This is a genomic window from Allomesorhizobium aridi (assembly GCF_043769475.1).
In the GTDB taxonomy this organism is placed as follows: domain Bacteria; phylum Pseudomonadota; class Alphaproteobacteria; order Rhizobiales; family Rhizobiaceae; genus Allomesorhizobium.
Map to the genome: position 1 here is coordinate 57,672 of NZ_CP171728.1, position 57,259 is coordinate 114,930.

The 57,259-nt window shown below is 60.9% G+C and carries 52 protein-coding genes and 6 pseudogenes (1 of these 58 running past the window's edge); 35 read left to right on the plus strand and 23 right to left on the minus strand.

The window, feature by feature from the left end:
* Window positions 1–133 precede the first annotated feature (133 nt).
* Window positions 134–838, plus strand: a complete 705-nt coding sequence (locus tag ACG873_RS00220) for an RHE_PE00001 family protein (RefSeq protein ID WP_394885924.1) — start codon at window positions 134–136, stop codon at window positions 836–838.
* Window positions 839–941: 103 nt separating this feature from the next.
* Here the strand turns inward: ACG873_RS00220 and ACG873_RS00225 are convergent, their stop codons facing one another.
* The 4 genes from ACG873_RS00225 to ACG873_RS00240 form a co-directional block, all read right to left on the minus strand.
* A complete protein-coding gene (locus tag ACG873_RS00225; RefSeq protein ID WP_394885926.1) occupies window positions 942–1,466 on the minus strand; it encodes an RES family NAD+ phosphorylase in 525 nt (174 codons plus the stop codon).
* A complete protein-coding gene (locus tag ACG873_RS00230; RefSeq protein WP_394885928.1) occupies window positions 1,463–1,849 on the minus strand; it encodes a hypothetical protein in 387 nt (128 codons plus the stop codon). Before ACG873_RS00230 ends, ACG873_RS00225 begins: the two co-directional genes overlap by 4 nt.
* 416 nt (window positions 1,850–2,265) lie before the next feature.
* Window positions 2,266–3,585, minus strand: coding sequence for a DUF2130 domain-containing protein (locus ACG873_RS00235; RefSeq protein ID WP_394885930.1), 1,320 nt, complete (start codon window positions 3,583–3,585; stop codon window positions 2,266–2,268).
* A gap of 465 nt (window positions 3,586–4,050) precedes the next feature.
* Window positions 4,051–5,109 carry a methyltransferase gene (locus ACG873_RS00240; protein ID WP_394885932.1) on the minus strand — a complete coding sequence of 353 codons (1,059 nt, stop codon included), beginning with the start codon at window positions 5,107–5,109 and terminating at the stop codon, window positions 4,051–4,053.
* Between the two features lie 251 nt (window positions 5,110–5,360).
* Between ACG873_RS00240 and ACG873_RS00245 the strand changes: the two genes are divergently transcribed.
* The 3 genes from ACG873_RS00245 (at window position 5,361) to ACG873_RS00255 (ending at window position 8,907) form a co-directional block, all read left to right on the plus strand.
* Entirely contained in the window at window positions 5,361–6,389 is a 1,029-nt protein-coding gene (locus ACG873_RS00245) for an IS110 family transposase (protein WP_394885887.1), read from the plus strand.
* 414 nt (window positions 6,390–6,803) lie between these two features.
* On the plus strand, window positions 6,804–7,709 hold the full coding sequence (locus ACG873_RS00250; RefSeq protein ID WP_394885933.1) for a tyrosine-type recombinase/integrase: 906 nt from the start codon (window positions 6,804–6,806) through the stop codon (window positions 7,707–7,709).
* A gap of 4 nt (window positions 7,710–7,713) precedes the next feature.
* Window positions 7,714–8,907: an IS91 family transposase gene (locus ACG873_RS00255; protein WP_394885935.1), complete on the plus strand. Its 1,194-nt coding sequence runs from the start codon at window positions 7,714–7,716 to the stop codon at window positions 8,905–8,907.
* A 513-nt stretch (window positions 8,908–9,420) separates the two neighbouring features.
* Here ACG873_RS00255 and ACG873_RS00260 read toward each other — a convergent pair.
* The 4 genes from ACG873_RS00260 to ACG873_RS00275 all read right to left on the minus strand — a co-directional run bounded on the left by ACG873_RS00260 (window position 9,421) and on the right by ACG873_RS00275 (window position 14,069).
* Complete coding sequence (locus tag ACG873_RS00260; RefSeq protein ID WP_394885936.1) at window positions 9,421–10,236, minus strand: transglutaminase-like domain-containing protein; 816 nt, start codon at window positions 10,234–10,236, stop codon at window positions 9,421–9,423.
* Between the two features lie 23 nt (window positions 10,237–10,259).
* Complete coding sequence (locus ACG873_RS00265) at window positions 10,260–10,535, minus strand: DUF1488 domain-containing protein (RefSeq protein WP_394885938.1); 276 nt, start codon at window positions 10,533–10,535, stop codon at window positions 10,260–10,262.
* Between the two features lie 484 nt (window positions 10,536–11,019).
* Window positions 11,020–11,235 (minus strand): hypothetical protein, encoded by a 216-nt coding sequence (locus ACG873_RS00270; protein WP_394885940.1) that lies wholly within the window; start codon window positions 11,233–11,235, stop codon window positions 11,020–11,022.
* A gap of 896 nt (window positions 11,236–12,131) precedes the next feature.
* Window positions 12,132–14,069, minus strand: coding sequence for an AI-2E family transporter (locus ACG873_RS00275; RefSeq protein WP_394885941.1), 1,938 nt, complete (start codon window positions 14,067–14,069; stop codon window positions 12,132–12,134).
* A gap of 310 nt (window positions 14,070–14,379) precedes the next feature.
* On the opposite strand from ACG873_RS00275, the gene ACG873_RS00280 reads away from it, so the two are divergent.
* Window positions 14,380–15,051: a DUF1236 domain-containing protein gene (locus ACG873_RS00280; RefSeq protein ID WP_394885943.1), complete on the plus strand. Its 672-nt coding sequence runs from the start codon at window positions 14,380–14,382 to the stop codon at window positions 15,049–15,051.
* A 179-nt stretch (window positions 15,052–15,230) separates the two neighbouring features.
* Here ACG873_RS00280 and ACG873_RS00285 read toward each other — a convergent pair whose 3' ends face one another.
* The gene (locus ACG873_RS00285; RefSeq protein WP_394885945.1) at window positions 15,231–15,452 is read right to left on the minus strand and encodes a hypothetical protein; all 222 of its coding nucleotides are present in this window, start codon (window positions 15,450–15,452) and stop codon (window positions 15,231–15,233) included.
* Between the two features lie 143 nt (window positions 15,453–15,595).
* On the opposite strand from ACG873_RS00285, the pseudogene ACG873_RS00290 reads away from it, so the two are divergent.
* The 11 genes and pseudogenes from ACG873_RS00290 (at window position 15,596) to ACG873_RS00340 (ending at window position 27,820) form a co-directional block, all read left to right on the plus strand.
* Window positions 15,596–16,723 (plus strand): annotated as a pseudogene (locus ACG873_RS00290) (sensor histidine kinase).
* A gap of 456 nt (window positions 16,724–17,179) precedes the next feature.
* Complete coding sequence (locus tag ACG873_RS00295) at window positions 17,180–17,320, plus strand: hypothetical protein (RefSeq protein ID WP_394885947.1); 141 nt, start codon at window positions 17,180–17,182, stop codon at window positions 17,318–17,320.
* 482 nt (window positions 17,321–17,802) lie between these two features.
* Window positions 17,803–19,110: a glucoamylase family protein gene (locus ACG873_RS00300; RefSeq protein ID WP_394886123.1), complete on the plus strand. Its 1,308-nt coding sequence runs from the start codon at window positions 17,803–17,805 to the stop codon at window positions 19,108–19,110.
* 273 nt (window positions 19,111–19,383) lie between these two features.
* Window positions 19,384–20,679: a cation:proton antiporter gene (locus tag ACG873_RS00305; RefSeq protein WP_394885949.1), complete on the plus strand. Its 1,296-nt coding sequence runs from the start codon at window positions 19,384–19,386 to the stop codon at window positions 20,677–20,679.
* A 498-nt stretch (window positions 20,680–21,177) separates the two neighbouring features.
* Entirely contained in the window at window positions 21,178–21,903 is a 726-nt protein-coding gene (locus ACG873_RS00310) for a GntR family transcriptional regulator (RefSeq protein WP_394885950.1), read from the plus strand.
* Between the two features lie 3 nt (window positions 21,904–21,906).
* The gene (locus ACG873_RS00315) at window positions 21,907–22,938 is read left to right on the plus strand and encodes an ADP-ribosylglycohydrolase family protein (protein ID WP_394885951.1); all 1,032 of its coding nucleotides are present in this window, start codon (window positions 21,907–21,909) and stop codon (window positions 22,936–22,938) included.
* A complete protein-coding gene (locus ACG873_RS00320) occupies window positions 22,935–23,906 on the plus strand; it encodes a PfkB family carbohydrate kinase (protein ID WP_394885953.1) in 972 nt (323 codons plus the stop codon). Before ACG873_RS00315 ends, ACG873_RS00320 begins: the two co-directional genes overlap by 4 nt.
* A 25-nt stretch (window positions 23,907–23,931) precedes the next feature.
* On the plus strand, window positions 23,932–24,987 hold the full coding sequence (locus tag ACG873_RS00325; RefSeq protein ID WP_394885954.1) for an ABC transporter substrate-binding protein: 1,056 nt from the start codon (window positions 23,932–23,934) through the stop codon (window positions 24,985–24,987).
* 120 nt (window positions 24,988–25,107) lie between these two features.
* On the plus strand, window positions 25,108–25,971 hold the full coding sequence (locus tag ACG873_RS00330; RefSeq protein ID WP_394885956.1) for an ABC transporter permease: 864 nt from the start codon (window positions 25,108–25,110) through the stop codon (window positions 25,969–25,971).
* The gene (locus tag ACG873_RS00335) at window positions 25,971–26,759 is read left to right on the plus strand and encodes an ABC transporter permease (RefSeq protein ID WP_394885958.1); all 789 of its coding nucleotides are present in this window, start codon (window positions 25,971–25,973) and stop codon (window positions 26,757–26,759) included. Before ACG873_RS00330 ends, ACG873_RS00335 begins: the two co-directional genes overlap by 1 nt.
* Entirely contained in the window at window positions 26,759–27,820 is a 1,062-nt protein-coding gene (locus tag ACG873_RS00340; RefSeq protein ID WP_394885959.1) for an ABC transporter ATP-binding protein, read from the plus strand. Before ACG873_RS00335 ends, ACG873_RS00340 begins: the two co-directional genes overlap by 1 nt.
* A 58-nt stretch (window positions 27,821–27,878) precedes the next feature.
* On the opposite strand, the gene ACG873_RS00345 is transcribed toward ACG873_RS00340, so the two are convergent.
* The 6 genes from ACG873_RS00345 to ACG873_RS00370 form a co-directional block, all read right to left on the minus strand.
* Entirely contained in the window at window positions 27,879–28,250 is a 372-nt protein-coding gene (locus ACG873_RS00345; protein ID WP_394885960.1) for a transposase, read from the minus strand.
* 87 nt (window positions 28,251–28,337) lie between these two features.
* Entirely contained in the window at window positions 28,338–28,952 is a 615-nt protein-coding gene (locus ACG873_RS00350; protein ID WP_394885962.1) for a hypothetical protein, read from the minus strand.
* Entirely contained in the window at window positions 28,936–30,108 is a 1,173-nt protein-coding gene (locus ACG873_RS00355) for an XRE family transcriptional regulator (RefSeq protein ID WP_394885964.1), read from the minus strand. The genes ACG873_RS00350 and ACG873_RS00355 overlap by 17 nt, the downstream gene beginning before the upstream one ends.
* On the minus strand, window positions 30,108–30,977 hold the full coding sequence (locus ACG873_RS00360) for a 7-cyano-7-deazaguanine synthase (RefSeq protein WP_394885966.1): 870 nt from the start codon (window positions 30,975–30,977) through the stop codon (window positions 30,108–30,110). Before ACG873_RS00360 ends, ACG873_RS00355 begins: the two co-directional genes overlap by 1 nt.
* Window positions 30,934–31,482 (minus strand): hypothetical protein, encoded by a 549-nt coding sequence (locus tag ACG873_RS00365; protein ID WP_394885968.1) that lies wholly within the window; start codon window positions 31,480–31,482, stop codon window positions 30,934–30,936. Before ACG873_RS00365 ends, ACG873_RS00360 begins: the two co-directional genes overlap by 44 nt.
* A complete protein-coding gene (locus ACG873_RS00370) occupies window positions 31,479–32,057 on the minus strand; it encodes a hypothetical protein (protein ID WP_394885970.1) in 579 nt (192 codons plus the stop codon). The genes ACG873_RS00365 and ACG873_RS00370 overlap by 4 nt, the downstream gene beginning before the upstream one ends.
* 207 nt (window positions 32,058–32,264) lie before the next feature.
* On the opposite strand from ACG873_RS00370, the gene ACG873_RS00375 reads away from it, so the two are divergent.
* The 8 genes from ACG873_RS00375 to ACG873_RS00410 all read left to right on the plus strand — a co-directional run bounded on the left by ACG873_RS00375 (window position 32,265) and on the right by ACG873_RS00410 (window position 38,493).
* Window positions 32,265–33,125, plus strand: a complete 861-nt coding sequence (locus tag ACG873_RS00375; protein ID WP_394885972.1) for a type IV toxin-antitoxin system AbiEi family antitoxin domain-containing protein — start codon at window positions 32,265–32,267, stop codon at window positions 33,123–33,125.
* Entirely contained in the window at window positions 33,083–34,012 is a 930-nt protein-coding gene (locus ACG873_RS00380; protein WP_394885974.1) for a nucleotidyl transferase AbiEii/AbiGii toxin family protein, read from the plus strand. The genes ACG873_RS00375 and ACG873_RS00380 overlap by 43 nt, the downstream gene beginning before the upstream one ends.
* A 50-nt stretch (window positions 34,013–34,062) precedes the next feature.
* Window positions 34,063–34,602 (plus strand): MltR family transcriptional regulator, encoded by a 540-nt coding sequence (locus ACG873_RS00385; protein ID WP_394885975.1) that lies wholly within the window; start codon window positions 34,063–34,065, stop codon window positions 34,600–34,602.
* A 128-nt stretch (window positions 34,603–34,730) separates the two neighbouring features.
* Window positions 34,731–35,177 (plus strand): hypothetical protein, encoded by a 447-nt coding sequence (locus ACG873_RS00390; RefSeq protein ID WP_394885976.1) that lies wholly within the window; start codon window positions 34,731–34,733, stop codon window positions 35,175–35,177.
* A gap of 505 nt (window positions 35,178–35,682) precedes the next feature.
* On the plus strand, window positions 35,683–35,904 hold the full coding sequence (locus tag ACG873_RS00395; RefSeq protein ID WP_394886125.1) for an RES domain-containing protein: 222 nt from the start codon (window positions 35,683–35,685) through the stop codon (window positions 35,902–35,904).
* A gap of 123 nt (window positions 35,905–36,027) precedes the next feature.
* Entirely contained in the window at window positions 36,028–36,297 is a 270-nt protein-coding gene (locus ACG873_RS00400; protein ID WP_394885978.1) for a hypothetical protein, read from the plus strand.
* Window positions 36,298–36,643: 346 nt separating this feature from the next.
* The gene (gene otsA, locus ACG873_RS00405; protein ID WP_394885980.1) at window positions 36,644–38,011 is read left to right on the plus strand and encodes an alpha,alpha-trehalose-phosphate synthase (UDP-forming); all 1,368 of its coding nucleotides are present in this window, start codon (window positions 36,644–36,646) and stop codon (window positions 38,009–38,011) included.
* Between the two features lie 209 nt (window positions 38,012–38,220).
* On the plus strand, window positions 38,221–38,493 hold the full coding sequence (locus tag ACG873_RS00410; protein ID WP_394885982.1) for a hypothetical protein: 273 nt from the start codon (window positions 38,221–38,223) through the stop codon (window positions 38,491–38,493).
* Window positions 38,494–38,552: 59 nt separating this feature from the next.
* Here ACG873_RS00410 and ACG873_RS00415 read toward each other — a convergent pair whose 3' ends face one another.
* Entirely contained in the window at window positions 38,553–38,873 is a 321-nt protein-coding gene (locus tag ACG873_RS00415; protein WP_394885984.1) for a DUF1476 domain-containing protein, read from the minus strand.
* 40 nt (window positions 38,874–38,913) lie between these two features.
* On the opposite strand from ACG873_RS00415, the gene ACG873_RS00420 reads away from it, so the two are divergent.
* Window positions 38,914–39,201: a hypothetical protein gene (locus ACG873_RS00420; RefSeq protein ID WP_394885986.1), complete on the plus strand. Its 288-nt coding sequence runs from the start codon at window positions 38,914–38,916 to the stop codon at window positions 39,199–39,201.
* A gap of 141 nt (window positions 39,202–39,342) precedes the next feature.
* A pseudogene (locus ACG873_RS00425) lies at window positions 39,343–39,548 on the plus strand (IS21 family transposase); the annotation flags it as partial.
* A gap of 3 nt (window positions 39,549–39,551) precedes the next feature.
* Here the strand turns inward: ACG873_RS00425 and ACG873_RS00430 are convergent.
* Window positions 39,552–40,598, minus strand: coding sequence for a zinc-dependent alcohol dehydrogenase family protein (locus tag ACG873_RS00430; protein ID WP_394885988.1), 1,047 nt, complete (start codon window positions 40,596–40,598; stop codon window positions 39,552–39,554).
* 107 nt (window positions 40,599–40,705) lie between these two features.
* On the opposite strand from ACG873_RS00430, the gene ACG873_RS00435 reads away from it, so the two are divergent.
* Window positions 40,706–41,608 carry a LysR family transcriptional regulator gene (locus ACG873_RS00435; RefSeq protein ID WP_394885990.1) on the plus strand — a complete coding sequence of 301 codons (903 nt, stop codon included), beginning with the start codon at window positions 40,706–40,708 and terminating at the stop codon, window positions 41,606–41,608.
* Window positions 41,609–41,783: 175 nt separating this feature from the next.
* On the opposite strand, the gene ACG873_RS00440 is transcribed toward ACG873_RS00435, so the two are convergent.
* From ACG873_RS00440 to ACG873_RS00450, 3 genes and pseudogenes are all read right to left on the minus strand, one after another.
* Window positions 41,784–42,989 carry an NAD-dependent formate dehydrogenase gene (locus tag ACG873_RS00440; RefSeq protein ID WP_394885992.1) on the minus strand — a complete coding sequence of 402 codons (1,206 nt, stop codon included), beginning with the start codon at window positions 42,987–42,989 and terminating at the stop codon, window positions 41,784–41,786.
* Window positions 42,990–43,829: 840 nt separating this feature from the next.
* Complete coding sequence (locus tag ACG873_RS00445) at window positions 43,830–45,365, minus strand: FAD-dependent oxidoreductase (protein WP_394885994.1); 1,536 nt, start codon at window positions 45,363–45,365, stop codon at window positions 43,830–43,832.
* Between the two features lie 225 nt (window positions 45,366–45,590).
* Window positions 45,591–45,725: pseudogene (locus ACG873_RS00450) on the minus strand (class I SAM-dependent methyltransferase); the annotation flags it as partial.
* A gap of 255 nt (window positions 45,726–45,980) precedes the next feature.
* On the opposite strand from ACG873_RS00450, the gene ACG873_RS00455 reads away from it, so the two are divergent.
* The 8 genes and pseudogenes from ACG873_RS00455 (at window position 45,981) to ACG873_RS00490 (ending at window position 54,911) form a co-directional block, all read left to right on the plus strand.
* Window positions 45,981–46,750, plus strand: a protein-coding gene (locus tag ACG873_RS00455; protein ID WP_394885678.1) for an IS5 family transposase whose coding sequence is annotated in 2 segments (ribosomal slippage) — window positions 45,981–46,301 and window positions 46,304–46,750 — 768 coding nt in all. Because the reading frame shifts where the segments join, the coding sequence is not laid out codon by codon here.
* A gap of 79 nt (window positions 46,751–46,829) precedes the next feature.
* Window positions 46,830–47,327: an OsmC family protein gene (locus ACG873_RS00460; protein WP_394885996.1), complete on the plus strand. Its 498-nt coding sequence runs from the start codon at window positions 46,830–46,832 to the stop codon at window positions 47,325–47,327.
* A 72-nt stretch (window positions 47,328–47,399) separates the two neighbouring features.
* Window positions 47,400–47,481 (plus strand): annotated as a pseudogene (locus tag ACG873_RS00465) (peroxiredoxin); the annotation flags it as partial.
* 371 nt (window positions 47,482–47,852) lie between these two features.
* A complete protein-coding gene (locus tag ACG873_RS00470; RefSeq protein WP_394885997.1) occupies window positions 47,853–51,263 on the plus strand; it encodes an AAA family ATPase in 3,411 nt (1,136 codons plus the stop codon).
* Between the two features lie 1,195 nt (window positions 51,264–52,458).
* The gene (locus ACG873_RS00475; protein WP_394885999.1) at window positions 52,459–52,905 is read left to right on the plus strand and encodes a thiosulfate oxidation carrier protein SoxY; all 447 of its coding nucleotides are present in this window, start codon (window positions 52,459–52,461) and stop codon (window positions 52,903–52,905) included.
* A gap of 15 nt (window positions 52,906–52,920) precedes the next feature.
* Entirely contained in the window at window positions 52,921–53,247 is a 327-nt protein-coding gene (gene soxZ / locus ACG873_RS00480; protein ID WP_394886000.1) for a thiosulfate oxidation carrier complex protein SoxZ, read from the plus strand.
* Window positions 53,248–53,294: 47 nt separating this feature from the next.
* On the plus strand, window positions 53,295–53,636 hold the full coding sequence (locus ACG873_RS00485) for a c-type cytochrome (protein WP_394886002.1): 342 nt from the start codon (window positions 53,295–53,297) through the stop codon (window positions 53,634–53,636).
* 6 nt (window positions 53,637–53,642) lie between these two features.
* The gene (locus tag ACG873_RS00490; RefSeq protein ID WP_394886003.1) at window positions 53,643–54,911 is read left to right on the plus strand and encodes an NAD(P)/FAD-dependent oxidoreductase; all 1,269 of its coding nucleotides are present in this window, start codon (window positions 53,643–53,645) and stop codon (window positions 54,909–54,911) included.
* A 200-nt stretch (window positions 54,912–55,111) separates the two neighbouring features.
* Here ACG873_RS00490 and ACG873_RS00495 read toward each other — a convergent pair.
* The 3 genes and pseudogenes from ACG873_RS00495 to ACG873_RS00505 form a co-directional block, all read right to left on the minus strand.
* A pseudogene (locus ACG873_RS00495) lies at window positions 55,112–55,330 on the minus strand (Tn3 family transposase); the annotation flags it as partial.
* A gap of 130 nt (window positions 55,331–55,460) precedes the next feature.
* Window positions 55,461–55,883 (minus strand): CBS domain-containing protein, encoded by a 423-nt coding sequence (locus tag ACG873_RS00500; protein ID WP_394886005.1) that lies wholly within the window; start codon window positions 55,881–55,883, stop codon window positions 55,461–55,463.
* A gap of 733 nt (window positions 55,884–56,616) precedes the next feature.
* Window positions 56,617–57,259: pseudogene (locus ACG873_RS00505) on the minus strand (PQQ-dependent sugar dehydrogenase); it runs 375 nt beyond the window's last position.

Consider the following 57,259-nt stretch of genomic DNA (forward strand, 5'->3'; position numbering starts at 1 on the left):
AGCCCGCCTGGGCGCTCGGCCGCGACGGGTATTTGGCCCTGACCGGCCGCGGCGGCGCCATGCCGGCAGCGGCAGGCCAAAAAAGCCGGGAAGGGCAGGGGTTTTTGTCCCCGAAGCGGAAACGGATGGGGCGATGGAGGCGCAGGAGCCGGGCCTGCTGGCCCAAGAATTCGCCGAGATCGATGCCGTGCTGGCACGGTCATCGAAGATTTTGAGCGGCGCCGAGGCGCCGGCTCGAAAACAGGAAACGTCACTGCGTGACCGGCCGGACCTGGTCTACGATCTCGACTGGAATGAAGAAGAACGGCTGGCCGCATGGCAGGCCGTGCTCGCCGAGACGCGGCAATTTCCGTTGGTGCTGCGCGCCGCGATCCTGCTCGAGGCCTGGTCCGAGATCGAGGTGCTGCAGCACGCCGCCTGGCTCGGTCCGCTGTTTTGCGCCGCGCTGCTGCGCCAGGAGGGACTGGCCGCCCACCATTTCGCCTGCCTGCACCTTGGCGCCAAAAATGTTCCGCGCGAGCGGCGGCGAGCACGCAATCGCGGCGAGCGGCTGCTGGCTTTTCTCGATGCGATCCACGAGGCGGCGCTGGCCGGCCTGAAGGAGCACGACCGGCTGGGGCTGGCAAAAAACCAGATGGCGCGGCGGTTGCGCGAGCGCCGCGCCAGCTCAAAACTGCCCGACCTGGTCGAGCTGGTCCTCGCGCGCCCGCTGGTCTCCACCGGCATGATCCAGGAGACGCTAAAAGTGTCGAAGCAGGGGGCGCTCAATCTCGTCGGCGAGCTCAACCTGCGCGAGATGACGGGCAGGGGGCGGTTTCGCGCGTGGGGGGTGATTTGAGACCGAGGTTCTGATCGACGTCCCGGTGAACCCCACAACAAAGACATTCCTGTCCAGCCTCGGCACATCGTCGATATGCTCGATGCGGAGGCTTCTTGAGGGTTTACGACCACGACGACTGATCGCGCGGCAGCCGATGATCGGGATCATGGACCTCGACCCTGTCGCCTTCGACAAGATTGGCTGGAAAGATCACCAGATTGGTGCCGCCGGCATGACGCAGCGATGGAAACAGGATGCCGCGAAGCCCCGCGGTGATGACCAGGTTGGCGAGCTTCCACGATGGCGGTATCTTCCTGTCGATGCGGGCAATCTGACGCCAGGCACAATCCCATTCCTTCCAGGCGCCGTCCCAGGCGTTTGGATCGAACCCTTGCGAAAGGTCGGCGACTTCGGCAAGCCTGATCTTGTAGGCGGCAAGCGTTGCCGGCGGGGTGATGCTGGCACCCTGCTTGTACTCTTCAAGTGCCGTCTGAGGCGCACGCGACAGGTAGAGCGCTTCGACACCCGGCCGGTTGAAGCGGCCACCATCGATCGCCGCTCCTGCTCCACTGGTGGGCAGGAAAGCCCATTTGGGTGTCAGATAGCGATGGAAGATCTCGTCTGGACCGATACGGGTGATCTTCACCCGCGCGCCCCATTCTCGAGATCCCGGATGAAAGCCAGAACCGCCTCGGCATGACCTTCTGCGACGAGCTCGGCTGCTGTGCGATGGCCATAGTCGACGATCGGCTCGTTGCGATACCAGTAGATCGCCTTGTCGACGTCGCCGGTGAGTTCCGTTGCAGCCGAAATCACCTTCACCATCTCCCGCATTCTGCCCTGCAGGCGCTCCGACGAAGGATTGCGGAGCGTGTTGCGGTGAACGCCTGTCAGCTGCGCCAGATTGGCCACCTTCACACCAAGAGCCTTGGACAGGCGCCTTGGCGAGATATAGGGCGTGCGCGGCTCCTGAAGGCTGTCAACAAAGCCGGAAACCATTGCGGTGTGGGTCAGCTGGGCCTGGGTCATGGCAAACCTCCATATCGATCCTGCACAATATATGCACATAAAAACGCATATCAAGTGCATGTTATGATCCAGCACCGAGAGTTGACCCCATCCTAGGGTTGGATGAAGTAGTTGATTTCTTGCGCTTTGGCCTGAGGGGAGGGATCACGCTCGGCGCCGGCGATGACCAGCTCGCAAACGTATTTTCGGGTGAGCCAGCAACGGCTTAGAGCTCTCCTAGCTGGGGTCAATGTTCGGCGCTTGTCTACACCGTGCATCTGAGCGCGCGGTTCTGACCGGCCACAGCGGTCGGCCGACGTTTGCCTCTGGTGCGGCGTGTTCTTTTGCTAGGACCATCCGAAGGGGTCCGATCGCTACATCTGCGGAAGCCGCTCCAGATTGCCAATCGTTTTCATGTTGAGCTGCATACTGATTGCCTATTCGGCATCGGGCGGAGATGCTTCAATAGCCAGGACCTCTAAGCCCTCGATTTCTTGCATCACCTTCCCAGCGATGCCTTGCAAGTCGCCGTACATCCCAACGGTCGACTCGATCACGCCCTGGATCTGAGCCTCCCGCTTGGCCCACAGGCGTGTTGTGACCTTGCGTTCCCTGGCTAGGTCCTCCTGCATATCAGAAAACTTTTCGACAATCGCTTCGACGCGATGGCGGAACCGGGGACCGGTCAGATAGCCATAGACCTGCTCCATTTTGGTAGCCTGGCCGTCCTGGGCGAGGCGGGAGTTCGCCAGCTCGATCAGGGATTGCCGGAGCATGATCGCGACCGGAATCGCGCATTTGGCATGGGCGACATAGACCCCTTCCAGAAGATCGAAGGTTTCCACACCGGGGGGCAGCGCCTCCGAGATCATCAGCGCGATATCCGCTTTGGCGGCCCGTTGATCCGCCCTGAGCTTCCCCAGCCAACCCTGGCTCCAGTTTTTGGTGCGTTTCGATTCCCACAAAATGGCGCCGCATGGCTGGCCGGCTGGTCCCACAACGCGGTGCAGGACATCTCCACCGAACTCGCCCTTGGCTACCGGTTCAATGATGTCCATCGGGAACCGGCTGGCAATGAGGGACTCCAGTTCGAGCTCCAGAACCTCGCCCTGCAGCTGCTGGGAACCCTGTTCCGCACGGCGTTTCAACTCCTCAATCTGACGCTGCATGCCGGCGATCTGTTCTTCTTTTTCCGCAACCTTCATTTTGAGGCCGTCTTCGGCTTCGGACCGCGCCTTGACCCGAACGGCGTCCAACCCCTCCTGGATCTTTCTTTCGATGGTCAGCGCCATCTCGCGCTTCTCATCGTCAAGCGCACGCTGCTTTTTCAGGAATTCCGCCTGTTGCTGCTGGGCCTCGGTGAGCTTTTCGTCACGCGCCTTCAACGTCGCCTCCAGCTCGGCGAGCTTCTTGTCCTTGTCCTCCAGGTCCACCGACAGCAGCAGTTTTGCCTTGCGGGCCTCCTCGATCGCGATTCCGGCACGCTCAAGCTTAATTTTCTCGGCCACCTGATTGCCGATGTCCTCTTTGGCGGCGGCAATCTCCGCCTGCTGGCGCTTAAGCTCCTCTTCTCGGGCAGCCATCGATGCGTTGCTCTGCGCTAGCCGCATTTCGTATTCTTCGCGCGTGGCGGCAATCAATGGGGCCGCGAGCGACTCATTGAGCTTGATTTCCGTCTTGCAGCTTGGGCAGCTGACTGTCGGTTCATTGAGAATCCTGTCACCCTGCAGCATGGCTTTAGTGGGCTGGACGGTCATCTGCGCGCTGCCTCCCTGAGGAATCAGTTAAAGGACACGCCAGACTATATCTCGCCAGGCACATTCGAAAAAGAACAAAGGGTGAATTGAGGAGTTATCCCCGCCGCAAGGCCAAGGGAGGCGCCTCTTACACTTCTTTGTGGAGGCGCCTGCGCCAGCGGCGGCAATCGCGGCTTAGACTCGAAGCTGGTCGATTTCTCGACACGGGTATGTCCGAATGTCGAGATCGCGCCTAATCTCGGCCGTTGAGGGCAGCTTTGCCACCGCCTGGAAGCGGACATTTGTTGACGACCCTTCTGGAGGTCGCGGTCGCGCCACTAATGGTCATTCGCGACGTTTCTCAATAGCGGCCGTTCGCGCTGGATCAGGAGCCAACCCAACACAGTCCTTCCCGAAAGGAACTTGGAACGTCGGGGCCGTGGCTCGACTTCGCGTTTCCCAAGGGATGCCCGACCGCAATCAGTCTTAGGCCGGAGACGCCTCAAGGATGGAAATGGGTCCTTGGGTCTGAATCACTTGTTCAAGTCGTAGCCCGGCGGCGGCGAACAGGCTGGCATATTGTGCCTCCGTCCTCTCCAGGCCGCCGGTGACGGCGAGCATGACCACGTCGATTTCTTTAATCAGGTCCGGTTCGTCACCCGGCGGCACGAGCGTCTCGGCCACGAGCACCCTCCCGTTCGGCAGCACAGCCTTACGGCAATTTCGCAGGATTGCTGCAGCACGCCCATCATCCCAATCGTGAACGACCTTCTTGAGGAGGTAGACGTCACCACTGGGGACGCTCTCAAAGAAGTCACCGGCGACAAAATCGGTGCGCGGCAGGTCGCCTCCGGCACCCTGCTGTGCTGCCGCGACGCCCGAAGGCAGATCGAAAAGCACGCCGCTCAAATGCGAGTTGCGGGCCAGGATCGCCGAGAGAAGCTGACCATGTCCGCCGCCAACGTCGATGATCCGCTTGAACGGCCCGAAGTCATAGGCTTCGGCAACGGCCTCGTTGCTGCCTTGGCTCACGGCGACCATGGCACGCTGAAACAAGGCAGCCTGCTCGGGGTGTTCCGACAGCCAGTCAAACCTTGGGTTCCCGAACACCTTGTCAAAGGCTGGCATTCCTGTGCGGACAGAATACAGAAGCTGCTCGAAGGCAAGATAAGGCTCGCTGTTGGTCATACGCACGAAGTCACGAGGACCTGGCCGATCGGCGCGCAGCACGGCGCCAACCTCGGTCAACTCGAAATGCCGGGGCGATACTTCCCTGAAGACACCTTCAGCCGCGAGAAGTCGCATGACACGATAAAGCGCGTCAGCATCTGACCGAGTGGCAGCCGCCAGTTGATCCACCGACTGCTCGCCGGCGGCCAGGAGATCGGGGACGCCAAGTTCGATCACGACGCGCAGCGCCTGTGACACGGCGAACCCAGATCCTAGCAACCGGTCGTTGCTCGACGCGAAGCTGCCATCAGCACTCTGGGCCGATCTCAAGAAGGAAGGGCTGATGCGCGCCGATGCGCCGACGGCATAATACATGTCGCCCAAAAGTGCGCAGCGGTTTTGGGATAACGACATGCATCAAAACAGGCGCCGGCAGGCGTACGAAAGTCCCCGAGGCCGCTGGTCTGCAAAGCGCCCCATGCACGAACATGACGTAATCGCGGGAGCGGTGGCCACCAAAGCTGTGGCGGCGATGTTCGGAGCTCTAGCCGGCTGGCTGTCCCCCGATAGGATGAAGAACGGGCTCACGATGGACACCGGGCCCAGGCATCGAACGGAGGACAGCCATGGAGCAGTATATCGGTCTCGACGTATCCATGAAAGAGACGGCAATATCGATCCGGCAGGACGGCAAGAGGATTTGGCGGGGCAAGTGCGCGTCCGACCCGCAACTGCTCGCGGCGCTGATCCGCAAGCGCGCACCCGATGTGCGGCGGGTGGTATTCGAGACGGGGCCGCTGTCGGTGTGGTTCTACCATGCGCTGATGGCAGAGGGGCTGCCGGTGATCTGCATCGACGCGCGGCATGCCAAGGCCGCGCTCGACATGGCCGCGAACAAGACCGATGCGAACGATGCCGATGGCCTGGCACATCTGGCCGAGGTCGGCTTCTACCGAGAGGTTCGGGTCAAAGGTTTCGATAGCATGCTGATCCGCACGCTGATCACCGCGCGGCGCCAGCTTCTCAAGATGCGTTTGCAGATATCCAACCAAATCCGCGGATTGATGAAGACGTTCGGCCTTGTTGTGCCCAAGGGTGCCGGCAGCGTGTTCGAGCGCAACGTTCACGATCTTCTGCAGGGCGAAGCAAAGCTGGCGCGCATCGTCGTGCCAATGCTTCGGGCATGGAGCAATATCCGATATCAGATAGCAGAGCTGAGCAAGCAACTGGCCGCGATGGCTCGTGAAGACCAGCACTGCCGTCTGCTCATGTCGGTGCCCGGTGTCGGCACCGTCACAGCCACCGCCTTTGCCGCGGCCGTGGAGGATCCGGCGAACTTCAGAAACTCGCGCGCCGTGGGCGCATGGGTAGGCCTGACCCCGAGACGCTACCAGTCCGGCGAAGTCGATAATGACGGCCATATCTCGCGCCGTGGCGACAATCAGTTGCGCGGACTGCTATACGAAGCGGCCGCGGTCATCCTGAACCGGTCGACGGATACCAGCACCCTGCGAACCTGGGCGTTGGAGCTCAAAGAACGGCTCGGCTTCAAACGAGCCGCCGTGGCCCTGGCGCGCAAGCTGGCAGTGATCATGCATGCGATGCTCCGGACGGGCGAGCTGTTCGATCCGCACGGAGGAACGCCCGCCGCCTGATCCTGCAGACGCTCGACCACGACGATTTTCTTCAGGCCATTCAACCAATAGCGTTCTTACAGGACGCACCGAGCCGTCCCTGCCGGGACGTGGCTGAGATCATTCCGCGAAGCGGGAAGCAACTGCTTCGTTAAGCAGATTGCGCAACGAACATAGGAAGATCTCACCTGCGAAACTCATCCTGCGGCGATCTTTGCATCGACCGCGTAGACGACCCTGTACCCGGCATACGAACGAACGAGCATGAACAGAAAGGACGACTGCCTTGCACTCACCCCCTTGACGGCCGAGCGATTAGACGACCCGCTTCGCGGGAGGGTCGCCTGATTCTGAGATGGCGCGGTATTCATAGGCCTTGAGCGGGTAGAGACCGCGATCCGACCATGGAGTTCCCTTCAACGAGAGGAACTTGCCATGGCTACCTTGTCGACCGACGCTCCGATCACGCCACTTCGCCAGCGCATGCAGCAAGACATGCTGATGCGGGGCCTGGGACCGCATACGCAGCAGGACTACGTTCGCCATGTCCGGCGCTTCGCCGCGTTCCTTGGGCGCGCTCCCGACACCGCGACGACCGAGGACATCCGGCGTTTCCAGTTGCACCAGCATGAGAGCGACGTGGGCCCTGCGACGATCAACGGCGCGGTCTCAGCGCTGCGCTTCCTGTTCACGGTGACGCTGAGGCGGCGGGATCTGGGGCGCGCCCTGGTGGTCACCCGGTATCCGCGCAAGCTGCCCGAGGTGCTGAGCGTGGAGGAAGCGGCGCGGCTGCTCGAAGCGGCGCCAGGCATCAAGTACAAGGCCGCGCTCGGTGTCGCCTATGGCGCGGGCCTGCGCGTGTCCGAGGTCGCGCACCTCAAGGTCGACGACATCGACTCGACACGCATGCTGATCCGCGTCGAACAGGGCAAGGGACGCAGGGACCGCAACGCCATGCTCTCGCCGCAACTGCTGGAACTGCTGCGGCTGTGGTGGCGCGAAGGCAAGCGGCGCGGGGTGATGCTCCCGCATGGCTGGCTGTTCCCGGGACGCAGTTGCACCGATCCGATGTCCTCGCGGCAACTGCATCGCGCGGTCCAGGAAGCAGCCGAAGTCGCCGGCATCCGCAAGCGCGTCAGCCCGCACACGCTGCGTCACAGCTTCGCCACCCACCTGCTTGAGCAGGATGTCGACATCCGCGTCATCCAGGTGCTGCTCGGACACAGCAAGCTCGACACCACCGCCCTCTACACCAAGGTCTCGACCCGGACGATCCACGCGGTCGCAGGGCCGCTCGACCGGCTGATGGCGCTGATGGAAGGCAAGACGCCTCCCGGCTGAAGCGGTGCGGGCGGACCTGGAGGTCGCCGATGTCTTCCGTGCTGCCGGCCCCGGATACCGGATCGCCCACGCAGGGCATCTGAGCCTGCAGCAGCTCAAGGTCATGTCGGCGATCGAACATTGCCGCACCGCTGCATTGGGTGGTCATGTCGAAGCCTGTGCGGACTGCGAGCATTGGCGGATCGCCTACAACAGCTGTCGCAACCGGCACTGTCCGAAGTGCCAGGGCGCGGCCGCGCGTACATGGCTCGCCGAGCGCGAAGCCGACCTGCTGCCAGTGGGCTACTTCCACGTCGTGTTCACGCTGCCGGCCGAGGTCGCCGTCATCGCGTTCCACAACAAAGCCTTGGTCTATGACCTGCTGTTCAAGGCGGCATCGGAGACGATGATGACGATCGCGGCTGATCCCAAGCACCTCGGCGCGCGCATCGGCATCACCGCCGTGCTCCACACATGGGGCTCGGCAATGACCCACCATCCCCATGTCCACATGATCGTACCGGGCGGCGGCATCGCGCCGGACGGGTCACGCTGGGTATCGTCGCGGCCGGCCTTCCTTCTCCCAGTCAGAGTACTGGGCAAGCTGTTCCGCCGTCTGTTCCTGACCCGGCTGGTCGCGCTTCACGACGCCGGCCGGCTCACCTTCCTCGGATCGGCGGCGCACCTCGCCGACCGTCGGGCCTTCCTGCGTCATCTAAAGCCTGTTCGCAGCAAGCGCTGGGTGGTCTATGCCAAGCCGCCCTTCGCCGGCCCCCAAGCGGTGCTCGCCTACCTGTCGCGCTACACTCACCGGGTCGCCATCTCGAACCGCCGCCTGATCGCCTTCGACGAGGCTGGAGTCACCTTCCGCTACAAGGACTATCGCCGTGATGGTGTCGAGCGCCAGCGCGCCATGACGCTTGCCGCCGACGAGTTCATCCGCCGCCTCCTGCTCCATGTCCTGCCGCGTGGGTTCCACCGCATCCGCCACTATGGGCTGCTCGCCAGCTCCGCCCGCAAGGCCAGCCTCGCACTCGCGCGCGAACTGCTGAACGTCGCTCCGCCGCCCCAAGACGACACTCCGGAAGAACCGGCTGACGTCTGCCGGCCTTGCCCCTGCTGCGGCGGACGCATGGTCGTCATCGAGAGGTTCGAACGGTGGTGCCAGCCTCGTGCACCGCCTGCCTCAAGAGCGCCGAACCGGGAGAACGCCCCATGACCCGGCATGGCCAAGTTGTTCGTACGACCCCGCCACGCCGGCGCCGGTCAACGGGATGTTATGTGCACATTGCCGTGGCGCCGGTCGTCACGCACACCAATCCCGTCGGCATCAACGCTACAGGCTCTGCGACCTGGCCCGGAAGCCGCTTCCACGACATGCCAACCGCATCCTATGAGGAAGTTCGCGACAGGCGCTGGCACACTCCGAGACCCAAATCCCCATAGGCAATCTCTGCGGCCCGCGGGTTCCTGCATGAGAGACTTTCGTACGCCTGACGGCACCCGAAACCCTTCAGCACGTCGGCCGTAGAGATCAGCTTTGCCGCTTCCTGAAAGCAGACATGGCCCACGACCACGCCGGCGGTCATGGTTGCGCCGCCAAAACCGGACCTCCGCTGCACGAGAGCAGAAGGTCTGCCTTCTGGCTGACGGCAGTTTGGCCAACGCATCGTGGCGAACCACGGAATTCCCAGTGGGGCCTATCCCAGGTTTTATCCCCGACGCCGCAGGCCTATTGCAGATCGGGAGCAACCTCATAAGTCCACACTCGAAACGCTGTCAGGACGTGCGGGCCGAAGGAATTAATGAGCGGTATGTCGGCTGCATCTCGGCCGCGTGCGACTACTATTCTGCCGATCCGCGGCGTGTTGTTGCGCGGATCGAAGGTGTGCCATGCACCGTCCAGGAAGACCTCGATCCAGGCGCTGAAATCCATCGGGTCGACGACAGGAACGCCGATGTCGCCGAGGTGGCCATTGACGTAGCGTGCGGGAATGTTGAGGCAGCGGCACAAGGTGAGTGCGAGATGCGCGAAGTCGCGACAGACGCCCACCCGCTCGTTGAAAGCCTCAAAGGCGGTTCGGGTCGACCGGGCCTGCATATAGTCGAAGCGGATGTGGGCATGGACGAAGTCGCAGATCGCCTGCACCCGACCCCAACCGGGTGGGACGCTGCCGAACTTATCCCAGGCAATCTGGCTGAGGAGGTCGGTTTCGCAATAGCGGCTGCCCATGAGATAGACGAGGCAATCGTCCGGCAATTCCGGCACCGCGATTTCCCGTGCGCCAGGAAGAGCCCTGTCCGGTTGCCCGTCATCTTCGATCGTGGCATCGCCCCAAATCGTCAGGTTGCCCGCCGGCGCGACAAGCCGCCGGCATCGGTTGCCGAAGAGATCCCGATAGGTCGTCGTGGGAACATCAGGAGTGGTGAACAGCGTTTCGGGAACGCGAATGTCGGCCGCGCGGTCATCGTGGACCGATAATAGACATACCAATGCCGTCGGCTGTTGGCAGGTCAGCGTGATTTCGTAACCGTAGCGAATGAGCATGAGGATACTCGCTTCTTATCCGACTACCGGAAATCGGCGGCCGTCAAAGTATAGGATTCATGACGGCGGTGAGAATAAGCCTTGCGCGCAGCTTCGTAGATCGACGTGCGCATTGAATCGAACGCCGCGAGGCATTTCGCCTCCGACGGCGCCGTCCCGCGCAACTCCGTTCCCGATTGCTCCAGTGCACCGACCTCCACCAGGAATCGCACCTGGGACATGCCGTCATGGCCGCTGAAGCGGACGGCGTTCCGCTCATCATCGAAGCTGCGGCTGGGGTTTGGGAAGGACAGTGTCATGGCCGGCGTGCCACGGCTTCGCCCGATGCATCTTGGGCAACTGCCAGGAGGCTGATGCGCTGCCTACGGCGTTCGACGCGATAGTCTCCCGCCGGTTGCGGAGCGTCAAAGCCCGGCAGCCGGAAAGCCGACGAAAAGTGAACGACAGTTTGCGTGATGCGGCTGGCCATGTGCAGATCTCCACAGGAGCACGCGGATGCGCCTCCTGCATCATTCCCGCTCGACCTGGATGTTCCCTGATGCTGCCAGTACATCCGTGGTCAGCGCAGGTGTCCAATCCAGATCGAACAGAGCGACATGCGCGCCGGATCGGCGGTATGCATTCGCTATCGAGATCTGGGGTGTATGGCGGGTCTGGGTCTCTGACACCGCGAAAGCCAATCGGCCAAAATCAACGAGACTGATATATGCGCTTCAATTGAGCTTCAAACAAGGGATGGGCGCGTATTATTCAAACCGCAAAGCTTCGCTGCAACCTCCATGGTTAGGGCGAGGTGATGTCTTCCCACGCGGAGAGGAACGCGACGTATACACATGCATTCCTAAGCTCCGGGTCATTCCGGGTCGCTGCTAGAAATTCCATCCGACGCTCGCGCTCACCTGCATTGGGCATGTCGTTGATAATCCTCATGATTGCTGAACGAACCAGTTGTTCCGCTTCAACACATTCTCTCGGATAGGCATCTTCGTTGCGAGACATTTTCTCATGCCTCCATCGGCTGTCCCGGATAATACCGTAAATCCTGCCGCTGGCATATGCGGGACTAGCCCCGACAGCGTTGTCTATGCCGAATCGCTCTTGTTCCGCTACTTCACCGCGCGCCGTTCCTCGTACTGAGTACTCGCCTGGCTTGCGATTTCTCTCGGCGCGGGCCTTAGCCTAGGCGATATCCGCCCCATAGGAATACAGGCGGCCTCCGATCTCCTCAGAACCGTCTTTCGTCATCGTGGCGCTCGCCGTCATTAAGAAGCGGCAGAATTCAAAAATCCCCCTCGCCCCAGAAGATGCGTGGCCAGTTTACTTTTCCTGAACCGAAATGCCAGAACCGTCGATGCGAAGTTCAACACCCTCAGGCTTGGATTCTTGACGGTAAGCATAAATTCCGAGGGCGATTACGGCGACTATGAGCGCGCCGATGATGAGATAAAGTGTGTTTTGGTTCATGGATGGGCCTTTGGTATTGCACTTCCGGGAGTGCGTAATTCGCCAACTCGAGGCGGTTGCCCGCTCGCTGCCAGGACGGTCGTATTGAACATTCAGATCTGCGCCCGAAGGCTCAGGTGTCTCTGGTATGAATGCGGGAGCCGCATTGACCTGCGCAACAGCAGTTAGGGCAAAAGATAGCGCTAATGTGGAGCACAAAGGCCCGACAAGTTTTGTTCAAGATGGTCTCTCCTCCTAGGGAGGTGGAATGTGTCCCCGCACAAGCGCAACGGTTGATGCCAGCCAAGGTTCCACAAACAAAAGTTGCATCGCGATTGTATGGGCTTGTGCGTGCCGCGCGAATGGAGGCGATGATGCGGCGATCAATGGCTTATAGTAACAGGACGCCCGAGCAGCCAACGCGCGGCCCGCTTCTCGTCTCCGCATCGTGCTCAGGCGGCCTGATTTCTCTTGGAACGGACCCTGGGCTTTCGCCCCGCAACCTTGCGTGGCCGTCTAAGTCGCACGACCGCTTCCTCCGAGAGCGCACCCGCCACCGCTTGCTGGAAGGTGTGGGCAACAAAGTCACAACCGATCGTAGCGCTCAGCTTCAATTCGTCTAACGCCTCTTCGTGCAACGTCCAGAATACCACTCCCACCCTCAGCGAACTCCGGGACCTCTTAAGCCGGCGCACAATGTAACGTGCCTGGGGCAGGGATTCGGCGTTCAGAAAGCCGATGACGACGGCGTGTATGCCGTTCAAATCCAACGCCCTTAGTTGGGTAGGATCCAGCATATGGTGCTCGACCATGCTGGCGCTGGTTCCCTGTACGGTCAGAACTTGCGTAAGCATCGCTGCGGCCGCGTTGTCGAGTTCGCCGCGCCCACCGGCGCAAAGTACGGTCTTCCCGGTGCCGTCGGGAAGTTCCGTCGGTGCGTCCTCTGCCGCCTCCTCGCCGGGTTTGTCCTGTGAGAGGTCGCTCTCATCCTCGTCCTCTTCTGCCGCTTCTTCCTCGGCATAGTCTTCAAGATTGTCGACAAGCGTGATGGCGCTTTCAGCCACTCGCCTGCGGCGATCGTCGGTCATAACGCCGCGCGCCCGATCGAATTCGCCCAGAGCAAGAGCGGGAATGGCAACCGTCTCGTAAAAGCTGACCAAATCGTTCTCTTCGAGAAATTTCTCGGCGCGATCCGTTGCTTCGTCAGGATCGCCGGCAAGCAGTCGCTGGTAAAGCTGCTTATGTGGCTCAAGCACCGGTTCGTTGCCGAACACCACATCCAGGAATTCGAATTGCGGCACGTGCCGTCCGAGAACCACAAGGCAGACCGTGAGCGGCGTCGACAGCAGCAGTCCTAGTGGTCCCCACAGCCAGGTCCAGAAGATCGCCGCCACGATGATGGCCAACGGCGAAAGGCCGGTGCGGGAGCCGTATAGCCACGGCTCGATCACGTTGTTGCTCACAAGTTCGAGGACAATGAAAAGCGCAGCCGTCCACAGCACCATTGTCCAGCCGGAATCGACGGCCAGCGCCAAGGCCAGCGGGAAGATCGACGCGATTACCGGCCCGATATAGGGCACAAAGCGCAGAACCAGGGCCAGCAGGGCCCAGAGCGGCGCATTGGGAACGCCAATGATCCATAATCCAATGCCGATCGGCACGGCATAGGCGATGTTCACGATCAGTTGCATCAGCAAGTATTGCCCGACGCGCCGGCCTGCGTCCTGAAGGGCTTCTGTGGTGCGATGTAGATCGCTTGCCCCGACAAGGCGGATGAAGCGATCGCGCAAGTCCTCCCGCTTCAGCAGCATGAAGATCACCACCACAACGATGATGCCGCCTGTCGCCAGCGGTTCGACCAGCGGCCCAATGACGGTTTGGAGAACCTGCAGCGGTTGCGGTTTTGGCTCGATGACCTCGACCGGAAGCGGAGCCACAGCTTTCTTCTGTTGATCGAGGTGGTCGCCGCCTGTCGGCGGCCTGTCCTCTCCAATCTGGCGGTCAAGCCGTTCCAGCAGTTTGGAGACACGGCTGAAGACGCCCTCTCCAATATTCGCATCCTTGATTGTCTGCATCTTCGTTTCGATGTTGCTCTGATAGAGCGGCAGATTCTCGGCTAGATTGCCAAGTTGAGTTCCTACCACCGCGGCAAGCAGGAACATTGAGGCAAACGCTGCCACAACCACCGAGACAACGGCAGCAGGTCGTGGAATCCGAAGTTTGCGCAGCCACGAGACGACTGGAGCCAACGCGAATGTCAGGAGCACGGCAATGGCGAGCGGGATGAAAATATCCCGCCCGAAATAGAGCGCGGCCACGGCCGCGACTACTCCCATAAGCGTGGGATAGCTTGCTTGCGAGGTGTCGGCCCCTGGCTGCAAAAAAAGCATAGGGGCGCTGCAAACGCGGCTTGGATATACCCCTCTCCGGTGATGCGTCCATAGCGTCCAGCCCCCTTGCGACCGCGAAAGCGTCGCTCAATCCGCGACCTCACAATATAGCACGAAGTTTCACCAAAAAGGCGATCCGCGAACAACTGCCTCTCGGCATGTTCATATCGGCTTGCTTCTGAAATTCCGCTGCGTTCGGAAAGTGAAACAACAATCGACCAACTCATCAGAATTATCCGGAACTGATACATCTTAGTCGCGTTGTGGCTCCGAGGGACACCTTTTCTTAAAACCATATGGAGCTAAATTTATGAGAACGAAACTTTTTGTTTCGGCCGCTACCGGCATCTTGTTCGCACTGTCAGGTGCAGCCATTGCCCAAACGGCGGTCACCGCAACGACCGACCTTAATGTGCGCGCCGGACCGGGTCCGCAGCATCCAGTCGTTGGTGTAGTCGGCGCTGGCGCGTCCGCTATGCTCAACGGATGCGTTGAGGGCAGTAAATGGTGCGCCGTCTCGCACGGCGGCGGCGAAGGTTGGGTTTATTCCGACTATCTGGTTGGCGATTTCGGCGGACAGCAGGTCGTCCTGACCGAACGTCCGGCCGATTCCGTCAAGGTGATAACTCCGCCGTCAGGTGACGGCGGCGCCACGGGTGCGGTTGTCGGCGGCACAACCGGTGCGGTCGCCGGAGCGATTATTGGCGGCCCCATCGGTGCTGCGATTGGCGGCGTTGCTGGGGTGGCCGTCGGCGGAACTGCCGGAGTTGCGGCAGAACCCCCGGACGAAGTGCGCACCTACGTCACCTCCAACAAGATCGACCCGATCTATCTCGACGGTGAAGTCGTGGTCGGTGCTGGACTTCCTGAAACGGTGGAACTGCGCGAGATTCCCGACTACGAACACCGTTATGTCTATCTGAATGGACAGCCGGTTCTGGTTGAGCCTGGTTCGCGCAAGATCGTCTACGTCCTACGCTAATAGACTAAGTTCTAGGCAACAGACCGTTGGGCCACTTGCCCAGCGGTTTTTTGTTGGAGCCGAGGTGAGTCAGCTCAGGCCATCTCGGCGTAGGGCTCAAGTTTGGCGATCCCGGCGTCCAGCCCAACGGGCGACGATCAGTTCTGCCCAGGAAGCAAGCTCGATTTCATCGACCAGCTTCAAGGTCCGTTTGCGCGTGGAGTGACGGCTCTCGCCATTGGCCATTTGACGGGTTGAAGAAACAACTCGGCGAGTTGTTTGTGCAAGCGCTTTCTCTCCATCGGATCGCGAACGAGGGATGTGGCGCGTAGCGCCAGATGCTGGCCGTCTGCAATATTTGCCGGCCCGCCCGCGCCGACCATCGCGCGAACTTCGATCATGCGTACCGCCAGCTCAACCATGCGTCTTCCCCCGTCCAATCTCAGTCTGGGCTTTCCGATTGATCATATGCGCCAACAGGTCAAGGCGATAGCGAACCGCACCAAATAGGCCATCTGACTCCGGCCAGGGTCGAATCCGCTAGGATATTCCTCCCCGGGGGCCTATGGTGAATTGCCGCGGCTCAAATCGCCCACGATCTCCGATCGGATACTCCCCCTCAAATGCTCGACTTTCAAAAATTGAACATGCGCAGACGCTTGCGCAAGCGATCGTCAATACGATCCCCGAGCCCTTCGTCGTGCTTGACGACCGCTATCGTGTTTTGGCCGCAAGCCGCTCCTTCTATTCCACATTCAACGTCCAGCCCTAACAAACGCGCGGTCGTCTGCTCTACTCGCTTGGCGATGGCCAGTGGGACATTCCCGATTTGCGTGTTCTGCTGGAGACGATCATTCCCGAGCAGACGGCAATGGATAACTTCGAAGTCCAGCATGACTTTCCCGATATCGGGCATCGGACGATGCTGCTGAACGCCCGCCAGGTAGTTTACGACGACAGTTCCAATCGGACGATCCTACTGGCTTTTACCGATGTTACGGCCCGCAGAGCGATCGAGCGAGAAAAGGAAGAGCTCCTCAGCCAGACCGAGGAATTGCTGCGCCAGAAGGATATTCTGCTCCAGGAAATGCAGCACCGCGTCGCCAACAGCCTCCAGATCATCGCCAGCATTTTGTTGTTGAAGGCTCGCGCCGTGACTTCCGAAGAAACCCGCCAGCACCTGCGGGATGCGCATCAGCGCGTCATGTCGGTAGCTGAGGTTCAACGCCATCTCCACACGCTTGAAGGCATCGACCAGATCGATGTGGCCTCCTACCTGTCTAAGCTTTGCGAAAGTCTGATCTCGTCGATGGTCGGTGAAGGCCGGATCGCGATCAAGGTGATGGCGGACGCCGGAACCGTTGGATCTGAAAAAGCCGTGAGCTTGGGACTGATCGTTACCGAACTCGTGATCAATGCGATCAAATACGCGTTTCCCGCTGACCGAAGCGGCGCACTGATCCTGGTAACCTATGAAACGGCTGGCCCGGACTGGAAGTTGACCGTTTCAGACAATGGTGTCGGCAAAAGCACCAGCGACAGCGATGGCAAGAAACCCGGCCTGGGAACCGCAATCGTACAGGCGCTGGTAAAGCAGATGGACGCCCAGCTCGAAACCACCAGTTCGGCGGTCGGCATGAGCGTGGCGATTACTCAAGCGACGTTCACATCGCATATGCCACGGGCAATCTGAGATGCCGGTTCGAACGAGTTGGACAGCAAAATGAGAAAACCAGTACCCCGTGCCTTTGGCACCCGAGGGATTTCAAACAACCCCGGCAAGGCAGTCGCAGCAGGTCACTCGGCTCGCTGGAGCGCCCCGATCGAAGAGTATCTGTCGTCGTCGGACCGAACCGCGATGGTCGGGTTTCTGATCAAGGGGGCCGTAGCGTTATGGGTTTTGGCCATAATCCTCGTGGTGTTCTTCGGGTAAACTTTCGCCAACCCTGCCGTTCTGAGGTTGATTTCGCCAAATCTCCACCCGTTCAAATCTAGCGTTGAAAGCGGCCCACAAGGAAACAACTCATGTCGGACGCCATCCTTTCGCGACAGAAGATGCCCAGGCTGGTCGTCGTCATGGCGTTCCACCCCGATGACGAGGGCGTGCTTCAGGTTGTATTCGGCCCAGCCGAGCAGCAGAGCGAGGAGCGTGCAATCCGGACAGCGAAGGCGCTGGCGCCCCAAGCATGCCGGCGTCATCGCCTGGTCGCGGGAGGCCAATCCGGCGCTCGGCGAGTATGGCGAGCCTTCGACCTTGTTCGTCAGCGGCGATGTGCCTGCCATGGAATGAGCGGCGGGATGATCGGGAACACCACCCACGCCAGACTGCTTAGGCGATTATCGCGGAAGTGTGGCCACGTCCCCGAACCTAAGATTTGAGATAGCGATCGAAACTCGCTGTTGTGGGTGGGCACATTCTCGCCGTGCAGCGGCCAGGCATTGTGGCTTGATGGATTTCTAGGACTAGGCGGGCATGAAACGAACGATGTACGCAATCGTATGCGTGGCTTTGATCGCTGCGGGCTCGGCGTTGCTCTTTTCGATATCTCTCGACCCCCCGAATGAACCGTTTGCGGCTAGCAAGTTGCAGGGCTAAATCCTGGACGCACTCCCGAACTGGCAAGCAATAACGAGGCAAGATAACCGCAGCCGCTCCGGAAGCAGGGCGCGAGCCAAACTAAGCCCGGGCGAGGCGGTTGGGCCTATGGCAGCTTTTGAACGGACACGGCACAATGACCGGCGGTCCTTATGCCAATTTCGATAACCGGCTTGATGATTCCCAGCACGCTCCAAGCACCCGACCTGCCGGCAAATGTTCTCGAATTTGACGATGACGCGCTGCTGGACATCGTGCAGCGGCAAACGGCCCGGTATTTCTGGGAAGGCGCACATCCCGTCAGCGACCTTGCCCGAGATCGACTGAAGACCACCGGTGCTCCAACCAACGATCTCGTGGCGATCGGTGGTTCTGGTTTCGGCATCATGGCCATCATCGTTGCGGTTGAACGCGGATGGATCGATCGTACGGCGGCGTTAAGCCGATTGCAGGGAATGCTGAATTTTCTGGAAAGCTCGCCACGCTATCACGGCGTGTTTCCTCATTTCATCGACGGCCGCACTGGTGCGACAATTCCATTCCGTCGCAAGGACGACGGCGCTGATCTGGTCGAAACCACTTTCCTGTTTCAAGGTCTGATTTGCGCCCGCGAGTATTTCGCCGGGAAGGCAGACCAGGAAGCGCGCCTTCGCCAGAGCGTGAATGCGCTGTTGTCACAGGCCGAATGGAACTGGTTCACACGCGAGGCTCGGCAACTCATGTGGCACTGGAGCCCGAACCACGGCTGGGCAATGGACACCCCGATCAGGGGTTGGAACGAATGCCTGCTCACTTTCGTGCTGGCGGCGGGATCAGCGCGCCACCCCATTGATCCAGGAATCTATCACGAAGGCTTTGCCGGTGGACCCGACTTTCGAAACGGGCGCGACCATTACGGGATTGTCCTGCCGTTGGGAATGAATTCTGGTGGTCCGCTCTTCTTTTCGCACTATTCCTTTTGCGGGCTCGATCCGCGAGGCCTAAGCGACCGATACGCCGACTACTGGCAACAGAACCTCCGTCATACGCAGATCAATTATCGGCATTGCGTCCGCAATCCTCATAACCATTTGGGATACAGCCCTGACTGCTGGGGTCTGACCGCGAGCCATGGGCCGCGAGGATACATCGCAAGTGCACCTGACAGGGACTTTGGCGTGATCACCCCGTCCGCTGCCCTGTCGAGTTTCCCTTACGCTCCAGCGGAAGCGATGCGCGCACTGCGTGGTTTCCTGACCAAGCCTCGAAAACGCATATGGGGCCGCTTCGGCTTTGTCGACGCGTTTTGCGAAAGCCGCAACTGGTACTCCCGAACCTATCTGGCGATCAATCAGGGGCCAATCATCGCGATGACCGAGAACCATCGTACCGGGCTTTTGTGGAGACTGTTCATGGGCGCGCCGGAGGTGCGCAGGGGCTTGGCGAGGCTGGGCTTCACCAGCCACCGTCTGGACAGCATCAACACCTCAATACATGGTGGGTAATGTTCTCAGGAATACAGCCTCGCCTTCTTGCAATGTCGTCAAGTGACAAAACTGACCTTCGATTGGCGGAACAAACGTCTGCACAGGGGTCAGGTTAGGACCGAGCCCGCACCGAGCTGAATGTCTGCTCATTTATGTCTCACACTAGAAGCTGCCTGTCCGCTTAGCCCGACGACGACCAGATGCGCGCCGACTTCGCAGTAAAAACAGCGACATGGAGACCGTTTCGGTTCATCTAGCCTGCAACGCAGCGTAGAAGCTATGATTGAATGCATGGCAGCAGCGGAGGAACAGCGCAACGTGGACCCTTATGTACTGCTCCTCGCAGTCTTCGGCGCCGTGGTCCTTCTGACCGCCTGGCTGCCTCTTGTCCTCAAGGAACTGCCGCTTTCACTGCCCATGGTGTGCATTGGAATCGGGGCTCTTCTGGTCCTGTCGCCATTCTCACCGAACGTAGGGGTTAATCCGTTGGAGAACCGCTATCTTACGGAGCGACTGACGGAGTTCGTGGTCATAGTCTCGCTCATGGGAGCGGGGCTGAAGCTGGACCGGCCGGTCAGTTGGAGGGGCTGGGGATCCACATGGCGTTTGCTCGGCATCGCCATGCCGTTGACCATTGCAGGAATTGCTCTGCTCGGCTGGGCGGTCCTGGGCCTCGGACTTGCGGCTGCGTTGCTCCTGGGCGCGGCTCTCGCCCCGACTGACCCGGTCCTGGCGAGCGACGTGCAAGTCGGGCCCCCGCAATCAGGTAAGGAAGATGAAGTGCGCTTCGCGCTTACCTCCGAGGCTGGACTAAATGACGGAGCAGCCTTTCCGTTCGTCTATCTCGCTATTGCGGTTGCCCTGTCGCAAGCCTCTGGCGGCCAGCCGTTCGTGGCCGATTGGCTTCTCATCGACGTCCTTTGGAAGATCGCTGCCGGAGTGGCGATTGGCTGGGTCGGCGGAAAAGCCATGGGCTTTCTCGTTTTCCGACTACCCAATCGTACCGGCCTTTCGGAGACACGAGACGGCTTCGTAGCGTTGGGAATCACTTGTCTCGCCTATGGCACCACCGAGCTGGCAAACGGCTACGGCTTTCTTGCGGTCTTCGTTGCGGCGGTTGCTCTTAGGTCAGTCGAGCGCCGCCACCACTATCATGAGAACCTCCATACCTTCGCCGAGCAGATCGAACGATTGGTGATGATGGTCTTGCTCGTGTGCTTCGGGGCCGCCATTGCAGAGGGGACCATTTTTGGGGCCCTCAGCTGGCCAGTAATTGCCACCACCGCGCTAATTCTGTTCGTTGTACGACCGCTCTCGGGGTGGATCAGCTTAGCAAGGCATCCGGCTTCCTCACCCGAGAAGGCGGCGATCGCATTCTTTGGGATCCGTGGGCTCGGATCGTTCTATTACGTCGCCTATGCCTTAGGGCAGGCAGAATTTGAGGCGCCTCAGATCATTTGGGTGACTGTTTGCAGCGTAGTTCTCGTGTCGATCGTCACCCATGGCGTACTCGTTACGCCGATCATGCGGCATCTCGATTACAACAGGTCCGCGCGATCAGCGACAAAGGAGACGCAACCTCTGTGAATTGCTGCTCGAATTTCATGGTGATAGATCGGACTCTCCGCGCTCCTCTGTAACTTACTGCTTTTCCAGGCAGTCGCCGCCCGAGCCGTCCCAATACGGATGCTCGTCCCAGAAAGACCTCCAAACCGGAGCCCGCTTCGACGACCGGCTCCGGGTCACCAGCTGCCATAGGAACCGACGAATGCCGGGCCAATGGCAGCTTTCCGCACTCTGGAACCGGGAATCTGCCATTCCGCTCCGGCCCCAAATGAGACGTCTGAGAAGCGGTTTGGCCATGACCGGGCGCCCATGCCGTTCTGGGATTGCCTCCGGCTACAAAGAATCCGCGCGAGCGCTAGACTGCGCGGTTTCGGTAAACTGATCCAATAGTCACCATAGCCGCCGTTTGTCCGCTTCGCACTTTGTCGTATCCGATCTGTACGACAAAGCAGCGTGTTGACAGAACAAACTAATGGGGTATTGAACAGGACTATACAGGTTTATTGAACAGGTTCTAATATGGCACGGCGCACCTCGACGTTGTCTCCCGCAGTGGGTAAGCCCGAGCATATCGCGGGGGTTCTGGAGAAAGAGATACGGTCCGGTGCCCTGGGCTTCGGCGAGAGACTGCAGAGCGAGAACGAACTGGTCCAGCGGTTTTCCGTCAGCCGCAACACCATCCGCAAAGGCCTGGAAGAGCTGTCGAGCCGAGGCCTCATCACCACCAGGGTCGGCATCGGCTCCTTCGTCACGTTTGACGGCAAGATGGTTGATGACGCCATTGGTTGGTCGAAGGCACTGGCCGATGCCGGCGCGAATGCCGAAACCCGCACCCTACGGCTCGAAGTCATCGAGGACGCCGAGCTTGCCGCCCGGCTCGGCATCGAGGATCCGGCTTTCATCGCCGTCGACCGGGCGCGTAGCAATGCCGGCGATGGGCACGCCATCTCGATCGAACGCAGTCGACTGCCCTTGTCGGCGGAACTGGAGGAGGTTCCACTGAAGGGCCTGCGGGAAGGCTCTTTGCACCAGACGCTGCGCGGTGCCGGTCTTGTCCCTGACCACGGCGAGGAGTGGGCCGACATCGAGATGTTGTCCGCCGAGGACGCGGCCGTTCTGGGCTGCGCTCCTGGCACGCCATTCCTGCGCACGCGACGGCTGACGCGGTCCGCCGACGGACGGCCGATCGAATACGTCACCAGCTTGCTCAATCCCGCGCACTTCGCGCTGCATCTGGAGTTCTGAGCCATGTCTGGGAGGAGTATGGCGCAGGACAGGGCGCTGGCCACGTTGATCGGCGGGGCGCTCGGCGATGCGCTCGGCATGCCGACGCAGCTTCTGTCGCGCGCGCGGATCAAATCGTCCTATGGCTTTGTCGACGGCTTCGTCGTGCCGTCCGATGACCATCCTGTGTCGAAGGGCCTGCCCGCGGGTGCGATCACCGACGACACCGAACAGACGCTGCTGCTTGGCCGCATCCTTCTGGAATCCGTCGAGAGCTTCGACCACAAGCGCTGGGTCGACGCGCTGGTCGACTGGGAGCGCGACGTCAAGGCGCGCGGCAGCTACGACCTGCTCGGCCCGTCGACCAAGCGGGCTATCGATGCCATCAACGATGGCGTGCCGCCGGAGGAAGCCGGGCGTGAAGGCGACACCAACGGCGCGGCAATGCGGATTGCGCCGGTCGGCATCATGATGCCGCCGGAGCCGCTCGAGGCGCTGGTCACCAAGGTGGCAGAAACATGCCGCGCGACGCACAACACATCGATCGCCATCGCAGCCGCCGCTGCTGTGGCGGCGGCGGTCAGCCACGGCATCGCCGGTTGCGATTGGCGCGAGGCTTCCCGGCGCGCCGTGGATGCCGCCGCTCTCGGCGCGAAACACGGACACTGGATCGTCGGTCCCGATGTCGCGGCCCGCATCGGCTGGGCTTGCGAACTGGTGCGCGGCAAACCGGCCGCCGAGGCGATTGGTGTCATTGTCGACCTCGTCGGCACCGACGTCGCCAGCCAGCAGTCGGTGCCAGCGGCCTTCGCGGTTCTCGAGGTGGCCGAGGGCGATCCGTGGCAAGCGGCGGTGATCAGCGCCAATCTCGGCGGCGACACCGACACGATCGGCGCCATCGCCGCCGGCATGGCCGGCGCCTGTGCAGGCACGGCGGAGCTGCCGGAGCAGCGTATCGCCGAACTGCGGGGCATCGATCTCGACGAAGTTCGCGCGCTTGCCGCCGATCTGGTCGCCGCGCGATTCAGCCAGGCGGGCGGAAAGGAGGCAGCATGAGTCGCCTTGTTCACGCCGGCAGCGCGGTTGTCGACTATGTCTACCGCATCGACATGCTGCCGCTGCCCGGCGCCGAAAAAACCGCTGCCTCTTACGATCGCGTCGCCGGCGGCGGCTTCAACATGATGGTCGCGGCGCGGCGGACGGGGATGCCAGTCGTATTCGCCGGACGGCATGGCACCGGGCCGAGCGGCGATTTCCTGCGCGCGGCCTTCGCGATGGAGCGTATCGAGGTGCTAACGCCGCCAGCGCCGGAGCTGGACAGCGGCAATTGTGTCGTGATGGTCAGCGCGGACGCCGAACGCACATTCGTCTCGTGGCCGGGCGCGGAGGCAACGCTTCGCGCGGCCGACCTCGCGGCGGCCTTCCTCGAGGCAGGCGACTGGGTGTTCACCTCGGGCTACACGCTGAGCTATCCCGGCAGCCGAGATGCGCTGGCCAGCTGGATCGAGGCGCTGCCACCCGAAATCTCCTTCGTCTTTGACCCGACGCCGGTCGTGCCGGAAATCCCGAAAGACATTCTGGCCCGCGTATTGGCCCGCACAGGCTGGCTGAGCTGCAATGCCGCGGAGGCGGCGGCAATCACCGGCACGGCCGACGTCGCCACCGGCGCCGAACTGCTGATGAGCCGGTACTCTCCGCATGCCGCCGGCCTGTTGATCCGATCGGGCGAGGCCGGCGCCCATGTGTTGCTGCGCGACGGCAGGTCGCAGACCATTCCCGGCTTCAAGGTCGCCGCGGTAGACACCAACGGCGCCGGCGACACCCATATCGGCGCCTTCGTCAGCGCGCTGGCGCGCGGCGAACGCCCCTTCGCGGCGGCGCGCTACGCCAATGCCGCCGCCGCCATCTCCGTCACACGGCACGGCGGTTCGTCCGCGCCGACCGACGCCGAGATCAACGACTTTCTGGCGGCTATGCGACCGTCGGAAGAAACCGATCAGGACCGCAGAGAAATCACGGCCTGACACAACCGACAGAGAGGAACCGACGATGACCAGACTGACTGCAATGCTGGCGGCCACGACCGTCCTTGTTTCCGCTTTTGCCCTCCCGGCCCAGGCCGCCGAGGTACACGTGCTCAACTGGAAGGGCTATGGAGCCGACGAGCCCTGGGCGATCGAAGCCTTCGAGAAGGCGACCGGCCACAAGGTGGTCAACGACTTCTTCAATTCCGAACAGGAGATGCTGACCAAGCTGCGGACCACTCCCGGCCTCTACGACGTGGTCATGATCAACGCCGCCTTCACCGGCCAGGCGCTGGCCGAGAAGCTGATCCAGCCGATCGATACGTCGAAGATCGCTAACTACGCCGACATCAGCCCGGAAAAGGCGACCTCCCCGATGCTCAACAAGGACGGCAAGGTGTTCGGCGTGCCGTGGGTATGGGGCCTCACTGCGATCGCGGTCAATGACAAATCCTTCGAAACGCCGCCGACCAGCATCTCGGTGATGTGGGACGAGGCGCGCAAGGGCCGGGTGGTCATTCGCGACGACGCGGTCGAGGCGATCCAGTTCGGCGCCATCGCATCGGGCCAGAACATCAACGACATCAAGGATATGGAGGCGGTGAAGGCGAAGCTCACCTCGCTGATGCCGCAGATCCGCACGTTCTGGAGCTCGGAAAACGACTGGAACCAGATGGTCGCCTCCAACCAGATCGACGTGGGCACCTACTGGTCCGGCTCGGCCGACCGCGCCAAGACGCAGTTCAAGCTGCCGGTCTCGCTGGTTGTGCCGGACGAGGGCGCGGTCGCCTGGCTCGACGCCTTCTCGATTCCGGCAGGCTCGAAGAACGTCGAAGGCGCGGAGGCCTTTATCAACTACATGGTCGACCCGACCTTCTACGTCGAATGGGTGACCAAGGTCGGCGCGCCGGTTTCCGCCAACGTCAAGGCGGTCGCGGCGTTGCCGGAAGACTCCTTCAACCGCAAGGTGATGGGCGATCCGAAAGTGGCTGAGCGCATCCAGTTCCAGGCGCCGATCACCGATGCCCAACGCGAGCAGTACCTCGCCGTCTGGCAGGAACTGAAGGTCAACGTGAAGTAGCCCGCGTCACCGTCCCGCAGGGCGTCGCACGGGGCCGGCATGATTTGTATCCATCGAGTGGCGTTTGCACGACCGTCGGGCGGCGCTCCGCCCTCGGCTTGACTGACGGGAGGAAAGGGCATGGCAACACCATCCGCGGGGAGGCGGGGAATAGGGCCGGCGCTGCCGCTGCTTTTGCCTGCCTATCTCTGGCTGACGGTGGCGATCTTCCTGCCGCTGTCGGCCATGGCCTTCTTTTCCTTCATGACCGACCTGCCGCTGTCCGGAAAGGCATGGTCGCTGACAGTGCAGAACTACGCCGCCTTCCTCTCCAGCGGCCTCTATCTGACGCTGCTCTTGTCGTCGCTGCGCCTCGGGCTCGAAGTGACGCTCTGGTGCGCCGTGATCGGCTTTCCGGCGGCCTATGTGGTGGCCAAGGTGCTGAAGGGCCGGGCGCGCGAGGCGATCTTCCTGCTCGTTATCCTGCCCTTCTGGTCGAACGGGCTGGTGCGCATCTTCTCCTGGGCCATGGTGCTGCGCGAGGGCGGCATCCTCGATACCGCGCTCAACGCCGTCCTGCCGTTCCGGATCAGCATCGACCTGATGTATTCCTACCCGGCCGTTATCATCGGCCTGGTGCACTCCTATGTGCCCTACATGGTGCTGACCTGTTACCTCACCCTGCAGGCGATCGACGACTCGCTGATCGAGGCGGCACGTTCGCTCGGGGCCACGCGGTTGCAAACGCTGCGCCGCGTCATCGTACCGCTGGCCATGCCCGGTCTGATCGCCGGCGCCGTGCTGATCTTCGTGCCTGTCGTTGGCTCCTTCATGGAGCCGCGCATCCTTGGCGGCCGCACCGGCACCTTCTATGGCACCGTCATTGAGGACCAGTTCGTCGCCGTGTTCAACTGGCCGCTTGGTGCCGCACTCTCCTTCATTCTGCTGGCGGTGGTGCTGCTCATCCTCGCCGCCGCCTCGCCGGTGCTCAGGAGGGCCGTCTGATGTCCACCACCCGACTACTCGAAGGCTTCGGCCGCTTCTATATCGGCCTTCTGCTCGCCTTCCTTTATCTGCCGATCGTAATCATGGCGCTGATGTCGTTCAACGCCTCGCCCTTCTATCAACTGCCATTCGAGTGGACGACGAAATGGTATGCCGACTTGTCGCACAACGCTCAGCTTCTCGCCGCGACCTGGAACTCGATCGAGATCGCCATCATCGCCACCATCCTCGCGACGCTGCTCGGTACGGCCGCCTCGCTGGCGCTGTTCCGCTACGAGTTCGCCGGCAAGAAGCTGTTGCAGGCGCTGCTCTTCCCGCCGATCGCCATCCCATGGCTGATCACCGGCACGGCGATGCTGATCTTCTTCTTCGGCGTCGGCATCGGCCGCGGCCTGCATGCCATCCTGCTCGGCCATGTCGCGCTAGCGCTGCCATATGTGATCGTCGTCGTCTCGGCGCGGTTGCAGACCTTCGCGCCGGAACTGGAGGAAGCCGCCCGCTCGCTCGGTGCCAGCCAGTGGCAGGTGACAATGCGCGTCACGCTACCATGGATAATGCCGGGCGTTATTGCCGGCGCGTTGTTCGCCTTCGCTGTTTCCTTCGACCAGTTCGTGGTGTCGTACTTCCTCTCGACGCCGGGCGAGGCGACGTTGCCGGTCGAAATCTATGCCGCCATCCGCAAGGGCTTCACGCCCGAGATAAATGCGGTGTCCACCATCATCATCGCGGTCTCGATGGGCCTGATGCTCGTCGCGGCCCGCTTCTTCAAGTTCGGGGGAGAAAAATAGTGGCCGAGGTTCAGGTCGAAAAACTCTCGCGCTCGTTCGGCGCACACAAGGCGCTCGACAATGTGTCGATCGATTTTCCCGACGGCGGGTTCTACGCCCTGCTCGGACCGTCGGGCAGCGGCAAGACCACGCTCCTGCGCATGATCGCCGGCTTCGACTTTCCCGACGCCGGCAGCATCCGGATCGGCGGCGAGGGCGTCCAGCGCGTGCCGGTCGAGAAGCGCCGCATCGGCATGGTGTTCCAGAGTTACGCGCTGTTCCCGAACATGAGCGTCGCCGACAACATCGCCTTCGGGCTGTCGGTTCGGGGCGAACCGAAGTCGGAGATCGCCCGCGCGGTGCGGAATGCGCTTGACCTCGTGCAGCTCGGCAAGCTCGGCGAGCGCCGCCCGCATCAATTGTCCGGAGGCCAGCGCCAGCGCGTGGCGCTCGCTCGCGCCATTGTTATCAAGCCGCGCGTGCTCTTGCTCGACGAGCCGCTCGGCGCGCTGGACAAGGCGCTGCGCGTCGACATGCAGATCGAACTGAAGCGCATCCAGCGCGAGATCGGCATCACGACAATCTTCGTCACCCACGACCAGGAAGAAGCGCTGACGATGAGTGACCGTATCGGCATCCTGCGCGACGGACACCTTGTGCAGGAAGGTCCGCCGGAGGATATCTACAACAGCCCGAAGAGCGAGTTCGCCGCCACCTTCCTCGGCGACGCCAACATATTGCGCGGCGAAGCCACCGGCGACGGCATCCGCCTGCCTGATGGCACGGCAATCACGGCCGGCTCGGGGGTCGGGCCGGTGGCCAGCGCTAAAGTCAGCTGCGCGGTTCGACCCGAACGCATCCAGATTGCCGCGGCGAACGGCGCGGACCAGACCAGCGGAAATTTACTCAGGGGCCGAGTTTCAAAACGCATCTTTGCTGGCAACAGCAGCACCTACTTCGTCGACCGCGATGGCGAAACCATAAAGGTGCTGGTGCAGAACAGCGGTGCCGAAAAACTGGCGGAAGGGGCGAACGTCGTGCTGCACTGGTCGCCGGAAAGCACGGTGCTGATCGGCTCGTAAGATCCCACTCCCTGGCGAGTGGAACCTGATGTCGCTTGGCATTTAATCGGGGTCTTCCTCACTTTGTGTGGTGATGAGAAGTGTTGAGCGGCAGCATGCGTGTTCTGAGGAGCTCCGGGCCTGCTCTGCCATACATGGCACGTTTGATCGTCTTGAGGCGGTTGATCTGGCCTTCTGCCTGGCCGTTGCTCCAGGGCAATTCGATGGCGTTGCGGACGGCGCCGATGTCACGGCGCAACACCCGCGCGAACCGGACAATCGAGAAGAGCCCGGAGTCGACGGCATCGTCGATCCAAATGTCGAGCTTGCTCGATTTACGGCTCCGGAGAATGCCGCGAAATCGCATGGCAAGGCTGCGCATGAGGGCAAACGCATGTGATCCCTGTGACCCGGCGCCCAAATGTGACCCCACCCGCCGCTGAGATTTCAACGCCTTATCGCGCCGATCGGCGCAGCGATCCCACGCCGACTGACAGTTGCCAGCCGAAGCTAGTTCAGGCCCATCGTGGGAAGGCCATCAGCGTATCGTCTGGCGGCTGCTCCTGGGGAGGCTTGGACACTGATTCACACGCGCTCCAAGCAGATCACGAACCCATTGCAGATGGGCGGGCGGCACTTGCATTCTCGCGACGGTCAACGCTGCAAAAATAGCATCGGCCAAGGAATCCCGGCCGACATGTTTTTCCATTTCTGGGTGATGCAAAAGATCGGTCGTGGTGAGGATCGAAAGGGAAGGGAACCGATCGCCCGCGATTCTCCTCGCCTTCTTTTCATCGATCACGGCCACAGCGCCAAGGTCGAGGGCGTGAGCAAGCGTCGCTGCTTCGCCGTCGTCTAGCGTCTCGATCGCGCTCCCGGTGACAAGGTCTTGGAAAGTCGTCTGAGCCCCGTCGCTGAGATCTTCGACCGACACGATTTTGCGCGTAACCAAATCGAGGAACTTCGGGTGATCGGACCTGCCCTTTGCGACGCCAGCTTCCAATTCGCCCGTGACGACGCTGGTGACGACGATACGGCGTTGCAGCCTTGCCAGGATCGCGCCTGCAACGCCGGTTCCGTTGAGGTTGATAATCGCGCTGGTATCGAAAACAAGCGGCAGATCTAGGAAGGCCGGTTCAAAGAGGCGGTCCATACGACGCGTCGTCCCCTGCCGCTTGCTCTTGAAGCTGCCGCACTGCAATTCGGTCAAGTTGCAACAGTCTTGCGATTTGCCCTTCGCTCATGAGCCCCCTATCTAACGCTTCGACGGCCAGCGAACCCAAGCGCAATGAAACGGGGCCGGTCCCCAGTTCCTCGTGGTCAAGACCCGCGCCTCGATCGCCGAGCACTTGCCGGGCCTGTTCGTCGGATATGCCGCCATTGTCTAGAAACCAGTCCCACGTACCTTGCTTGGCGAGTTCAAGTTCCTCCAACCGCCGCACCAGTGCCTCGCGCGAAATTCCAAAATAGTGCGCGAGGATGATGACGTGGCGGCGGGAAAGATTCGGCGCCCCCGCCGTCACCTCCTGGAATTTCTGCATGACGGCGCGCGCCGGCGCCATGAATGAGCGCCCGAATGAATCGGCGTATCGTTCATCGCGTGAGTTGGGCAGCGGCGAGTCGTGCAAAACTTCGGGCCTACGTCGAGTCGCGGTGAAATGGCCAAGCTCGTGCGCGATGCTTTGAGCGCGCCGATCACGTCTATGACTTGCGTTGATCAGCATGCATGCACCAACCGTGTCATCGAACGCGAATAGACCGGAAATCTTGCCGCCGAGCGGATGCACATACGTGCGGATTCCCAGCTGCAACTCGATCAGACTCAGAACATCTTGAATGGGGCTCAAGCCAAGCCCGAGCCAATGCCGCAGTTCCTGCGAGTCCTGCTCCGCTTGTGCTCTGACATTACCGGGCAGTATCTGCTTTTCGGGCGGGTAGTTCGGCAGACGCTTCAGGCCTAAGACATTCTCCAGCTCGACCTCGGCGCGAACGAAATCGTTCAACGTGCGTGCCGCTGCTTCTACTGATGGATCATCATCACCGGTCAGTTTACGAAATCTGGGCACGAGGTCGACGTGAACCGCTTCTTGCCTGAGCAGCGTGTTCACCGACGTTCCATAGAGCTTCGCGAGGTTTTGCAGCTCTTTCAGTTTGATGGCGCGCTGACCCTGTTCGATGGCGAGGAGCGTCGTTCTGGCCACACCCACCGCGCTAGCCGCCGCAGCCTGGGTAAATTTACCGGTCTCACGGGCGAGCCGTAGGCGCTCTCCCAGATCAGCATCAGAAATCTTGGAAGAAGGCGAATTCATTATGCTGCACTTGCCCAGCCCGTAACAAACGAGCCCGGTCCCAAAGAGTTCACAAAGGCTTTCCATTCGGCCGCGTGGGCCGATAGCAGATCTGCAAGCAACTGTCGGACATCGTCGAGCGGCTGGCCCAACGCTTCGCTCAACTCTGCGGCGAGCCGCGCTTTCACGTGCTTTTCAGCATTGTTGTCCGCCATGGCGGCCAGATGATCGAGATGGAGCGTCCCAGCGACCGCATATTCGCGGAGTGCCGGCGTCATCTTTGTGAAGCTTCCGCTGGCTCCTTGTTCGAAGTCATGTGCCGAAATATTTTCCCAGACATAGGTGTTTGCCATTTCGGTGAGGCCCGCCGCATGGACACTCTGCCGACGCAACATGCACGCCGCACAGATCCCGCATTGGCGAAAGTCGCCATTCGTAGACATCTGGCGTGGCCCTTGCCAGCAAGAGCGGGTCTGCCTCCATTCCCCTTGATCACCATATTCCCTGATGTATGCGGCCAGCGTGGCGCCCTTGGTGGACCACAAACGGGGAAAGCGGAAACTCAAAGACGTCCCGAACAGCGCGTTCAAGAACTTCGCCATGCGGATCGTGAACAGCGGATGGTTGCGGTAGTCCGGGTAGCCTTGACCGACCGGCAAGAGGGCAGGGCCCAAAGCACCCTGACCGCTTTCCGTCATGATAATTTCCCGTGCGCCGGTAAGGTAGGCAGCGAGCCCACTCACCGAGGCAAATTTGAAGCCGCGCGACCGGAAACTGGTTTCCTTATGTCCGTCGCCAGTGGTGACCGAATAGGGAATGCCGGTGAAGGGGACGCGCCGACCCTCTTCAACAGGGTACTTCTTCAATTTCTCGCCGACGCGCACCCGCACGAGACTGTTTCCCATCTCGCGGGGAGAAGAGGCCGGAGACCGCTTTTGAATCGAGACCCTCGCTGAAGGCGATCACAGCGTTCACCCCGTCCAAAGAAAACAGGTGAGATTGACCGATGGCCTGATAGTCCCGCGCTCTCCTGACGAACACCAAGTTCCATTTGTTGCCCGTGAGCAAGTTGAGCGTCTCATGGAGAGGATTGGCGATGGAGCTGTCATTCCAGCGCGCCGGATCATGCACGGCGATACGCACGACAAACTCCCTGCCCCACATCTTCGAAGAACGTGGGGCGATGCGATCGCAGAATTCGATGGCAGCAGCGACAACCAGCGTGTCGAAGACGATGGGTTCGAAATTCGCGAACGCGAATGACAGCAAGTGTTCGGCGCTGAATCGAATGTCCTGGTCAATGACGCAGGCGGTCCAGTTTGCGCCTGCACGGGCAGGCTCGTCGACTACATCAACGTTCACTTGCCGAAGGGGGATGGTGTCAGTGGCGCTCATAGCTGTGGCCCATCGCCCAGCCCGCTCTGCTTCGCGGGTGCTTTATGAAGAGCGGTCGTTTGTGGAGCCACCACCGAACGCGCGAGTCCGGCGAAGTCGAAGCCTCGTCTTGCTTCCTCAAGCCGCTCACGCACATGGCTTGCCCGCTTGTTGTTGGTGTCACGAAGATAGTGCTCTTCAACCTGTCGGTTGCCTGAGGCGCAGCGCGCTTCGAGCGCGTAGGCCGATCCTTGCACCAATGCCTCTTGACCGGAAAAGCCCTCTCTCACGGCCTGCTTGGTCCAGTCGATGACGGCGAGCTGGAGTCCGTAGCCCGCGGCGTGCACCCTCATGTTGTCGAGCGCCTCGAGTATTTGCGCAGGAAAAGAAAACAAATCGCCTTGTGACGATCCACCAAGGAGGCTCGAAAGCAGCTTCGGTATTTCCGGGCGCACCTCTTTTTTCCAATCAGCTCCGAGGGCAGGCGTGAGCCCCGCGCAAACATCGCTGGCGGTGTATACTGGCTTGTCCGCGAACTTTGCGAGGTCTTTCCACCTCGGCGGCAACGGCAGGCTTCTGTGAGGACCATCGCCCATTACGATTCTCCGATGTCAGAAATATTCTCAGAAAAGTCTGACAATGTCAAATAGCGCGTGCGGACGGCTAGCAAGTTTATGATTTTCCGACTGCGCGGCGATCATCGCCGCAAATCGCTTAGATTGTAAACCAAATCGAATTATGGTAGTTTATGGAAATCAGGAAATGCGGCGATCATCGCCGCAGAGGAATGATCCGACAAACCTATGCCGACGAATGCCGACCGACGACAGTTGTTGGTGAACCTGGTGCCCGAAGGGCTGCCGGTCACAAAACAATGGCTAATGAAGCAGAGTCCCGACTTCGATCGCCACGCGCTCGACAATCTGCTCAAAAGCAAGCAGCTCATGCCCCTTGCGCCGGGCGTTTATATGCGACCCGGTACATACCTGACGTGGCAGGGTGTCATCAGCGCGCTGCAGACTATCTTCCGCACCGAATTAAGCGTCGGCGGGCTGACCGCCCTCGAGCTGCAAGGGTTAGCACACTACCTGCCGCTCTCTCGGCAACGCACAGTGCACCTCTACGGCAAAGACTCATTGCCGGCATGGCTGGAGATGGCGCTGCCGGATGTGCTGTTCATTCGCCACAATCGTCTGTCCTCGATCGGCGCGACGGGGCTCGTCAACCGCGCGTACGACACACAGGAGCGTTCCTTCATAGATGCCGAAACGCCGGGGCAGCGAGCAAGCGCCTGGCCTTTCACAATGTCCTCGCCCGAGCGGGCCTATCTCGAAGTGCTCATGGACGTGCCCGAAGCGATCTCCTTCGAACACGCCGATCAGCTTCTCCAGGGCATGACCACGCTCTCGCCGCGACGCATGGAGCAGCTTTTGCGCAAATGCGCCAACGTCAAGGTGCGCAGGCTCTTCTACTGGCTCGCCGAGCGCCACTCCTATGCGTGGCTGAAGAAATTACCCGCACCTGACAAGCTTGACGAGATGGGCCTTGGCAGCGGGAACAGAGTGCTGGCCAGAGGCGGCAGACTCGATCCAAAATACCGCATAACGATCCCGGAGGAGATGTGGACACCGCCAGCCCGTACTATAGACAAGTCCGACTCCTGACGCGCGTCCTGCCGCTCGTGGCGGCGGAGACGTCCTTCGCCCTCAAGGGCGGTACCGCCATCAATCTTTTTGTTCGCGATCTGCCGCGGCTCTCTGTCGACATTGATCTTGTCTACCTGCCGATGGAAGACCGCGACGAAGCGCTGAAAAACATCGCGGAAGCGCTCTCGCGCATTGCCGACGCGATTGTGAAGGCGATGCCTGATACCGAGATCATCCGGTCTTATGAGGATCAGGCCGATGCCCTGCGTCTCTTCGTCTCGCAGGGGAGTGACCGCATCAAGATCGAACTTTCCCCCGTACTGAGGGGCTCCGTGTTCCCAGAGGAACTGCGCGAGGTCTCGCCCGCGGTCGAAGAGCAGTTCGGCTATGTCGAGATGCAGCTTCTTTCGATCCCGGACCTCTATGCCGGAAAAATCTGCGCGGCCCTCGACCGGCAGCATCCGCGCGATCTCTTCGATGTCAAACTGCTCTTTGAAAACGAAGGCCTCACCGACGACCTGGCGAAAACGTTTCTCGTCTATCTCATCAGCCATAATCGGACGATGGCCGAACTGCTGCAACCGACCCGCAAGGACATCGCCGGAATTTATGAAGGCGAGTTCCTGCGCATGTCGCAGATCGACGTCAGTCTTGACGAGCTACTCGCTGTGCGCGAGCGGCTTATCACCGAGATCAATCAGGCGCTAACCGACGAGCAGCGCAAATTCTTGCTCTCATTCAAGGCGCGTCGGCCGAAGTGGGAACTGCTTGGTATCGATGGCGTCGACAAGCTGCCCGCTGTTCGTTGGAAGCTGCAAAATCTGGAGCGGATGTCTGAAGACAGGCACAGGCGCGCCTATAATGACTTGGAACGCGTGCTCGGCCAAAAAAAGCCGATGAGATAACGTCGCCGCGTTGGCGATCTGTCAATGAAAGCATTTTCTCAGGAGCCGTGATGGCAAAAGGACTGAGAGTACCGACGGAGCAGCTCTCCGAAGAAACACAGCAACTCTACGATGTCCTCAACAACGAAAAGGACCTCGCGGTCATTCTCATTGCGGCTAGCTTTCTCGACGTTTGCTTGAGGTCGCTCCTTGAGAAGAAGTTGCTTGAAGGTTCGGTGTCAGACCGAATGCTCAGCCACAAAGGCGTGCTTGGTAGCATGAGTGCGCGGGCCGATCTATGCTACGCGCTCGGGCTCCTTCCCAAGCGGGCCTACCAGGATTTGGGCGCCATCGCCGAGATCCGGAATATTGTCGCTCACCACCACCTGACGCAGAGCTTCAAAACCGGAGATATTGCGGCCAAGTGCGCTACGCTGGATGCGATCTCGCTTGGGGGCACCAAACCTGATCAGATGCCACCCAGGATGCGTTTCACCCTTGCGGTGACCTTGCTGGCGAATTCCTTATTGGTGACAGCCCTCCATCTCCAAAGGCAGCCTCAGGTGAAGAGTCCCAGGGACCCTTCACGAATTCGATTCCGCGGTGGCTGAAAATTGGCTGAAGTGGTCTTCAGATGGTGCCGATTGGACCAGAAGATCGTATCAGTAGTGGCTCTCGCCTCGAAATAGTGAGGCATGATTTCAGAGTCCAGAAATCGGCGGGACTGGGGGGAAAGGTTATGGCGACTGAAAGACAATACGCATTCTTTAAATTCCTCTACGAGGAAGAAAATGCCAGGGAGAACACGATCAACCAGTATGCAAAGACGCTGTTGTCGTTGATCACCTTTTATTCCGGCTTTGTCATTTTCGTTGCCGACAAAATGCTGGCAACAATTACCCTGCCGATGAAAGTGATTTTTGCCACAACGTTGGCCAGTATGCTGGCAGCGTTCGCCACGACGGTGTGGGGTACACGCATGGCGGACTTCGAGGGGGTCTGCGATCCAGAGGACGACGAAAGCGAGAATCTGTTTCTTAGGAAGAGAATTGCCGACTTTACAGTTGCAACGACGCGGAACAGCGGGATAAATAACAAGCGAGTGAAGGCTCTCCTTGTTGCGTCATACTTTTTGGCGGCCGGTATCCTGTCCCACGCCGTCTTCTTTATGATCGCTCTGTTCTAAAGGGGGCAAAGCATGGCCAAGAGCAGTAAGTCAAAGAACACAAAGACAGCGAAGAAGCCTTCAAAATCGACGAAGGCTAGCGCAGCGTCGCCGACGCAGGCAGAACTTCTCGTCGCGCGCAAAACCAAGACCAATATCAAGAAGTAGATTCATGACTGGGTGTCTACACCGTCGCGTGGCGACTTTTTGATCGGACCAGCCCGCACTGTGCGGCGGGGACAGAGCATTGGTCCGACATCGCCCGAACTGGCCGGACACAAGTAGGTCGCCTGAGGTCGAGCGGTCTTTTGTGCAAAACAAGCGGGCCGCCTCCAGCCGGACCGGACTCCTCTGGCTGCAAGCCACCGAACCGCCGCCGCGGTTTCGGCCCATGCATGTGACGATCCCTTCTATAATCGGACGCTGGACATCAAGGTACCGACGTTCACGCCGCGAAAAAGATCGAACTGCCGATTGTCTGGAGGAGCTTCGCCTTGTCGACCTCAGAGATGACAATGCCGTCAGAATGGGTGTGCCGACGGATGTCGTTCGGGCGCAGCGCCAGAACCTAGCTCGCCGATGGTCGGTGGCGTTTCACGAGCACCCGTCCCAGCCGGACGGGATCATTTACCCCTCGCGCCTCAAGGGGGCGACCAATCTCGCCATCTACGATCGTTCGATTGCAAAGCTTCAGCCGCAGCGTTGTGACGCTTCTCGGCGCGCCAGGATTGGCCCAGGTTCTCGATGATTTCAGAGTGAGCTTGGCTTGACGGAGGCTTGTAGAGCGGAATTCTTCATGCCGCGGCACCTCCGGTGCATCGCGAGCCCCAGGGTGATATACAAGCGCTCATCTCACAATGAGGCAGCCGGGATGAATCGAAAAAAACTGCGGTGTCTAGGCGGCCCACTCGACGGTCAATTTGTCGAGGACGGGGACGCACCAACGATTTTCCTAGAAAAGGGAACTGGAGACGAAAGTCTGGAGCTGGTCACGGACCATCATCTTCCTCCGGCGATGGTTCACTATCGGAAAATCCGGATCCAGGGCGAGGGCCGTGAACATGCCGATTATTGGGTTGCAGACGGAATGACGTTCGACGACGCGATTGCAAGGTGTAAAGAAATCGAACCTCTTGTCTAAACTTACAACATGTCGGCCCGACTACAACGAAACTCTGCTCGATGTATTCGCATACGATCGGCGCCCTAGGAAATCACAACACGCCGCTACCACGAGTGCGAAACGTGCGTCGCAGGTGGAGGAGGCTGCTAATTCGGTATCTTAACATCTGGGGAGGCGGAGGCATGTTCGTCCATCATCTCTACTCCGATCGGGCGCCGGACTATTTCAACAAACCGAAACCGCGTTCACCGCCCGCTGGGAGATTGAAACCAGCGAATTCCGAGGCAACTTCCCCCAAGCATATTCGATGCTCGGTCAGATCAAATGCCGCCGTTCATCTATCGCGCCTCTGGGATGACGTGCTGTGAGCCGCCTGGTGGTTATTTCGAATCGCGTGTCCTCTCCAAGCAAACGCGCGGTCCAGGCCGGCGGACTCGCCGTCGCCATGCAGGCCGCGCTCTCCGAGCATGGCGGCCTCTGGATGGGCTGGTCTGGCAAATCGAGCGGCGCCCGTGAGCCGAGCAAACCCGTCTTTCGCGAGGAAGCCCGCGTCACCTATGCGCTGACCGACCTTCGCCGAGCCGACATCGATGAATATTACGCCGGGTTTGCCAATAGCGTGCTCTGGCCGCTCTGCCACTACCGGCTGGACCTGACAGACTATGCGCGCAAGGACATGGCCGGCTACTTCCGGGTGAACCGCTTCTTCGCTCAGCAGCTCGCACCCCTTCTCAGGCCCGACGATCTCGTCTGGGTGCAGGACTATCACCTGATCCCGATGGGGTCCGAACTGCGCCACATGGGCGTGAAGAACCGCCTCGGCTTCTTCCTCCACATTCCATGGCCGCCGCCGGACGTGTTTTTCGCGCTTCCGGTCCACGAGACGATCGTGCGCGGCCTGACCGCCTATGATCTGGTCGGCTTCCAGACGCAGTTCGACGCCGATAATTTCGCAAGCTGCCTCGAGCGCGAGGGCATCGGCCGGGCGCTCGGGGATGGCTGGTTTGAGGCCTATGGCCACCGCTTTCGCGTCGGCGTCTTCCCCATCGGAATTGACACGGCGGGTTTCGCCCAGCTGGCCCAGAACGCGGTGCGAAGCGGTTCGGTCCGCAAGATCGAGGAGAGCTTTCGCAATCGCGACCTGATCGTTGGTGTCGACCGGCTCGACTATTCGAAGGGCCTGACGCATAAGATAGAAGCCTTCGATAAGTTCATCGCCGCCAATCCCGCCTCTCAGGGACGCGCGACACTCCTGCAGATCACGCCGAAGTCGCGCTCGGAAGTTCTCCAATATGCCACCATGCAACGGCAAGTGGCCGAGTTCGCTGGCCGGGTCAACGGGCAACACGGAACGCCGGACTGGGTGCCAATCCGTTACGTGAACCGGTCGATCGGGCAGGCTACGCTTGCCGGGATTTATCGCGTGGCGCGGGTCGGGCTTGTCACACCGATCCGCGACGGCATGAACCTCGTCGCAAAGGAATATGTCGCTGCCCAGCGCTCTGAGGATCCGGGTGTGCTTGTGCTGTCGCGCTTTGCCGGCGCGGCTCGCGAACTCGACGGGGCGATCCTTGTCAACCCTTACGACATAGAAGCCGTCGCCAACGCGATCGCCCAGGCGCTGTCCATGTCGATGGAAGCGCGGCGTCAACGCTGGAAGCAGATGATGGACCACCTGGTGAAGCATGACATCTCAAAGTGGTGCCGGGATTTCCTCGAAGCATTGCGGTAGCCGTGAGTGGAAGAGGGTTACAACGCCGGCCATGATTGTCAGCGTTGGCCGGGGCGGGCGTTGACGGCGAGGCGCGATTCTTGGTCCCCGATGACATCGCATGGGAAAATCCACGGCCCATGCAATGTTCCATCAGTCTCTCCTAATGCAACCTCTTCGGCAGTCACGGGTTGAGGGGTCCGAAGGGGCTCGACTGACGGAGAGCCGTCGTGGACAACAATAAATTCGTTGCAGCCGATCTGATTTCGGTCGTTAAGGCTTGTGCTCACAGCCGGTGCGCCGGATCGCTGCTCTCCACTTCGAAGGCTATCGAAGAACTCCGGATCATGTCAGGAGATTTTGTAACCCCTGACGAGGAGATGGCAGAAGCGATATCGGAAGCCGCCATCGCCTTGGGTTGCACGGTCGTGTTCGATGAACGCGCGGGCGCCGACACCTTGAACATGACGCCACGGCTCATTGGCGGCCCGCGCCCTACATGAAAACAGCATAAGGCCGGCGCGCCGGCGCGATACGCAATCACATGCGGCTACGCTGTTGCTCAGGCGCTCCGGATCTGCTCAACGGCCGTCGCCAGCAGTTCGTCCATCATGGCGCGAATCTGATGATCGGATTGGTCGATGCCGGCCGCTTCGAAATCGGCACGTACCTTGCGGAGCACATCGTCGTCCCCTGCTTCCTCGAAGTCGGCGCTCACCACCTCTTTCGCATACGCATCAGCTTCTGCGCCGGTTTTGCCGAGCTTTTCGGCGGCCCACAGGCCGAGCAGCTTGTTACGGCGCGCCATGGCCTTGAACCTGGATTCCTCGTCCAGGGCAAACTTCTTTTCGGAGCCTTGCTGACGGTCTCTCATGCTGCTCATGGCTTGGTCTCCGGTTCAGGTCTGAGTTTCCGATCCACCGATGACCGGCTGGTTCGGTCCAGAATGGCCCAGCTCGACGTTCTTAACAAGGCAAGGCGAACAGCGTCGGTTCATTGTGGCGAGACCTGGTTGGGATCTGCCCGGCGCGGCGGCAATCCTCGCCGTGTTCGCCAAGAGCGGCGAATGGATCGGCTCGGACAGAGGACTCGGCGCACTCATCATCCAGGCGACGTTCAACTGTCATCCGACCGGCTCTACGCCGCGATCGGCTGTCTTCCTTGCTTTCCGTTTTCCTTTTCCTGGTGGTCGTTGCGGTCGAGAGCTTTGATCCGGTATTAGATTCCTGATCATTTCTACATCCATTTTCGGCAGGATCGAGCCACGGCATGCGGGATCGTTCCACCGAGAATGGGACCCATGTTCGAACCGTCCCTGCTTTGTGTTCAGCGGGGGCTTTGGAGTGCTCGACATGGCGCTATTGACCGTGATCCGACGCCGGCATTTCCGTGAGCATCGATCGATCCGTAGATTTCACGCAGGACCGGCCTGTCCCGGAACACCGTCCGAAAATGTCTGCGCTCCGATGAAGTGGAGCCGAGGTTCAAAATTCCGGAGCGACCCAGTAAACTTGATACCGTCGCCGACCAATTGTCGGCTTGGTTGAAGACGGAAGCGCGTCTACCGCGGTATTTTCATCACGATTTTGCCGAATGGCCCGCGGGCCAGATGATCGAGCGCGGCCGGCAAGTCGGCAAATGCGTACTCCGCATCGACTACAGGTTTGATTCCGGTCTGATCGATAGCGCGGACGAAATTCTCAAGTGACTTGCGATGGCCGACCTGGATGCCTTCAACGGTCAGGTGCTTGAGCGCCAACGGGGCGAAGTGGCCTGAAATCTCGAAACCTTCGAGCACGCCGATGAGCGAGACACGCCCGAAAACGGCCGCCGCCTGCAGGGCGCGTCCCAGATGTGCGCCCCCGACGATTTCGAGGATGTGATCTGCGCCACGGTCTCCCGTCAGGCGGTAGACCGCCTCCACCCAGTCTTCCTTTTTGCGGTTGATCCCATGCCTTGCGCCCAGCGCCTTTGCGCGCTCGAGCTTGTCGTCGTCGCCCGAGACTACGATCACGTCCGCGCCGTGAGCGGCCGCGATCTGGAGCCCGAACAGCGCAACTCCGCCGGTGCCCTCCACCACCACCGTCTGGCCGGCGTGAAGGCGCCCACGCTCGACCAGCGCGGTCCAGGCCGTGAGGCCGGCGCAGGGCAGCGTGCTTGCCTCAACATCATCCAGGCTTTCGGGTGCCTTCACCGCCCAGTCCTGATCAAGCACGACGTATTCGGACAGCACGCCCTGCATGGCGCCGCCCAGTGTGCGGTAGTTCGGCTCACGCGCGGTGCCGAAGCCGGGACCGTCGATCCAGCCGGGAATGAAGGTCGAGATCACTCGCTCCCCCGGCTTGAAACGCGTTACGGCAGCCCCTGCCGCAACCACCACGCCCGCCGCGTCGGAGGCCGGCACGAACGGGTCCGCCTTGGCGGCAAAGCCCAAGCCGTCCTCGATGAGGAGGAGATCGCGATAATTCAGCGAAACGGCGGCGACTTTCACCAGGATCTCGTGTTCGGCGGGCACCGGCACCGCGGCCGAGACCAACCCGAGATTGGCGCGGCCGACATCCTTCAGTGTCCACTGCTTCATCATATCCGTCCTGACATGCTGGTTCATCGATTTTGCTCCTGTTGAACGTTGACCGGTAATCTATTCGCTCCATTGGAATTGCAGTGCGGATGGTTTTTCCTCTAAATGTATCCATTCATTCTACAATGGTGCGCATGACAGATCGGTTGAGCGGCATTCGCGAATTCGTCACGGTGGTGGAGGCGGGCAGCTTCGCCGCCGCGGCCTCGCGGCTGAACCTTTCCCGTTCGGCCGTCGGCAAGGCGGTGGCGCGGCTGGAGGGGCGACTTGGCGTGCGCCTGTGCCACCGAACGACAAGGGTGCTCAGCCTGACGGAGGACGGGCATGCCTTTTACGAGCGCTGCACGCGCGCCCTGCGGGAGCTGGATGAGGCGGAACAGGCGCTGGAAAGCGGCCGCGCTGAGCCGGCAGGGATGGTGCGCGTCACAGTTCCGGTCGTGTTTGGCCGGCATTGCGTGGCGCCCATCCTCTACGATGTGGCACGCGAGCATCGCGGGCTCGTGCTGGAAATCGCCTTCACCGACCGGCCGGTGGACATTATCGAGGAAGGCTATGATCTGGCGGTGCGCAATGGCACGCTGCCCAAGGATCCCGGCCTAATGACCCGCACGCTCGCCCGCCAGAGCATGTCGGTCTGCGCGTCTCCGGCCTATCTCGAAAGGCACGGACGGCCCGCTACGCTGGCCGACCTCTCATCCCACCAGGCGATCGACTATGCGAATCCACGCTACACCAGGACTTGGCTGTTCCCCGACAGGCAAGGCAACAATGTTGAGATCGTCATGAAGGGTCGTCTGCGGCTCGACGATCTCGAGGCCATCGGTGATGCCGCCGCGGCCGGCCTGGGGCTTGCGTGGCTGCCCTGCTGGCTGATCCGCTCGCGCATCGCCAAGGGCGAGCTTATCCGCCTCTTCGATGATCTGCCCGCCACCGAATTCAACAGTTCAGCACTTTGGCCGCGCACGCCCTTCCTGCCCTCGCGCGTACGCATCCTCATCGACAGGCTGGCGGCGCGGATGCCTGCAATGATGGGGTGAGCTTCGTGCGATCTTCCAATCTCGAAGCATGAGAATGTCGGTCGCCGTCAGTGACAGCGTGTGGCGCATCATTCTTGTTCGCGAACCCCAACCGTGAACAGATTCTTGTTCCGTTTGCCATGCCCCACGGCACGTAGCCGAACCATCCCGTCGCGCTTGCATTGCCCGCAGTGGGTCACGCCTTGGCCTTGAAGCGTGCCGCTTCTTCTGAACCGCGCGTGGCGTCTCCCGCGCTGTAGGAATGCGCGCCGGCGCCGGCGAGCTTGCCGCCGTCGACGATCAGATATTCCTCGCGGATTGGCCTGCCCTCGAACCAGCATTCCAGAATCTCGCGAGTACCGGCGGCGTAGCGCGCCTGGGCCGAGAGCGACGATCCCGAAATGTGCGGCGTCATGCCGTGATGCGGCATCGATCGCCATGGATGATCCTTGGGTGCCGGCTGCGGAAACCAGACATCGCCGGCATAGCCTGCGAGTTGGCCGCTCTCGAGCGCGCGGGCGATGGCGTCACGATTGCAGATCTTGCCGCGCGCCGTGTTCACCAGATAGGCGCCGCGCTTCATCCTGGCGATCATCGCCTCGTCGAAGAGATTTTCCGTCTCCGGATGCAGGGGTGCATTGATCGTCACCACGTCGCAGATGCCAATCATGGATGCGGCGTCCGGGTGGAAGGTGACGCCGAGTTCCCTCTCGACCGTCGCGGGCAACCGGTGGCGGTCGGTGTAGTGGAGCTTGACGTCAAACGGCTTCAGCCGGCGCAGCACCGCGCTGCCGATCCGGCCCGCACCGACGGTGCCGATCTGCATCCCCTCGACATCGTAGGAACGTGCGACGCAGTCGGCGATATTCCAGCCACCCTGCATGACCCACTGGTAGGAGGGGATATAGTTTCGCACGAGACCGAGGATCATCATGACCACATGTTCGGACACGCTGATCGAGTTGCAGTAGGTCACTTCGGCGACCGTGATACCGCGGTCCATCGCGGCCTGAAGATCGACATGGTCGGATCCGATGCCGGCCGTGATCGCGAGCTTCAGCCTATTTGCCTTGGCTATGCGTTCCTCGGTAAGGTAGGCCGGCCAGAAGGGCTGCGAGATCACGATTTCGGCGTCGACGAGTTCATGTTCAAAAACGCTGTCTGGACCATCCTTGTCCGAGCTTACAACCAGGCTGTGCCCTTGGCTTTCGAGAAATTTCCTCAAGCCGAGTTCGCCGGACACGCTGCCGAGCAGGACCCCTGGTTCAAAGTCGATGGCCTTCGGCGTGGGAAGCGTCTGGCCGCCTGGATAGCGGTCAAGCTTCGGTAGGCCGTCCCGCGCATACCCTGTCGGATAACCGTCGACCGGATCGTCATAGAGGACGCAAACGACCTTTGCCATTTTGATCTCCCTTCGTTTGAAAACGAAGAGGAAGTCGCTCTATTGCTAATGCTGCCGGTCGAAATCGACGAGCAGCAGGGCGATCTGCCCGGTTGAATTGTCTGTGGCAGGCGGGCGCGTCGCCTAGCGCTTCCTCATTCGGAAACTGCGCGCTGTTCCGAATAAGATGGAGGAGCCGGACACGGTTTCAAGTGCGTGGTCGGCAGTGGCGCCGCGTCGCGCGCGTACTGCTGGCTCAAGGCTTCAATCCACGGTATGCGGGATCTCAACGGCAGGCCCGAACCGCTGCCTGGTTGGCACACTTCACACCGTTGGCTGGACGGCGAGTGAGAGCGGCCGCGATCCCGAAAGGCCCACTCAACGCCAAATCGGAATGCCGCCACTTCCGCAGAAAGCGGTTCTTGCGGTACTGATCTCGAAGCCACCTGGTGGCTCGCGCCGCCTCGACCATGTCCGGGTCGGCTGTATTGGCCATTGATTGCGGGCGTCGTTGCTGAAAACCCACCTTCACCGCCCTGTCCGCACAACTGGTTTTGCACGGCAAATCGGAGAAAGTCCGCTTTCACACCGCACCACCAAGCCCCTGTAGCGCGTCGAGACATGCACGTTCAAGGTGGCCGCGATCGCGCCCGGCTTGCTCCCGTCGTTCCGCAACCGTAGCGCCAGGGCGAGCTGATCGCGGGCGGACGGCCTCGGCCTTGGCGGCGGCGCGGTCGGTGCTGGTCCGCTGATGGATCAATCGCATGTTCGAACTCGGGCGACCGATAGGGTACGCGTCGCATGAAATTCGGCAGCAAACGACGCAATTCACGCCACAAAGTATCCTTGCAACAAGCCACTCTAGGTTGATATGTCCCGCTCCATGGACACCTCGGCCTGGAGGCTTTCGACGTCACGGAAGATCGAGGCGACGGCGAGCACACGCCCATTGCGCTTGAAGCGCAGGAGGCAGTCCCTGGCCGCAATGTCGCCCTCGATCGCGAGTTCGTCCCAATTCTCCCCATGGCCGACATAGTTGATCGGAATGTCGTAGTGCTGGCTCCAGAAGAAGGGGACGCCACTGAATTTCTCGCGGTGACCAAGCATGTTAAGCGCCGCCGCCTGCCCCTGGCGCTCGGCAACGACCCAATGTTCGACACGAATGTTCTCGCCGCTGTGTGGATCTGGCCAGCGCGCAATGTCGCCGGCCGCGAAGATCCCGGGCGCGCTGGTTTCAAGATGTCCGTTCACGATGACGCCGCGATCAACGTTGAGCCCAGCCCTCTCGGCGATTTCTGTCCGCGGGCGCACCCCGATGCCGGCGACTACGAGATCGGCCTCGAGCGTGCCACCGCCTTTGAGCTTCACCTGCTTGCCGTCAATGGCGCTCGCCGTATCCTCAAGGTGGAAAACAACACCGTGCTCCTCATGGAGCGAGCGCACGAAGTCGCCCATCTCCGGACCCAGAATTCGCTCCATCGGTCGTGTGTCCGGCGCCACCACATGAACTTCGATGTCACGCGCGCGCAGCGACGCAGCGACTTCAAGCCCGATGAAGCCTGCGCCCAGCACCACCGCCCGGCGCGACGCCCCAGCGCGCTCGATGATTGCTCGGGAGTCGGCGAGCGAGCGCAACGTGAAGACGTGCGTCTGGTCGGCGCCGGGTATAGGGAGGCGGATCGGCTCGGCGCCGGTCGCAAGCAGCAGGCGATCGTACGGGAGCTTGCTCCCATCGGCGAGCGCGACCTCGCGCGAACGCGCATCAATACCGGTGACGTTTGTGTTCAGGCGCAGGTCGATGCGGTTCTTTGAATAGAAGCTGTCCGGACGGAGTGGCACCCAATCCTCGGGCGCTTTGCCGGCTAGGTAGTCCTTGGAAAGATTCGGCCGGTCGACGGGCGCGGCGTCGTCATTGCTCAGCATGACGATGCTGCCCTCATATTGCCCGCGCCGCAGTCCCTCGGCCGCAGCAAAGCCGGCCGCGCCGCCACCGACGATCACGATTCTCTTGGGCGTTTCGCCGGGGGGCTTGCCGACTGGCTTTGGTTTTGGTTGCGCCTGCTTTCCTCGTACGAAGATCTTGCCATCGCGCTGCTCGACCGACCAGCACGCGACAGGGCGCAAAGCCGGGGCGCGCAGGGCTTCCCCCGTCCGCAGGTCGAAGCAGGCGTGATGCCAGGGACACCGGATCGTGTCGTCGACCGCAAGCCCGTCCACGAGCGGGCCATGGTAGTGCGTGCAATGAGCTCCGACCGCAAATATCTCGGTCCCGCGCCGCAGCAATAGAACCTCCTCGCCGCCGAAATGGCCGACCAGCTTGCCACCATCGGCAAGCTCGGCGAGGGCAATCCCCCGCGCGAGATCGGGTCCGCTTGGCTGGGCGTGATCTTGAGCCATCGTCGCCTCCCACGGTGATCTGGGATCGCATTCGTTCTGCCGGTAACAGTCGCATTGTCCGAAACGAACCATAACGCCTATCAGGCGAAGAGCGTTCCCCCTGTTCAGCCACTGATCGTGATAAGCGTTTGACGGAACGGCCTGGGGTTCGGTTCCAACTGGGGCGGGCCGTTAGCCGACGATCTTGACGCACATCGGCGTGCCGATCTCCAGCGCATGTCCGCCACGCCGGCGAGCAACCTCGAGCATCTCTGCTGACACATCTACGCCGACCACGCTTCCCTCCACCGCGACGCGGGCAGTTTCACGAGTGGTTTGCCCAGCACCACAGCCGATATCGAGCACGCGGTCCCGTATTCCAGCATTTGCGGTTGCAGTCATCTGGATTTGTTCGCGCTGCGGCGCAACTTAACCCTTACCGGCTCTCGGCCAGACGGAGGATCAAGATTGCTATAGCTGTTGGGGCGTAGCTGGCCGGAGCAGTGATCGTTGCTTGCTTGTTCAGCCGTCGCTGCGGATTCGTGATAAGATGCCCATCCAATTAGGCCGCAAACTCATAAATTGAGGTACCGCTTTGTGACGAGTTCTGATTCAAGGCTTCTTTTGGAGGCCTGAATGCGCCGTTACGAACTGAGTGACTTTGAATGGAGTGTGATCCAGCCTCATCTGCCGAACAAGGTTCGCGGCGTGGCGCGCGTTGACGACCGCAAGGTTCTGAACGGCATTCTTTGGCGTTTCCGGACCGGATCGCCCTGGGCGGATGTGCCGGATCGATATGGCCCCTACACCACATGCTACAACCGGTTCGTGCGATGGCGCAAAGCCGGGGTCTGGGATCGGCTGCTCGCTGCGGTTTCCAAGGCTTTCGACGGCGAGATCATCATGATCGACTCCTCCTGTGTCCGCGTTCATCAACATGCGGCCACGGCAAAAAAGGGGGCGATGACGATGGTTGCATGGGACGTTCCCGCGGCGGGCTCACGACCAAGATCCACGCGCTCGTCGATGCCGAAGGCCGACCGGTCGATCTCGTCCTGACCGCAGGGCAGGCACATGACGGCAAACCCGCAGTCGCCATGCTCGACGTCCTTCAGCCCGATGCGATCCTGCTCGCAGATCGCGCCTACGACAGCAACGTCATTCGCGACCTGGCGGCGCAGCGAGGCGCATGGGCAAACATCCCGCCGAAGAAAACCCGAACCGGCAGCTTCCCCTTCAGCGCATGGGTCTACAAGCAGCGCAATCTCATCGAGCGATACTTCAACAAACTCAAACACTTCAGAGGCATCGCAACGCGCTACGACAGAGACCCGCTAAACTTCCTCGCAGCAATCAAACTCGCGTCGGTTCGCATCTGGTTGAAAAGTTATGAGTCTGCGGCCTAGTAAGGACCGGATGTCATTTGGATATAGTCAGATGGCGAACTGCACCGGCCTCCACTGATGACAGAAGGGAGGTAGGCACATGAATTGCGAACGCATCGAGGAAACCGTACGTTTGTGGCAAGCAGAACCCGACAAAGCAAAAGGCAAGCCGGCGGTGAAGGCGCGTGCCGAAGGTAGTCAAGCTGCGATGGAACACGGCTCGTTTTCCTGGCGCGCCGACCTACCGGCGCCGCTCGGGGGTGCGAATGAAGCGCCGAGTCCGACCGCGCGATTGTTGAGCGCCCTAGCCGGTTGCGCGGTCGTCTTCATTCGCGACACGCTGGCACCACAGCTTGGTGTCCGCGTTGACGCAATCGAAGCCACGGCGCAGTGCGATACCGACGCGCGAGGGCTGCTCGGGATGGGCGGTGTTGCGCCCGATCTCGGCAACATCGCCTTGTCCATCGTAGTCCAGTCGTCGGAGACTGAAGATGCGATCCGCAAGGTTTACGAGGTCTGGCAGGAGCGCTGCCCCGTCTATCTCGCGCTGACTAAGGCGCTCCCCGTAGCCTCCTCGCTCGAGATCAGGCGGGCGTAAGTCGTCCACCGCGCGTCCTGAGTAATATAAAGCCGCCGTCGGACGCGCTGTGTGGACGCGGATTGAGAGTTTGCGGTGGTCATTGCCGCGCACCAGACGTGCCCGTATTGCAAAAGCCACACGCGGCAACATCGACGTCACGATTAACCTCGTTATCGAGCAGAACCAGATGTCGAACGCCGCTCGCAAGCGGCGTAGTTTGACCCAATCCGGACCTTGCAGCGCCGGATTTCCTTCCCGAAACCGGACGTCGGACCCAATCAGCACTCATGGACCCATTCGCGACCTTGGCCTTGGCGTGACTGAGACCAGCTTCGGGTGGAAGATATCATACCTTCCTCCGATCTGAATGTCGGCAGGGTAAAATCGAATGTCTGATTGCCCGCGCCCCTAGACCCGCCCGTATCGTTCCAAAGCCGCCGCAGGCACGCCGCCACAACTTTCATGGCGTTGCATGGGCCGCCAGTTATGTAAGACTGCAGTGTACGAAAGAGCACTCCGGCGTCTCCACCGCGGAAGTGGGACATGAACATTGAGGAGTGGCTGCGCAGTTTGGGGCTGCAGCAATACGTCACGGCCTTTCGTGAAAACAACGTCGAGGCCGAGGTGTTACTGCGGCTAACGGCCGAGGATCTCAAAGACCTCGGCGTCATTTCCGTAGGGCACCGCCGGAAGCTTCTGGAGGCGATCGCCGAGCTGCGGGAGAGTTCCTCCGTACTTCACGCTGGCGGTGTGAAAGCGCCGACGCAAGTCAGCCAACTCGCGTCGGCACCGCCGACGCCGACTGGCGCCGAGCGCCGGCAGCTGACCGTGATGTTCGCTGATCTCGTCGGCTCTACAGCGATTTCGGCCCAGCTCGATCCCGAGGAGATGAGTGAGGTCATTCGAGAATATCAGAATTGTTGTGCCGGTGAGATTACCCGCTTTGAAGGCCATATTGCCAAATTCATGGGCGATGGCGTGCTGGCATATTTCGGCTGGCCACAAGCGCATGAGGACGAGGCGGAACGCGCAGTGCGGGCCGGCCTCGCAACGGTCGAGGCCGTCTGCAGCCTCAGGCCGAAACATGATCTGTCGCTGGGGGTCCGCATCGGCATCGCAACCGGTGAGGTGGTGGTAGGAGAGCTTATCGGGGCCGGCGAGGCGCAGGAGAGGTCGGTCGTCGGCCAGACGCCCAATCTGGCGGCACGGCTGCAATCACTCGCCGAGCCGAACGCCGTGGTGATCAGCCGCAGCACGCGTCGCCTGATCGGCGGTCTGTTCGACCTTGCCGACCTCGGCTCACATCATGTCAAGGGCTTCGCCAAGCCAGTACGCGCGTGGCGCGTGATCGGCGAAAGCCAAGCCGAGAGCCGCTTCGAGGCGCTGCACCCAGCCGCACTTACGCCGCTTGTCGGCCGCGAGGAAGAGTTGGCCCTGCTGGAGCGCCGGTGGGATGAGGCTCGGGATGGCGAAGGCCAGGTGGTCTTGCTCTCCGGGGAGCCGGGGATTGGCAAGTCACGCCTCACGCGCGCCCTGCAGGAGCGGTTGGGCGAGGGGACCTACACGCGCATCATCCATTTCTGCTCACCTTACCACACGAACAGCGCCCTTTACCCGATTATCGAGCATCTGCAGCGCGCAGCCGGGTTCGGCCGCGACGACGGCTATGTGCAGAAGATCGCAAAGTTGGAGGAACTGCTGACGCTCTCAACCGAGAATGTTCACGAATTCGCGCCCCTTTTTGCGGCACTGCTGTCGATTCCAACCGGCGGGCGCTACCCGCCGCTCGATCTCGCGCCAGAACAGCAGATGTCAAAGACGCTGGACGCGCTCGTGGCTCAGGTCGTCGGTTTGGCGCAGCGGCGGCCGGTGCTGGAGCTGTTCGAGGACGTGCACTGGATCGACCCGACATCGCTGGAACTCCTGGAGCGGCTCATCGAGCGTGTTCGGAGCCTGCGTGTGCTGCTGGTAATCACGTTCCGGCCCGAGTTCAAGACTTCCTGGATTGGTCACCCGCATGTCACGTCTCTCACCTTGAACCGCCTCAGCCGCAAGTCCGGGATTGTAATGGTTGATCGGTTGACCGCAGGCAAGACGTTGCCGACAGAGGTGCTGAAGCAGATCGTGGCGAAGACGGACGGAATTCCTTTGTTCGTCGAGGAGCTGACGAAGAGCGTCCTAGAATCCGGGTTGCTGCGTGAGGAGGATAAAAGCTACGTTCTGGCCGGCCCGCTGCCGCCACTGGCAATACCGGAAACCCTTCAAGACTCGCTTACGGCACGTCTCGATCGCTTGATGCCGGTCAAGGAGGTGGCGCAAATCGGGGCTGCCATCGGGCGGGAATTTTCCTACGAACTGCTCGCGCTATTGGCTCCCCTTCGCCAGAACCAACTCTACGAGGCGCTGGCACGGCTCGAGGAAACGGAGCTGGTGTTCCGACGCGGTACGCCACCGCACGCCACTTTCACATTTAAGCATGCCCTGGTCCAAGATGCCGCGTATGACGGCCTGCTCCGCAGCAAAAGGCAGCAGATACATGGAGCCATCGCACGGGCCATAGAAGAGCACTTCCCCGAAACGGCGAGGGACCAGCCGGAGGTGCTCGCACACCATTATGGGAAGGCCGGCCTCGCAGAGCAGGCGATCGGCTACTGGTTGAAAGCCGGGCAGCAGGCGGCAGAGCTCTCCGCTAATACAGAGGCGATCGGCCATCTGAGAAACGGCCTGGAAGTTCTGAAGTCAGTACCCGAATCGCGCCGTCGAGACGAACTTGAGCTGGAACTGCAGGCCACTATTGGCACGCCGCTCATGGCAACCAAAGGCTACGCAGCTCCAGAAACCGGTGCCGCCTACGCGAGAGCGCACGAGCTTTGTGACGGGTTGAACTGCAGTGAGAACCAGCTCTTTCCGATCCTCTACGGTCAATGGGCCTACCACATCGTCGGCGGCGAATGGTTAAAGGGGCACCAGCTCGCAAAGGACTTTCTGGGTCACGCCGAACGCAATGCCGATCGGGCCATGGAGCTCGTCGGACATAGGATTCTCGGACTTTCGCTTGCGCTGCATCGTGGAGATTTGCGGGCTGGCCGAGAGCAAATCGAGCAGGCGCTTGCGCTTTACCACCCAGGGCAAGACCGGTTCCTCGCATTCCGCTTCGGACAGGATCAGAGGATAGCGGGCCTCGCATTTCTGTCCCTTATCTTGTGGCTGAGCGGGTTTCCGGACCGAGCGTCGCAAGCCATCGACCGCGCGATGGAGGCAGTTGAAGAGATCAATCACCTTAACAGCCGAGGCTACGCACTGGTCTGGGGGGCTGCGACGCTGGCTCATCTCTGTGGGGATGCACCTGCCGTTCAGCGGTACGCGGACGCCGTGATATCCTTATCCGAGGAGAATGGGCTACAATTGTGGCTAGCCCACGGAAAGATTTTCCGGGGTTGGGCATCGGGTGCACAGGGCTCGCCATCGGAGAGCGTTCCAGAAATCGCTCAGGGCATTGCGGACTGCCTCGCAACGCGAGCACGACGGGATGCGCCCTATCTCTTGAGTTTGCTGGCTGAGACCCTGCATGCTGCTGGCAAGGTCGACGAAGCTCTACAGGCGCTCAGCGAGGCACTGGCGTTTGTGGCGGAGACTGGGGAACGCTGGTGGGAGGCCGAGCTCCATCGGTTAAAGGGGGAGTTGCTGCTCTCGCTTGAAATCCCGGACGCATTGGAGGCCGAAGAGTGTTACCGTTCGGCGATGGCGATCGCTCAACGTCAAGGCGCGAAGATGCTTGAGCTACGCGCTGCGACAAGCCTAGCCCGCCTCTGGCGGGACCAGGGCAAGTACATGGAAGCTCATGAGCTTCTTGCACCGGTTTATGGCTGGTTCAATGAGGGCTTCGGCACTTCGGATCTCAATGAAGCGAGATTGTTACTCGAGACAGTGGCGGGCGGAAATCGATCCGCTTAGGGCCAAGGCTTGGCGGCATTGTCTCAGGCGCGCCTCCGGATCAATCGCGACCCAGCCCAAGAATGCTGCGAAAACGAGGCACACGGCGAAAGCCATCACCTTTTTGCGGCGACAATCGCGAAACCCGCCGAGCACCACGGATGATCCCGGCCAGTATGTGGGGTTTTGGAGAATGGCCGGATCACGAAAATGGAGGTGCGAGCTAGTGCCGGTTCCGTGGCCGAACTCGGCAATGCGCCGGTCTGGCTTGTCGCGAGACCCATCAGCGCGCTGTCGGCTGCCTATCCCTTCATTCTGTAAGGCTGGAATCCGGGTGGGTGGATTCTGCTTTCGCTCCTCAGCTTCCGCGGCTGCCTCGGCGATGAGCCGGCGGACCTAATCGATGGAAACGCCCATCTTTTTGGCTAGGTTGCTGATTGCTTCCTCGGATAAGTCCGTTAAGGCTTTCAGCGGCGCTGTCCTTAGCTGGCCTTTGCGGGTTCCATGCTGAAAGCCCATGGCCTCTCACCCGTTGCCGGCTCATAAAAATCCCGAAGAATTTTGGAACCAAATCGATTTGCGTACCATTGCAGACAATAAACACGTACCATTGCAGACAATAAACACAGGTCAAAATCGACCGCCATGGCCAACGCCAGTCTCCTATTGCGCGCCATCCAACTCGCAGAAAGCGGGGAGCACATAGGCTGCCCGACGATTGAAAGAGCCTTGGTTGCCGAAGGCTTTCACGATGCGATGGAGCTTTTCAGGGACGATCACCTGCGCGCGGGTCTCCGAGCCATCTGCAGGCGGCACTGGGGTCGGAGTGGCAAGGGAGCAGACAACGACAACTCGGTCGTGTCGAACTTTGACTTGAACGATACTGGCGAGGCGCCAACCTCCGACCCACAGCCTGGCCGAACCTAGCGTTTAGCCGGCCAAGAGGTGTGATCAGAGATCCGACAACCCGCAAGAGCGTCCTTTCCCGCAATGCCTTGGTAGTCGCAGATTCCGCCGGCGTGCTCCCAACGGCCGGCAAAACGGAATGCATTGGTTTCAAGGGCGTCCATGGGCACTTCGCGAGATTGCTCCCAGCGGTTGTCGGTGCTAAATTTCGCAGAAGCTGCCGCACTGATGTGTCCGAGTGCGCCGCCTGCCGCCGCTGATGTGTTCTTGGAGTGGCCTAAAGAGGTGGCAGGGGTTGGAGACCGGGACGATGAGCTTGACGCGCCGCGATGTGTTGATCGCCGGGAGTGTGGGGTTTGCCGGGGTAGCGCTCTTCTCGCCGCGGAGCGCGCGTGCGAACGATGAAGCGCTGGATCTCGTCAAGCAGCTCACCGGACGGTCGGCCACGGCGTCGGATCGCCTTCACCTGATAATGCCGACGGACTTCCCGACCGGCTACACCGTGCCCATGAGTCTTTACATCGACAGCCCCATGACCGAGGCCGATAATGTGAGGCAGATGCGCGTGTTCGCGCCGCGGAACCCGATCATCGAAGTGGCCAGTTTCCACTTCGTCCCGCAACGCAGTCTGCCCCGCGTGTCGACACGCATCCGGCTTGCCAAACCGCAACACGTCGTCGCTGTCGCTGAAATGAACGACGGCGTCTTGCTGATGACCACGACGTGGGTCCGTGTCGCCACGGATGGCTGTGCCTGAGATCGGAGAGAGACAGTGACCACCCCGACACCACGCGTGATCGTGCCAAATGCTGCGGCGAAGGGGGAGATTTTTCAGGTCAAGACCATCATCAGCCATGAGATGGAAACGGGGCTACGCCATGATGATCAAGGCAATGAAATCCCGCGCAAGATCATCAACAAGTTTGTCTGCCGCTACAACGAAACCGTGGTGTTCAGTGTCGATCTTCACGAGGCGATTTCGGCCAACCCGTTCTTCGAATTTTCCTTGCGCGCGACGGAGAGCGGCCGGCTCGAGTTTGCATGGGAAGAAGACGGCGGTGCCATTTATACGTTGTCGCACCAGTTCACGGTCGGTTGAGGTGGCGACGCAATCGAGCTGCGCGGCGTGACAAGTTGAGTGGGAGCGTGACCGCAAAACTGCGAAACAGACGGGTATTCAGCACGCGCCCCGTCGCGAGATCTGCGATTGCCACGGCCCTCGTGCTGCTCTTCAGCCAATCCGGCGCGGCGGTGGGCGCCGATCAAGGCGCTCAACTCGCCGCGACCTGTGCGTCCTGCCATCGCCTCGATGGCCACGACAAAGGCATTCCCCCCATCATCGGGCTCGGCGAGCAGAGGCTCTCCAGCGCCCTGCTTGCCTACCGGGGGAGCGAGAGTCCAAATCACATCATGCACGCTATCGCGCTGTCGCTCAGCGACGAGGAGATCGCGAGCGTCGCGCGCTATGTCGCAGCGCAGGGAAAGTAACCTGCCATGAAATCCTGGACGCGTCGCGAGTTCGGCTGCTTAACGGGAGCAGCGTTGCTGACGGCGCTGCGTCCGCGGATGGCACTAGGCAAGGCCAAGGCGCGTGTCGTCGTGATCGGCGGCGGCATCGGCGGCGCAACGGCCGCCAAATATCTCGCCGCCAGCGGCCCGACTATCGACGTGACCCTGGTCGAACCGCGGCGGAGCTACACGACCTGTTTCTTCAGCAATCTCTATCTCGCTGGGCTGCGCCCGTTCGAATCGCTCACCCATGGTTATGAAGCGCTGGCAAAACAATATGGTATCACCGTCGTTCATGAATCCGCCGAAGCGATCGACCCAGCGACGAAAACCGTTGCGCTGAACAACGGTTCAAAGCTCAGCTACGATCGTCTCATTGTTGCTCCGGGCATCGCATTCAGGGATGGCGCGCTTGAGGGCTATGACGAAGCGGCGATGGAGATCATGCCGCACGCCTGGAATGCAGGGCAGCAAACCAGGCTGTTGCGCCAGCAACTGGAAAGCATGGAGGACGGCGGGCTGTTCGTGCTCGTTGCTCCGCCGAATCCGTTTCGCTGCCCGCCCGCCCCCTACGAGCGCGCTTCGCTCGTCGCATTCTATTTCCAGCGCCGCAAACCCAAGGCCAAAATTCTGATCCTGGATGCGAAAGACAGCTTCAACGCGCAGGACCTGTTCCAGGACGCTTGGAACCGCCACTATCCGGGAATGATCGAATGGCTACCGGCCCAGTTCACCGGCGGGGTCACGGCGATCGACTCGAAGACCCGGTCGGTGATCACCGCGGGAGTACCATTCAAGGCCGCGGTGGCCAATGTCATCCCGGCGCAAATGGCCGGGCGCCTGGCGCAGCAGGCAGGGCTCGCCAATCAGTCGGGCTGGTGCCCGGTCGATCCGGTCACCTTCGAATCGGCGCTGCAGCCGGGCGTCCATCTGGTCGGCGACGCGATCATCGGCGGGGATATGCCGAAATCCGCCTTCTGCGCCAACAGCCAGGCCAAAGCCTGCGCCTTTGCCATCGCGGCCGATCTCACCGGATCAGCGCGTTTCCCGGCGCATTTGTTCAATACCTGCTACACCTATCTCGCCCCCGACGATGCGTTCAGCAACGCCATCAGCTTCAAGCCCGTCGACGGGAAGCTCAAGAGCGTCATCAGCTTCGTCAGCAAGGTCGAGGAAAGCTCCGAGGTCCGTCGGCAGGCTGCGCGCACGGCGGAAGGTTGGTATGACGCCTTCACGCACGACGTGTTTGGCTGAAACGAAACTCAACTCCGCTCGACGGCCGCGCCGGCCATTGCGGAAATGCCGGCGCCGGACACCTGTCTCACCAATGTGAGCCGATCGCAGATAGTTCGTTCTCAGCTATCTTTCGCCGAGCGTTGCCGATGGTCGCAACTAATCCGAACCAAATCCGCGATGAACTCGCCCCATGACTGGATAATCTCAAGCCGTTACACCTATGCGGCGGCTTTCATGTCGAGATCGATCCGGTGGGTGAGATCGAGATCGAAGGCGCCGCAGGGATTGATGTGAGCGTAGATCAGCGGCGTGAGCCCGCGATAGTCCTCAGGCGCCATGCGCGCCGACCAGGTTGGCTCTGTCAGCACGTTTTGCATCATCAAGGTGTTGACGTAGACAAGCGCATTCTGCAGCAGATGCAGCGCCAGAACCGAGATCAGGTGCAGCATAAGCTCGTCCTGCACACGCGGCATTTCCAAGGATGCAGCTGACAATTGCGGTCGGTTTCCGCAATCGTCGGAGCCGAAGCCCGACGGGTATCGACTATCCGCCGGGCGAGCCACCCTTTCAGTGGTGATGGGCGGAAACGCTCTTGATGTATTCGGACACCTGTTCGATCGGCGCCGATTGACCGACGTCGCCCACGCTGAGGATGCCGACCATCCGCATACTCTTGTTGATCACCGGCAACCTGCGGATTTTCAGTTCCTCCATGTGCCGTACGGCCTTGGCCAGATCGTCGTCTTCGCGGCAGCAGTGAATGCCGGCAGTCATGACATCGCGCGCCGTCGCGGTACGGCTGTCGAAACTATCCTCCGCCACACCGTTGCAGACGATGTCGCGGTCGGTCACCATTCCGACCAGCCGGTCGTTCTCTCCGATGGGAATCGAGCCGATATCCTGGTCTCGCATCAATTTTGCTAGTTCGGTGACAGGGGTTTCGGGGCCGACCCAGTCGACGCCCTTGTGCATTGCGTCTTTGACTTTCATAGCGGACCTCCCTTGCTGGTTGCCTCCCGCTGTGTTTCATCTTACCGCGGATGGGGTTTGGCTGCCAGAGGTCGTCGTCCAGGCCCACTTTCTGGAAGCATGTGGAAGCCGCGCCGACACTGAACTGGTGCTGAGCATCGACGAGTTCGCTGAGGGCGCAAGATCCGAGCCCCCTCCTTCACTCGCTTCTCTTCGCGGTCGGCGCGAGACCGCCGGATAGTGGGGTCAGGAAGGCGAGGGGTCTCAATCTGTTTCACGACCTTGTGTGCTTGCAGCGCCAGACGCCGGGCTCCCAATGAGATCGCCTCGCCCATCGTCTCCGCTCAGGCTGTGGACCCCGAGTTGCCGACCAGAGTATTGGCGCGCCGCTATAGAGATGTTAGATGTTTGTTCGCCAAAAGTCGCATAAAGGAGCTGTGTGGAACTCGTCGGCGGTCGTGTACGCAGTTCCCCATCAATTGCAGCCCACCCCAAAGCGGCCGTTACTCCGTTGCTGTAGATGAGTCCAGAAGGGGCGGAACTGCGCCTTTCGAAACCCAAAGCTGAAGACCGTTCGCCAGACGGACCATCGTCAAAGTCGCACAACGGCGCGATGTGGGACCGGTGCGAGGCCCTATGCAGCCCCTCAAAGTCCGCCGCAGGCCGGCAACTTCTATCCGACCACTTCGAAGCACTCAATCGTCAACCCAAGCCGCTAACCTGAAGCGCTTCGCCTGAAAGGAAACGTCGGGCGTCATCGCCTGAAGACGTAAATCGCGCCTCCGGCATCGTCGGAGACGAGGACGGAACCGTCCGGCGCTTCCTTGACATCCACGGGCCGGCCGACGCCCGTGAGGAAGGTCGTCGCCGAGACCGGGCGGCCGCCCTGGAAGCGCACGCGCACGACCTGACGCCCGACTGGGACCGACCTGTTCCAACTGCCGTGCTCGGCGACCAGAGCGTCGCCCAAGGCTGCGGAAGAAATGGATTCCCAAGGTTGCAACATGCGCCTGAAAGTCGAACACGGGCAGAATCTGCCGCGCTGGCGGTTGCGCATCCTCGAACCCATTGAGCCGGATTCGGCCTCCGAAATAGGGAAAGCCATAAAAGCCGCCCGGCCGAAGTGCGTTCAGCTCGTCCGGCGGAATATCGTCGCCCATTCGGTCGGCGCCGTTGTCAGTGAAGAACATGGTGCCGCCGCGCCAGTCGAAGCCGACCGAATTGCGAACGCCCCAAGCGACGCGCCGGAGATCGGACCCGTCCTGGCGCATGCTGACGATCGTGCCTTGCAGTCCGCGCGGCAGACAAATGTTGCAAGGCGAGCCTAACGAGACATAGAGCCGGGAATCGGGGCCGACGCCGATATAGCGAAGACTGTGGGCTCCCGAATTCGGCAG

Bases quoted from the DNA above. Each gene is read 5' to 3' on its own strand.
- ACG873_RS00220 (WP_394885924.1), top strand. From the start codon at position 134: ATGGAGGCGCAGGAGCCGGGCCTGCTGGCCCAAGAATTCGCCGAGATC.
- ACG873_RS00230 (WP_394885928.1), bottom strand. From the start codon at position 1,849: ATGACCCAGGCCCAGCTGACCCACACCGCAATGGTTTCCGGCTTTGTT.
- ACG873_RS00235 (WP_394885930.1), bottom strand. From the start codon at position 3,585: ATGACCGTCCAGCCCACTAAAGCCATGCTGCAGGGTGACAGGATTCTC.
- ACG873_RS00240 (WP_394885932.1), bottom strand. From the start codon at position 5,109: ATGTATTATGCCGTCGGCGCATCGGCGCGCATCAGCCCTTCCTTCTTG.
- ACG873_RS00245 (WP_394885887.1), top strand. From the start codon at position 5,361: ATGGAGCAGTATATCGGTCTCGACGTATCCATGAAAGAGACGGCAATA.
- ACG873_RS00250 (WP_394885933.1), top strand. From the start codon at position 6,804: ATGGCTACCTTGTCGACCGACGCTCCGATCACGCCACTTCGCCAGCGC.
- ACG873_RS00260 (WP_394885936.1), bottom strand. From the start codon at position 10,236: ATGCTCATTCGCTACGGTTACGAAATCACGCTGACCTGCCAACAGCCG.
- ACG873_RS00265 (WP_394885938.1), bottom strand. From the start codon at position 10,535: ATGACACTGTCCTTCCCAAACCCCAGCCGCAGCTTCGATGATGAGCGG.
- ACG873_RS00270 (WP_394885940.1), bottom strand. From the start codon at position 11,235: ATGTCTCGCAACGAAGATGCCTATCCGAGAGAATGTGTTGAAGCGGAA.
- ACG873_RS00275 (WP_394885941.1), bottom strand. From the start codon at position 14,069: ATGCTTTTTTTGCAGCCAGGGGCCGACACCTCGCAAGCAAGCTATCCC.
- ACG873_RS00280 (WP_394885943.1), top strand. From the start codon at position 14,380: ATGAGAACGAAACTTTTTGTTTCGGCCGCTACCGGCATCTTGTTCGCA.
- ACG873_RS00285 (WP_394885945.1), bottom strand. From the start codon at position 15,452: ATGGTTGAGCTGGCGGTACGCATGATCGAAGTTCGCGCGATGGTCGGC.
- ACG873_RS00300 (WP_394886123.1), top strand. From the start codon at position 17,803: ATGATTCCCAGCACGCTCCAAGCACCCGACCTGCCGGCAAATGTTCTC.
- ACG873_RS00305 (WP_394885949.1), top strand. From the start codon at position 19,384: ATGGCAGCAGCGGAGGAACAGCGCAACGTGGACCCTTATGTACTGCTC.
- ACG873_RS00310 (WP_394885950.1), top strand. From the start codon at position 21,178: ATGGCACGGCGCACCTCGACGTTGTCTCCCGCAGTGGGTAAGCCCGAG.
- ACG873_RS00315 (WP_394885951.1), top strand. From the start codon at position 21,907: ATGTCTGGGAGGAGTATGGCGCAGGACAGGGCGCTGGCCACGTTGATC.
- ACG873_RS00320 (WP_394885953.1), top strand. From the start codon at position 22,935: ATGAGTCGCCTTGTTCACGCCGGCAGCGCGGTTGTCGACTATGTCTAC.
- ACG873_RS00325 (WP_394885954.1), top strand. From the start codon at position 23,932: ATGACCAGACTGACTGCAATGCTGGCGGCCACGACCGTCCTTGTTTCC.
- ACG873_RS00330 (WP_394885956.1), top strand. From the start codon at position 25,108: ATGGCAACACCATCCGCGGGGAGGCGGGGAATAGGGCCGGCGCTGCCG.
- ACG873_RS00335 (WP_394885958.1), top strand. From the start codon at position 25,971: ATGTCCACCACCCGACTACTCGAAGGCTTCGGCCGCTTCTATATCGGC.
- ACG873_RS00350 (WP_394885962.1), bottom strand. From the start codon at position 28,952: ATGGACCGCCTCTTTGAACCGGCCTTCCTAGATCTGCCGCTTGTTTTC.
- ACG873_RS00355 (WP_394885964.1), bottom strand. From the start codon at position 30,108: ATGAATTCGCCTTCTTCCAAGATTTCTGATGCTGATCTGGGAGAGCGC.
- ACG873_RS00365 (WP_394885968.1), bottom strand. From the start codon at position 31,482: ATGAGCGCCACTGACACCATCCCCCTTCGGCAAGTGAACGTTGATGTA.
- ACG873_RS00370 (WP_394885970.1), bottom strand. From the start codon at position 32,057: ATGGGCGATGGTCCTCACAGAAGCCTGCCGTTGCCGCCGAGGTGGAAA.
- ACG873_RS00375 (WP_394885972.1), top strand. From the start codon at position 32,265: ATGCCGACGAATGCCGACCGACGACAGTTGTTGGTGAACCTGGTGCCC.
- ACG873_RS00385 (WP_394885975.1), top strand. From the start codon at position 34,063: ATGGCAAAAGGACTGAGAGTACCGACGGAGCAGCTCTCCGAAGAAACA.
- ACG873_RS00390 (WP_394885976.1), top strand. From the start codon at position 34,731: ATGGCGACTGAAAGACAATACGCATTCTTTAAATTCCTCTACGAGGAA.
- ACG873_RS00395 (WP_394886125.1), top strand. From the start codon at position 35,683: ATGGGTGTGCCGACGGATGTCGTTCGGGCGCAGCGCCAGAACCTAGCT.
- ACG873_RS00400 (WP_394885978.1), top strand. From the start codon at position 36,028: ATGAATCGAAAAAAACTGCGGTGTCTAGGCGGCCCACTCGACGGTCAA.
- ACG873_RS00415 (WP_394885984.1), bottom strand. From the start codon at position 38,873: ATGAGCAGCATGAGAGACCGTCAGCAAGGCTCCGAAAAGAAGTTTGCC.
- ACG873_RS00420 (WP_394885986.1), top strand. From the start codon at position 38,914: ATGACCGGCTGGTTCGGTCCAGAATGGCCCAGCTCGACGTTCTTAACA.
- ACG873_RS00430 (WP_394885988.1), bottom strand. From the start codon at position 40,598: ATGAACCAGCATGTCAGGACGGATATGATGAAGCAGTGGACACTGAAG.
- ACG873_RS00435 (WP_394885990.1), top strand. From the start codon at position 40,706: ATGACAGATCGGTTGAGCGGCATTCGCGAATTCGTCACGGTGGTGGAG.
- ACG873_RS00440 (WP_394885992.1), bottom strand. From the start codon at position 42,989: ATGGCAAAGGTCGTTTGCGTCCTCTATGACGATCCGGTCGACGGTTAT.
- ACG873_RS00445 (WP_394885994.1), bottom strand. From the start codon at position 45,365: ATGGCTCAAGATCACGCCCAGCCAAGCGGACCCGATCTCGCGCGGGGG.
- ACG873_RS00460 (WP_394885996.1), top strand. From the start codon at position 46,830: ATGAATTGCGAACGCATCGAGGAAACCGTACGTTTGTGGCAAGCAGAA.
- ACG873_RS00470 (WP_394885997.1), top strand. From the start codon at position 47,853: ATGAACATTGAGGAGTGGCTGCGCAGTTTGGGGCTGCAGCAATACGTC.
- ACG873_RS00475 (WP_394885999.1), top strand. From the start codon at position 52,459: ATGAGCTTGACGCGCCGCGATGTGTTGATCGCCGGGAGTGTGGGGTTT.
- ACG873_RS00490 (WP_394886003.1), top strand. From the start codon at position 53,643: ATGAAATCCTGGACGCGTCGCGAGTTCGGCTGCTTAACGGGAGCAGCG.
- ACG873_RS00500 (WP_394886005.1), bottom strand. From the start codon at position 55,883: ATGAAAGTCAAAGACGCAATGCACAAGGGCGTCGACTGGGTCGGCCCC.